Annotated in this window: 60 protein-coding genes and 8 pseudogenes (1 of these 68 cut by a window edge); 36 read left to right on the plus strand and 32 right to left on the minus strand. The window is 71.6% G+C overall.

Translation table 11 applies throughout. The features are described from left to right. The coding region (locus ACWD4U_RS20175; RefSeq protein ID WP_363453846.1) for a SpoIIE family protein phosphatase at window positions 1-186 on the plus strand (186 nt) is incomplete at its 5' end. A 7-nt stretch (window positions 187-193) separates the two neighbouring features. Here ACWD4U_RS20175 and ACWD4U_RS20180 read toward each other — a convergent pair. Next, a pseudogene (locus ACWD4U_RS20180) lies at window positions 194-1,375 on the minus strand (AI-2E family transporter). A gap of 204 nt (window positions 1,376-1,579) precedes the next feature. Here ACWD4U_RS20180 and ACWD4U_RS20185 point away from each other — a divergent pair. From ACWD4U_RS20185 to ACWD4U_RS20195, 3 genes are all read left to right on the plus strand, one after another. Further along, on the plus strand, window positions 1,580-1,813 hold the full coding sequence (locus ACWD4U_RS20185) for a DUF6296 family protein (protein ID WP_363453844.1): 234 nt from the start codon (window positions 1,580-1,582) through the stop codon (window positions 1,811-1,813). A 17-nt stretch (window positions 1,814-1,830) separates the two neighbouring features. Continuing rightward, a complete protein-coding gene (locus tag ACWD4U_RS20190; RefSeq protein WP_363453842.1) occupies window positions 1,831-2,619 on the plus strand; it encodes a ribonuclease BN in 789 nt (262 codons plus the stop codon). A 768-nt stretch (window positions 2,620-3,387) separates the two neighbouring features. Continuing rightward, a complete protein-coding gene (locus ACWD4U_RS20195) occupies window positions 3,388-4,173 on the plus strand; it encodes a SigB/SigF/SigG family RNA polymerase sigma factor (protein WP_363453840.1) in 786 nt (261 codons plus the stop codon). 58 nt (window positions 4,174-4,231) lie between these two features. Here the strand turns inward: ACWD4U_RS20195 and ACWD4U_RS20200 are convergent. The 6 genes and pseudogenes from ACWD4U_RS20200 to ACWD4U_RS20225 all read right to left on the minus strand — a co-directional run. Next, window positions 4,232-5,305: pseudogene (locus tag ACWD4U_RS20200) on the minus strand (carboxylate-amine ligase); the annotation flags it as partial. Window positions 5,306-5,310: 5 nt separating this feature from the next. Beyond that, entirely contained in the window at window positions 5,311-5,544 is a 234-nt protein-coding gene (locus ACWD4U_RS20205) for a hypothetical protein (protein ID WP_363453838.1), read from the minus strand. A gap of 116 nt (window positions 5,545-5,660) precedes the next feature. Then, window positions 5,661-5,846, minus strand: coding sequence for a hypothetical protein (locus tag ACWD4U_RS20210; protein ID WP_363453836.1), 186 nt, complete (start codon window positions 5,844-5,846; stop codon window positions 5,661-5,663). Between the two features lie 794 nt (window positions 5,847-6,640). After that, window positions 6,641-8,059: a CYTH and CHAD domain-containing protein gene (locus tag ACWD4U_RS20215; RefSeq protein WP_363453834.1), complete on the minus strand. Its 1,419-nt coding sequence runs from the start codon at window positions 8,057-8,059 to the stop codon at window positions 6,641-6,643. A gap of 207 nt (window positions 8,060-8,266) precedes the next feature. Continuing rightward, window positions 8,267-8,725 (minus strand): STAS domain-containing protein, encoded by a 459-nt coding sequence (locus ACWD4U_RS20220; RefSeq protein WP_363453832.1) that lies wholly within the window; start codon window positions 8,723-8,725, stop codon window positions 8,267-8,269. A 275-nt stretch (window positions 8,726-9,000) separates the two neighbouring features. Next, window positions 9,001-9,375, minus strand: a complete 375-nt coding sequence (locus tag ACWD4U_RS20225) for a helix-turn-helix transcriptional regulator (protein WP_363453830.1) — start codon at window positions 9,373-9,375, stop codon at window positions 9,001-9,003. Window positions 9,376-9,539: 164 nt separating this feature from the next. Here ACWD4U_RS20225 and ACWD4U_RS20230 point away from each other — a divergent pair. From ACWD4U_RS20230 to ACWD4U_RS20240, 3 genes and pseudogenes are all read left to right on the plus strand, one after another. After that, a pseudogene (locus ACWD4U_RS20230) lies at window positions 9,540-11,185 on the plus strand (thiamine pyrophosphate-requiring protein). Window positions 11,186-11,329: 144 nt separating this feature from the next. Continuing rightward, window positions 11,330-11,761, plus strand: a pseudogene (locus ACWD4U_RS20235) (hypothetical protein); the annotation flags it as partial. A 99-nt stretch (window positions 11,762-11,860) separates the two neighbouring features. Further along, on the plus strand, window positions 11,861-12,862 hold the full coding sequence (locus ACWD4U_RS20240; RefSeq protein WP_363453826.1) for a YihY/virulence factor BrkB family protein: 1,002 nt from the start codon (window positions 11,861-11,863) through the stop codon (window positions 12,860-12,862). A 1-nt stretch (window position 12,863) separates the two neighbouring features. Here the strand turns inward: ACWD4U_RS20240 and ACWD4U_RS20245 are convergent, their stop codons facing one another. Then, the gene (locus tag ACWD4U_RS20245; RefSeq protein ID WP_363453824.1) at window positions 12,864-13,898 is read right to left on the minus strand and encodes a cation diffusion facilitator family transporter; all 1,035 of its coding nucleotides are present in this window, start codon (window positions 13,896-13,898) and stop codon (window positions 12,864-12,866) included. A gap of 285 nt (window positions 13,899-14,183) precedes the next feature. Between ACWD4U_RS20245 and ACWD4U_RS20250 the strand changes: the two genes are divergently transcribed. Both ACWD4U_RS20250 and ACWD4U_RS20255 read left to right on the plus strand, forming a co-directional pair. After that, window positions 14,184-16,328, plus strand: coding sequence for a catalase (locus tag ACWD4U_RS20250; RefSeq protein WP_363453822.1), 2,145 nt, complete (start codon window positions 14,184-14,186; stop codon window positions 16,326-16,328). Window positions 16,329-16,361: 33 nt separating this feature from the next. Continuing rightward, window positions 16,362-17,318 carry a TIGR03557 family F420-dependent LLM class oxidoreductase gene (locus tag ACWD4U_RS20255; RefSeq protein WP_363453820.1) on the plus strand — a complete coding sequence of 319 codons (957 nt, stop codon included), beginning with the start codon at window positions 16,362-16,364 and terminating at the stop codon, window positions 17,316-17,318. 20 nt (window positions 17,319-17,338) lie between these two features. Here ACWD4U_RS20255 and ACWD4U_RS20260 read toward each other — a convergent pair whose 3' ends face one another. From ACWD4U_RS20260 to ACWD4U_RS20280, 5 genes are all read right to left on the minus strand, one after another. Then, window positions 17,339-18,067, minus strand: coding sequence for a class I SAM-dependent methyltransferase (locus ACWD4U_RS20260; protein ID WP_363453818.1), 729 nt, complete (start codon window positions 18,065-18,067; stop codon window positions 17,339-17,341). A 6-nt stretch (window positions 18,068-18,073) separates the two neighbouring features. Continuing rightward, entirely contained in the window at window positions 18,074-18,760 is a 687-nt protein-coding gene (locus ACWD4U_RS20265; protein WP_363453816.1) for an HAD family hydrolase, read from the minus strand. A 47-nt stretch (window positions 18,761-18,807) separates the two neighbouring features. Beyond that, complete coding sequence (locus tag ACWD4U_RS20270) at window positions 18,808-20,154, minus strand: carboxylate-amine ligase (protein WP_449787253.1); 1,347 nt, start codon at window positions 20,152-20,154, stop codon at window positions 18,808-18,810. Window positions 20,155-20,221: 67 nt separating this feature from the next. Continuing rightward, entirely contained in the window at window positions 20,222-20,401 is a 180-nt protein-coding gene (locus ACWD4U_RS20275) for a hypothetical protein (RefSeq protein WP_363453814.1), read from the minus strand. 125 nt (window positions 20,402-20,526) lie between these two features. Continuing rightward, entirely contained in the window at window positions 20,527-20,694 is a 168-nt protein-coding gene (locus ACWD4U_RS20280; protein WP_363453812.1) for a hydrophobic protein, read from the minus strand. Window positions 20,695-21,588: 894 nt separating this feature from the next. Here ACWD4U_RS20280 and ACWD4U_RS20285 point away from each other — a divergent pair. From ACWD4U_RS20285 to ACWD4U_RS20295, 3 genes are all read left to right on the plus strand, one after another. Further along, window positions 21,589-21,807, plus strand: coding sequence for a hypothetical protein (locus ACWD4U_RS20285; RefSeq protein ID WP_363453810.1), 219 nt, complete (start codon window positions 21,589-21,591; stop codon window positions 21,805-21,807). Between the two features lie 261 nt (window positions 21,808-22,068). Then, complete coding sequence (locus ACWD4U_RS20290) at window positions 22,069-22,629, plus strand: hemerythrin domain-containing protein (RefSeq protein WP_363453808.1); 561 nt, start codon at window positions 22,069-22,071, stop codon at window positions 22,627-22,629. A gap of 238 nt (window positions 22,630-22,867) precedes the next feature. Further along, window positions 22,868-23,386 carry a hypothetical protein gene (locus ACWD4U_RS20295; RefSeq protein WP_363453806.1) on the plus strand — a complete coding sequence of 173 codons (519 nt, stop codon included), beginning with the start codon at window positions 22,868-22,870 and terminating at the stop codon, window positions 23,384-23,386. A gap of 39 nt (window positions 23,387-23,425) precedes the next feature. Here the strand turns inward: ACWD4U_RS20295 and ACWD4U_RS20300 are convergent. The 10 genes and pseudogenes from ACWD4U_RS20300 to ACWD4U_RS20345 form a co-directional block, all read right to left on the minus strand. Next, window positions 23,426-23,608, minus strand: a pseudogene (locus tag ACWD4U_RS20300) (DUF6766 family protein); the annotation flags it as partial. Between the two features lie 22 nt (window positions 23,609-23,630). Then, window positions 23,631-24,170, minus strand: a complete 540-nt coding sequence (locus ACWD4U_RS20305; RefSeq protein WP_363453804.1) for a hypothetical protein — start codon at window positions 24,168-24,170, stop codon at window positions 23,631-23,633. Window positions 24,171-24,310: 140 nt separating this feature from the next. Continuing rightward, complete coding sequence (locus ACWD4U_RS20310; protein WP_363453802.1) at window positions 24,311-24,742, minus strand: gas vesicle protein K; 432 nt, start codon at window positions 24,740-24,742, stop codon at window positions 24,311-24,313. Next, window positions 24,739-24,978, minus strand: a complete 240-nt coding sequence (locus ACWD4U_RS20315; protein WP_363453800.1) for a gas vesicle protein — start codon at window positions 24,976-24,978, stop codon at window positions 24,739-24,741. The genes ACWD4U_RS20310 and ACWD4U_RS20315 overlap by 4 nt, the downstream gene beginning before the upstream one ends. Further along, the gene (locus ACWD4U_RS20320) at window positions 24,975-25,769 is read right to left on the minus strand and encodes a GvpL/GvpF family gas vesicle protein (RefSeq protein ID WP_363453798.1); all 795 of its coding nucleotides are present in this window, start codon (window positions 25,767-25,769) and stop codon (window positions 24,975-24,977) included. The genes ACWD4U_RS20315 and ACWD4U_RS20320 overlap by 4 nt, the downstream gene beginning before the upstream one ends. Continuing rightward, a complete protein-coding gene (locus ACWD4U_RS20325; protein WP_363453796.1) occupies window positions 25,766-26,206 on the minus strand; it encodes a gas vesicle protein in 441 nt (146 codons plus the stop codon). Before ACWD4U_RS20325 ends, ACWD4U_RS20320 begins: the two co-directional genes overlap by 4 nt. A 39-nt stretch (window positions 26,207-26,245) precedes the next feature. Further along, on the minus strand, window positions 26,246-26,497 hold the full coding sequence (locus ACWD4U_RS20330; RefSeq protein ID WP_363453794.1) for a gas vesicle protein GvpG: 252 nt from the start codon (window positions 26,495-26,497) through the stop codon (window positions 26,246-26,248). A gap of 13 nt (window positions 26,498-26,510) precedes the next feature. Next, window positions 26,511-27,224, minus strand: a complete 714-nt coding sequence (locus tag ACWD4U_RS20335; RefSeq protein ID WP_363453792.1) for a GvpL/GvpF family gas vesicle protein — start codon at window positions 27,222-27,224, stop codon at window positions 26,511-26,513. A 1-nt stretch (window position 27,225) separates the two neighbouring features. After that, window positions 27,226-27,669 carry a gas vesicle structural protein GvpA gene (locus ACWD4U_RS20340; RefSeq protein WP_363453790.1) on the minus strand — a complete coding sequence of 148 codons (444 nt, stop codon included), beginning with the start codon at window positions 27,667-27,669 and terminating at the stop codon, window positions 27,226-27,228. Between the two features lie 71 nt (window positions 27,670-27,740). After that, window positions 27,741-28,118, minus strand: a complete 378-nt coding sequence (locus ACWD4U_RS20345; RefSeq protein ID WP_363453788.1) for a gas vesicle protein GvpO — start codon at window positions 28,116-28,118, stop codon at window positions 27,741-27,743. A 463-nt stretch (window positions 28,119-28,581) separates the two neighbouring features. On the opposite strand from ACWD4U_RS20345, the gene ACWD4U_RS20350 reads away from it, so the two are divergent. The 4 genes from ACWD4U_RS20350 to ACWD4U_RS20365 all read left to right on the plus strand — a co-directional run bounded on the left by ACWD4U_RS20350 (window position 28,582) and on the right by ACWD4U_RS20365 (window position 32,471). Then, entirely contained in the window at window positions 28,582-29,532 is a 951-nt protein-coding gene (locus ACWD4U_RS20350; protein ID WP_363453786.1) for a histone protein, read from the plus strand. A gap of 3 nt (window positions 29,533-29,535) precedes the next feature. After that, window positions 29,536-30,621 carry an SRPBCC family protein gene (locus ACWD4U_RS20355; protein WP_363453784.1) on the plus strand — a complete coding sequence of 362 codons (1,086 nt, stop codon included), beginning with the start codon at window positions 29,536-29,538 and terminating at the stop codon, window positions 30,619-30,621. 156 nt (window positions 30,622-30,777) lie between these two features. Continuing rightward, a complete protein-coding gene (locus ACWD4U_RS20360; protein ID WP_363453782.1) occupies window positions 30,778-30,951 on the plus strand; it encodes a CsbD family protein in 174 nt (57 codons plus the stop codon). 251 nt (window positions 30,952-31,202) lie between these two features. After that, window positions 31,203-32,471 carry a PP2C family protein-serine/threonine phosphatase gene (locus ACWD4U_RS20365; RefSeq protein ID WP_363453780.1) on the plus strand — a complete coding sequence of 423 codons (1,269 nt, stop codon included), beginning with the start codon at window positions 31,203-31,205 and terminating at the stop codon, window positions 32,469-32,471. Between the two features lie 879 nt (window positions 32,472-33,350). Here the strand turns inward: ACWD4U_RS20365 and ACWD4U_RS20370 are convergent. Next, window positions 33,351-34,358: a LysR family transcriptional regulator gene (locus ACWD4U_RS20370; RefSeq protein WP_363453778.1), complete on the minus strand. Its 1,008-nt coding sequence runs from the start codon at window positions 34,356-34,358 to the stop codon at window positions 33,351-33,353. A gap of 108 nt (window positions 34,359-34,466) precedes the next feature. On the opposite strand from ACWD4U_RS20370, the gene ACWD4U_RS20375 reads away from it, so the two are divergent. Continuing rightward, on the plus strand, window positions 34,467-35,510 hold the full coding sequence (locus ACWD4U_RS20375; protein WP_363453776.1) for a zinc-dependent alcohol dehydrogenase family protein: 1,044 nt from the start codon (window positions 34,467-34,469) through the stop codon (window positions 35,508-35,510). A gap of 174 nt (window positions 35,511-35,684) precedes the next feature. Further along, window positions 35,685-36,371, plus strand: a complete 687-nt coding sequence (locus tag ACWD4U_RS20380; protein ID WP_363453774.1) for an NAD(P)H-binding protein — start codon at window positions 35,685-35,687, stop codon at window positions 36,369-36,371. A gap of 298 nt (window positions 36,372-36,669) precedes the next feature. Here ACWD4U_RS20380 and ACWD4U_RS20385 read toward each other — a convergent pair whose 3' ends face one another. Genes ACWD4U_RS20385 through ACWD4U_RS20395 form a run of 3 tightly spaced genes read right to left on the minus strand, consistent with a single transcriptional unit; the run spans window position 36,670 to window position 37,625 of the window. After that, window positions 36,670-36,954, minus strand: a complete 285-nt coding sequence (locus ACWD4U_RS20385; RefSeq protein WP_363453772.1) for a hypothetical protein — start codon at window positions 36,952-36,954, stop codon at window positions 36,670-36,672. Beyond that, window positions 36,935-37,441, minus strand: coding sequence for a hypothetical protein (locus tag ACWD4U_RS20390; RefSeq protein WP_363453770.1), 507 nt, complete (start codon window positions 37,439-37,441; stop codon window positions 36,935-36,937). The genes ACWD4U_RS20385 and ACWD4U_RS20390 overlap by 20 nt, the downstream gene beginning before the upstream one ends. Window positions 37,442-37,496: 55 nt before the next feature. After that, the gene (locus ACWD4U_RS20395) at window positions 37,497-37,625 is read right to left on the minus strand and encodes a hypothetical protein (RefSeq protein WP_363453768.1); all 129 of its coding nucleotides are present in this window, start codon (window positions 37,623-37,625) and stop codon (window positions 37,497-37,499) included. Window positions 37,626-37,735: 110 nt separating this feature from the next. On the opposite strand from ACWD4U_RS20395, the pseudogene ACWD4U_RS20400 reads away from it, so the two are divergent. The 3 genes and pseudogenes from ACWD4U_RS20400 to ACWD4U_RS20410 form a co-directional block, all read left to right on the plus strand. Beyond that, window positions 37,736-37,846 (plus strand): annotated as a pseudogene (locus ACWD4U_RS20400) (Hsp20/alpha crystallin family protein); the annotation flags it as partial. 199 nt (window positions 37,847-38,045) lie between these two features. After that, window positions 38,046-38,363: a MerR family transcriptional regulator gene (locus ACWD4U_RS20405; RefSeq protein WP_363453766.1), complete on the plus strand. Its 318-nt coding sequence runs from the start codon at window positions 38,046-38,048 to the stop codon at window positions 38,361-38,363. A 294-nt stretch (window positions 38,364-38,657) separates the two neighbouring features. Next, the gene (locus ACWD4U_RS20410; RefSeq protein WP_363453764.1) at window positions 38,658-38,912 is read left to right on the plus strand and encodes a hypothetical protein; all 255 of its coding nucleotides are present in this window, start codon (window positions 38,658-38,660) and stop codon (window positions 38,910-38,912) included. Between the two features lie 135 nt (window positions 38,913-39,047). Here the strand turns inward: ACWD4U_RS20410 and ACWD4U_RS20415 are convergent, their stop codons facing one another. Beyond that, window positions 39,048-39,950: a Rieske (2Fe-2S) protein gene (locus tag ACWD4U_RS20415; protein ID WP_363453762.1), complete on the minus strand. Its 903-nt coding sequence runs from the start codon at window positions 39,948-39,950 to the stop codon at window positions 39,048-39,050. A gap of 257 nt (window positions 39,951-40,207) precedes the next feature. Between ACWD4U_RS20415 and ACWD4U_RS20420 the strand changes: the two genes are divergently transcribed. The 11 genes and pseudogenes from ACWD4U_RS20420 to ACWD4U_RS20470 all read left to right on the plus strand — a co-directional run. After that, the gene (locus ACWD4U_RS20420) at window positions 40,208-40,762 is read left to right on the plus strand and encodes a type 1 glutamine amidotransferase domain-containing protein (protein ID WP_363453760.1); all 555 of its coding nucleotides are present in this window, start codon (window positions 40,208-40,210) and stop codon (window positions 40,760-40,762) included. Between the two features lie 68 nt (window positions 40,763-40,830). After that, window positions 40,831-41,724, plus strand: a complete 894-nt coding sequence (locus ACWD4U_RS20425; protein ID WP_363453758.1) for an SDR family oxidoreductase — start codon at window positions 40,831-40,833, stop codon at window positions 41,722-41,724. Window positions 41,725-42,077: 353 nt separating this feature from the next. Then, window positions 42,078-42,290 (plus strand): annotated as a pseudogene (locus ACWD4U_RS20430) (Orn/Lys/Arg family decarboxylase); the annotation flags it as partial. Between the two features lie 43 nt (window positions 42,291-42,333). Further along, window positions 42,334-42,834, plus strand: coding sequence for a CinA family protein (locus tag ACWD4U_RS20435; RefSeq protein ID WP_363453756.1), 501 nt, complete (start codon window positions 42,334-42,336; stop codon window positions 42,832-42,834). Window positions 42,835-43,251: 417 nt separating this feature from the next. Continuing rightward, complete coding sequence (locus ACWD4U_RS20440) at window positions 43,252-43,395, plus strand: hypothetical protein (protein WP_363453853.1); 144 nt, start codon at window positions 43,252-43,254, stop codon at window positions 43,393-43,395. A gap of 43 nt (window positions 43,396-43,438) precedes the next feature. Beyond that, window positions 43,439-45,334 carry a dimethylargininase gene (gene ddaH / locus ACWD4U_RS20445; protein ID WP_363453754.1) on the plus strand — a complete coding sequence of 632 codons (1,896 nt, stop codon included), beginning with the start codon at window positions 43,439-43,441 and terminating at the stop codon, window positions 45,332-45,334. 41 nt (window positions 45,335-45,375) lie between these two features. Then, window positions 45,376-46,026 carry a HemK2/MTQ2 family protein methyltransferase gene (locus ACWD4U_RS20450; RefSeq protein WP_363453752.1) on the plus strand — a complete coding sequence of 217 codons (651 nt, stop codon included), beginning with the start codon at window positions 45,376-45,378 and terminating at the stop codon, window positions 46,024-46,026. Beyond that, the gene (locus tag ACWD4U_RS20455; RefSeq protein ID WP_363453750.1) at window positions 46,013-46,237 is read left to right on the plus strand and encodes a CDGSH iron-sulfur domain-containing protein; all 225 of its coding nucleotides are present in this window, start codon (window positions 46,013-46,015) and stop codon (window positions 46,235-46,237) included. Before ACWD4U_RS20450 ends, ACWD4U_RS20455 begins: the two co-directional genes overlap by 14 nt. A 71-nt stretch (window positions 46,238-46,308) precedes the next feature. Next, window positions 46,309-46,596: an SDR family NAD(P)-dependent oxidoreductase gene (locus ACWD4U_RS20460; RefSeq protein WP_363453748.1), complete on the plus strand. Its 288-nt coding sequence runs from the start codon at window positions 46,309-46,311 to the stop codon at window positions 46,594-46,596. 133 nt (window positions 46,597-46,729) lie between these two features. Next, window positions 46,730-46,936 carry a hypothetical protein gene (locus ACWD4U_RS20465; protein WP_363453746.1) on the plus strand — a complete coding sequence of 69 codons (207 nt, stop codon included), beginning with the start codon at window positions 46,730-46,732 and terminating at the stop codon, window positions 46,934-46,936. 38 nt (window positions 46,937-46,974) lie between these two features. Beyond that, window positions 46,975-47,133: pseudogene (locus ACWD4U_RS20470) on the plus strand (glutathione-dependent formaldehyde dehydrogenase); the annotation flags it as partial. Window positions 47,134-47,218: 85 nt separating this feature from the next. Here the strand turns inward: ACWD4U_RS20470 and ACWD4U_RS20475 are convergent. Then, window positions 47,219-47,608 (minus strand): STAS domain-containing protein, encoded by a 390-nt coding sequence (locus tag ACWD4U_RS20475; RefSeq protein WP_363453744.1) that lies wholly within the window; start codon window positions 47,606-47,608, stop codon window positions 47,219-47,221. A gap of 372 nt (window positions 47,609-47,980) precedes the next feature. Between ACWD4U_RS20475 and ACWD4U_RS20480 the strand changes: the two genes are divergently transcribed. Further along, complete coding sequence (locus ACWD4U_RS20480; RefSeq protein WP_363453742.1) at window positions 47,981-48,631, plus strand: hypothetical protein; 651 nt, start codon at window positions 47,981-47,983, stop codon at window positions 48,629-48,631. A gap of 164 nt (window positions 48,632-48,795) precedes the next feature. Here the strand turns inward: ACWD4U_RS20480 and ACWD4U_RS20485 are convergent, their stop codons facing one another. The 3 genes from ACWD4U_RS20485 to ACWD4U_RS20495 all read right to left on the minus strand — a co-directional run bounded on the left by ACWD4U_RS20485 (window position 48,796) and on the right by ACWD4U_RS20495 (window position 51,255). Then, a complete protein-coding gene (locus tag ACWD4U_RS20485) occupies window positions 48,796-48,966 on the minus strand; it encodes an antitoxin (protein WP_449787254.1) in 171 nt (56 codons plus the stop codon). Window positions 48,967-49,067: 101 nt separating this feature from the next. Beyond that, complete coding sequence (locus tag ACWD4U_RS20490) at window positions 49,068-50,186, minus strand: fatty acid desaturase family protein (protein ID WP_363453740.1); 1,119 nt, start codon at window positions 50,184-50,186, stop codon at window positions 49,068-49,070. Between the two features lie 7 nt (window positions 50,187-50,193). Then, window positions 50,194-51,255 (minus strand): ferredoxin reductase, encoded by a 1,062-nt coding sequence (locus tag ACWD4U_RS20495; RefSeq protein ID WP_363453738.1) that lies wholly within the window; start codon window positions 51,253-51,255, stop codon window positions 50,194-50,196. A gap of 86 nt (window positions 51,256-51,341) precedes the next feature. Here ACWD4U_RS20495 and ACWD4U_RS20500 point away from each other — a divergent pair, with 86 nt between their 5' ends. The 3 genes from ACWD4U_RS20500 to ACWD4U_RS20510 form a co-directional block, all read left to right on the plus strand. Then, window positions 51,342-52,568, plus strand: coding sequence for a PucR family transcriptional regulator (locus tag ACWD4U_RS20500; protein ID WP_363453736.1), 1,227 nt, complete (start codon window positions 51,342-51,344; stop codon window positions 52,566-52,568). Between the two features lie 104 nt (window positions 52,569-52,672). Beyond that, window positions 52,673-52,846, plus strand: a complete 174-nt coding sequence (locus ACWD4U_RS20505; protein ID WP_363453734.1) for a CsbD family protein — start codon at window positions 52,673-52,675, stop codon at window positions 52,844-52,846. A gap of 84 nt (window positions 52,847-52,930) precedes the next feature. Then, window positions 52,931-53,254 carry the 5' portion of a hemerythrin domain-containing protein gene (locus ACWD4U_RS20510; RefSeq protein ID WP_363453732.1) on the plus strand. 174 nt of this gene lie beyond the right edge of the window, so the window shows 324 of its 498 coding nt (coding positions 1-324); its start codon is at window positions 52,931-52,933; its stop codon lies off the right edge, out of view.

The following is a 53,254-nucleotide window of genomic DNA, read 5'->3' on the forward strand; positions in this document are numbered from 1 at the left end:
CTGTTCACCGACGGACTCATCGAACGGCGTGACGAGACGCTGGACCACGCACTCGAACGCCTCCGCACGGCCGCGGAGGAGTACCAGGCTCCGGGACTCCGAGGCCGCATCGACCACATCCTCCGTCGGCTCAACGCCCCCAACCCACGGGACGACACCTGCATCGTCGGCCTCCAGCCGACCTGAGCCGTGGTCACCCTCGTCGGTCCCTTCCGCCATGGACGCGGGCTGGATGGCGTAGTTCCTTGACGATCGCACAGGCCACCGACACCAGCGGCACGGCGACCGCTGCTCCGACCACCCCGGCGAGCAGAGCGCCTGCGGCAACGCTCAGGGCGATCGCCACCGGGTGGATCCGCACGGCCCAGCTCATCACCAGCGGGTGCAGCAGGTGACCCTCGATCTGGCCGATCACCACGATCAGGCCCAGTACGATCAGTGCGATCACCGGGCCCCGCGTGGCCAGCGCCACCACCGACGCCACCGCCAGCGCGATCGGTGAGCCGATCAGCGGGACGAACGCGGCGAAGAACTCCCAGCAACATCAACGGCAGTGCGAGTGGCACCCGTAGGGCGAACAGCGCGACTCCCACCAGGATGGCGTTGCTGCCGGCCGCCAGCAGGCCCCGGGTGTAGCCGGCGAACGTCCCCATGCCGTCCGCCCCACACGGTCCCAGGTCGCACCCGTGCGCGGGCCGAGCTGCCGCTGCGCCCAGTCCCACATCCGCTCGCCCGAGTGCAGGAAGAACACCGAGCAGAACAGCGCCAGGGCCAGCCCCGTCACCGCCTCGACCACCCGACCCGCGCTGCTCACCGCGGTGCTGACCAGCCAGCCGCGGTGCCCGGAGACGTACGACCCCAGCTTGCCCTGCAGATTGCTCAGTGCACCTGCGTCCACATGGAACGGGGGCCCCTGGAGCCAGCGCTCGATCCGGTCCAGACCACCTCGGACCTCCCGGCCCAGCGCGGCGGACTCGGCCGCCACCACCTCGCCCACCCCGACCAGCAGGCCGACCACCGCCACGATCGCCGCCACCAGCGACACCAGCACCGCCAGCGGCCGGGGCATCATACGGGCGACCAGGTCCACCAGCGGCCGCAACACCGCCGTGAACACCAGCGCCACGAACAGCGCGACCGCGACGAGTTGCAGCCTTTCCAGCAGGAGGAAGAGGGCGTACGCGGCCGCGCCGACCAGCAGCAGCCGCAACGCGTAGCCGGCTGCCCGCCGAAGTCCCGGACCGGGACCCGTTCGGCTGACCGGGCGCCAGGCCCGGTGTCGCGTCACGGGGGCGGGACGCGATGCCCGGCTGCCCAGGACCCGTTGCGGGCGGCCGGGCGGCCGACTTTGGCCGGATGCCACCTGTCGATCCATCCCGTTGCACTCCGGCCCTCGACGGCCGTGCGCCGGGGCTCATCACCCGCGTACCTCCGTGCGCTCTCGCGGGTACCCGCTGGCCCGGGCTTCACGCGTCTGCGTCTCCGAGTGAGTGCCCTGCGCCCGTTTGTCCGGCGGGTGCAACGGGAAGACGTGCACATCGACCCGCCAAGGGGGCGGAGGGCCCAGGAGGAGGCCGCCATGACACCGGTCGAGCGGTACGCCGTCACCATTCCGGGTGCGCCGGGTGGCCATGCGCCGCCCCGGGTCGTCGTGGTGCATCATCTGAGGACGACCGGGCCGGACGGACGCCCGGTGTACGCGGACGAGTCCGGCACGCTCGTGGTGTACGTGAGCGGCGGGGTCGCCGAGCCGGTCGGCGCTCCGTCCGGTATGACCGCGCACCCGTGTCTGCAAGCCCATCCGGTGCCGTGACTGGTAGCCCGGTCACGGTGAGCGGGTATGTCCGGCGAGTTGTCGTGACGGCCTGGCGGCGGGGCCGCGAGGTCGAGCTGCTGCACCGGTCGATGGCGTTCGCGGCGCTGTCCTTCGTCACTCTGGTGCCGCTCCTGGTAGTCATCGCCGCCGCGTCACCGACACGCGGCAGCGGTATCGCCGACTGGATCGCCGACGGCCTCGGTCTGTCGGGTGACTCCTCGGTGGCGGTGGGGCAGCTGTTCGCCTCGCGCCGTGAAGTCCTCAGCACCACCACCGCTCTCGGTCTCGCCGCGCTCGCCGTGTTCGGGGTGAGCCTGACGACCGCGGTGCAGAACGCGTACGAGCGGATCTGGCAACTCCCCGCCAGCCCCTGGCACAGCGTGTGGCGGCAGGTCGTCGCTCTGATGGGGGTGATCGGCTACATCCTGGTCGCGGCGTGGAGCCGGATCCCCTGGGAGCACACTCCAGCCCAGTCGGCCGCGCGGGTGGCCGCCACGGTGGTCGGTGGCGTCCTGCTGTTCTGGTGGTTGCAGCGGCTGCTGCTCGGTGCGCGGATTGCCTGGCGCAGGCTGCTGCCGGGAGCCATCGCGACCGTGGCCGCGCTGGCGGGCCTGCGGGTGTTCTCACGGCTGGTCTTCGCGCCGCTGATCGTCACCAACGTCGTGGCGTACGGACCGGTCGGCACGGTCCTGGTCGTGCAGTCGTGGCTGGTCGGCGTGGGGTTCTCGCTCTACGGGGGCGCGATCGCGGGCCGAGCCCTGTTGTCGCTCCGAGCGATTCCACGCCGCCGAGGCCCTCGATGAGGCGCTGACACCGGCGGATGTCGGCCCCGGGGACAGATCCCCGGGGCCGACCGCTCACCAGCGATACCACCGCCTACCCGACCCTCCCGACGAGCCACGGGCCACCACGCACCTCCAGCCCGACCGTCTGCCCGGCTGCGGCGGATCCATGCCTGCCGCCACCCTGGGTGGGCTCAGTGCAGGGCCCGAGGGCGCGGCCGAGTGGATGGCCGACGCGTTCGGCGTGGGTCGACCGGCGGGTCAAGGCCGATCTCGACCGGTCCAAGGAGGTGATCGAAGAGCGAGGCTCTGCCGGCGGTGCCTGGCGGGGCCGGATCTCCCCAGGCAAATCACGCTCGGTCCGGGCCACGCCCACCGGGGCGCTGGCCGCCACCGGAAAGGTCGGCGTCGATCTTCGGCAAGAGCCGGATTGCGGTCCGGTACAGGATTGACCGCTGCGCCGACCGGGAATGTGCTAGGTACGGAGCAGCAGGGCGAGTATGCCCGACTCCGGTACCGGCGCCCATTGAGGCGCCGGGTTTCGCGGCACGGTCACCGTGCCGGGACGCCGCCGCCTGAAGAAGCCGGGCGTCACGGTCTCCCACAGCCGCACCCTCGTGCGCCGCGCGGTCAGCCGAGCTGCACCGCCGCTCCTCGGCGCGGGGGTCAACCAGGGAGATGACTGACCCCGTGTTCGGTCTCACCGCTACGCCGTCCTCTGCTGTTCTGCCCCGGTCCTGCGACGTGACGCCAGCCTCCAGCCTGCCCAGCCGTCAGGAGATGCGGCTGATGGACAAGACCGAGGCGCGCGAGCTGAGCGATGCCCTGTTCGCGCGGCTGGCCAGCCTGGATCGTGAGTCCGCCGACTACAGCTACGTCCGCGGCACGATCATCGAATTGAACATGCCTCTGGTGCGCTTCGTCGCCGCCGGGTTCCGCAACCGGTCCGCCGAGATGGAGGACCTCCTGCAGGTCGGCACAGTCGGCTTGATCAAGGCCGTTGACGGCTACGACCGCCGGCGCGGCATCGAATTCGTCACGTACGCGATTCCCACCATCGCCGGCGAGGTCAAGCGGTTCTTTCGCGACACCTCCTGGCCTGTACGGGTGCCGCGCAGCCTGCAGGAGCTGTACCTGCGGGTCGTGCGAGCTTCGGACCGGATCGAGCAGAGCCTCGGTCGGCTGCCCAGCGCCCAGGAGCTCGCGGACAGCCTGGGGCTGGATGTCGACGATGCTGCGGCCGCACTCGCCGTGGGCCGCGCCTACCGCGCCAGATCACTGGACGCGCTGCGCGAGGACCGCGGGGAGGACACCGGCAGCGCGCTGCTCGACCGGCTCGGCGAACGCGACGCCAGGCTCGACCTGGTCGAATGCCGAGAGTCGGTGCGGCCGCTGCTCAAGGACCTCACGCCACGGGAGCGGACCATCCTGATGCTGCGGTTCTGGGGTGACTGCACCCAGTCCGAGATCGCCGAACAGATCGGCTGCTCCCAGATGCATGTCTCCCGGCTGCTGGCTGCCACCCTGGATGGCCTGAGGGCCCGGCTGGACACGCCTGCCGCCGATGCGCGCTGACCGACCCTCTGGCCGAGGCTGCGCTCAGCGGACGAGGACGGTCTCGGTCGGCCAGCCAGTCGACGACATCGGTCAGCTGGCGCCGCCGCCCGAAGGCGGCCCGCTGGTGGTCTGAGCCAGTCCCGGCACAGAACACCTCCTCCAGCAGGGTCCCAACAGTCGCCAGGTCGCCTGCGGCGGCAAGCCCGGGCGTCGCGTACTCGAACAACTGCTCCACGAGCAGCGCGGCCGGCTCCGGCCGGGCAGCCACCGGGTCCAGGCCCAGGCCGGTGAGCCCGCTGCGGGCCACGCAGCTGTGGGCCGCCCGCAGCACCTCGTCGTCGGCCGGCGGTACGGGTACGCCGTCGTGCTGGTCGGCGAGCAGCCGGGCGCACAGGCCGCGGGTCAGTCCCGCGACCAGCACGGTGGTGTCCACGGTGGCGCTGACGTCGGGGACCCGGATTTCCAGGGTCGGCACATGCTCCGACGGGCGGGCGTACCAGTAGATCATTCGCCGGTCGAGCAGCAGACCGGAGGTGACCAGGGCGTCGGCGAGCCGCTCGTATCCGGTGGCGTCCAGCAGCGGTGCCGGGCCGACGGTCGGCCAGGCGGCCCAGCGGACCGCGCGCCAGTCGGCGAAGGCGGTGTCGCGACCCGCGCAGTACGGAGATTTGACGGCGAGCGCCTGGAGTGCCGGCAGCCAGGGCCGGAGCCGGGCGCTGATTGCCAGTGCCTGCGCCCGGTCCAGGGGGCCCACGTGGATGTGGCAGCCACAGACCGCCCCGCTGGTGTCGTCCACCACTGAGCCGAACCTTTCGGCCATCTGCTGGTAGCGCTGGAAGTCGCTCACGCCAACCGGCTTCTCCGCGGCCAGTGGTGACGTCCCCGACACGACCAGGAGACAGCCGGCGTCGGCCGCGGCTGCGGCCACGGTCGCCCGCAGGCCGGTCAGCTCACTGCGTAGCGCGGCCAGCGAAGCGACCGGGGTGGTACAGATCTCCACCTGGCCGCCGAAGAACTCGGGCTGGAGCTGATCTCCCAGCAGTGGTCCGGCATCGGCCACCACCTGGGACGCCCGGTCCGCCGGCGCGCGGCTTGCCCGGTCGACGAGGAGGAACTCCTCCTCGACACCCAGCGTGGGAACGGTGGGCATGCGGATCACCGGCCAGGCCGGGGCCCGTCCGGATCAGACACGAAGGCGATGCACTCCACGTCGATCTGGTCGGAAACCTCTCCGAGCATCGCGGCGAGAGCGCCGGCTGTCCGCGGGTCCGGGTCGGAATCCATGCTCGGCGCCCGTCGCACCCCTTGGAGGCCGAGTTCGCGCAGCAGGTGGGTGACCTGCTCGGCGGGGATCGCGAGGCCCTCATCCGGCTGGTGGATCAGTGGCACGTCCACCCGGTCCGTGCGCCCACAGCTCCTCTCGGTCAAAGGACTGCCCGACTTCTGTCCCGAACGAAGCGATCAACGCGCAGCCGAAAGCCCGGCCGCACGTGGGTGTGCCGAAATCAGCCTTCGTCAGGCTCGGGAGCCGGATCCGATGTCTGCTCGGCGACCGGCTTGCTCGCCCGCACTGTCAGCACGGTGCGGGTCTTCGGCTGGTCCTTCTGCGCCAACCGGTCTGCGTCGTCGTGTTCGTCGTCGTCGTGGTGGAGGGGTACGCCACCTGAGCCGCCCTGCGGGATGTCGTCCATGGCCTGCTCCTGGTTCTCGTCGGGCCCTTGCGGCCACCCCGGCACTGCGCAGGGAAACCGCTGCTGCGCCCAGCGGTGCGGTAAGGGGCAGTGGGCAGACACGCAGGCCAGGAGGTACGCCAGGGCGACCAGCCGGTGACCGCTCGCATCGATCTGGAGCTGCGACGGCTGCTGTCGTGGGTATTCCTGGGCCTGTTCGTCTGCGGCGTCGCAACGTTCTCCGGCGACGGCGGGCGGCGCTCTGGCCACGGCGACCCTTGGGCGCTCCGGAGCCCCCGTTCTCCGTTCGGGCGCTGCCCCGGACTCCAATTCGTGCGGGGCGTTCGTGGTCACCGACTTCTGGCAGGATGTGGATCCCGAGCACGAGAAGGCCCGCGCCGCGGCGGCAGCACGCCCGCGCCCACGCTCGGCGTTCAGCACGCGATCTGCACGGCACGAGGACTTCGACACCTGCCCGGCCGCCCATCGGGACGCGCTGCGCGCCGCCCTGGCCTCGTCCCCACACGGCGCGGACACGCGCTAGCACGGGGGGCCGACCGACCCTGGAGTCGGGTCGGCCGTCAGCGTGCCGGTGGTCAGAGTTCCTCGGTGTCCGTGGCCGACCGGCTCTCCTCCTTGGGGTTTCCCTCCTCGTCGGTGTCGTCGGCCTTGGCCCGCACGTCCTAGGGCGTCGGTGCTGTGATGTTCCGCTGCTCCGCGGACCGTGCCTCGGTCTCCTTGTCGACCGTTGGTGCGTCGTTCTCGGCAGTTGCGCTCATGGCTTTGTCCTCGCGGTGGACTGCGTCCTGCGGAGGTCACCGCTCGAGCTGTCGGCCGGCTTTTTCGGCTGCCGACAGCAGGCGGTCCGTCCCGCGTCGCTGGTGGGTGTGGAGGACGCCCAGCCCGAAGGCGATCTGGGGAGGGGCTTGGGCGGCGAGTTCCCGGAGTGTTCCTTCCGCGACCACGCCGTCCTGGTGGGCGCCGAGGGCCTTCTGGAGGCGTTTCGTGTGCTTGGCGAGCCGGCGGGCTCGGTTTCCGAGGAGTGGCGCGGTGCATTCTGCGGTGTACCGGGCCCGTTTGGCTGCTTTCCGCGCGCGGTGCAGGGCAGCATCGCGTTCCTGCCCCGGGGGAAGCGCAAGAGCTGTGCGCAGGCGCCGGACGGTTCGTTTCCGTTGGCGGTCCGTCACCTTGCGGGCCTCCTTGCGGCCGTGCCGGGCACGGCCGCGTAGCGGCGGGTCGGCGGCGAGGTCCTCCAGCGCGTCGATCAGAGCGAAGTAGCGAGGCTGGCCCATCGCTTCGACGGCTGCGCGCCAGGCAGACTCGTAGCGGTGCCGGAAGACGGATTCAAGCAGTCGGCAGGTCCGTCGCGGATGGAGCCCCGGGGCCAGGTCGGCGGCGTCCGCGGTAAGGTGCTCGGCCATCACTTCGGCGTCCCGGGCGTGTCCGAGAGTGCGGCCGAGCCGGCGGAGTTCGTCGTCGATGTCCCCGAGGGCCGCCTGGTGGAGGAGGCGGCGGTGGGCGGCGAGGGCGCTGCGGAGGCGCCGCACGTGGACGCGCATCCGGTGCACGGCGTCGGATTCGTCGAGCCGGACGGCTGCGTCGAGTGTCTCCAGAGCGGCAACGTGGGCTCGCAGGTAGGCGGTGAGCGAGGCCCCGACCGAGTCGTCGGCGTTCTGGCTGGCCGGCGGCGGTCTCCGGGATGCTGGTGGAAGGGCTTCGAGCCGTTCATGCAGGGCCCTGCCGAGTTTTGTTGGGGAGGAGGGCGGTCGCAGGCCGTCGGCCAGTAGCCGCTCCTCGACGGCGTCGAGCAGCTCGGGTCCCGCGTCGGTGAGCTCCACCTCGGTCTCGGTCCAGTTGAGATGTCGGGGTGCCGTGCCACCGGGGCCGATCAGATCGGCCGAGACTGTGTCCCGGTCGATCTCCGCGAGGGTCCGTCCGTGCTCGTCCAGCAGCAGCGTGGGCTCCCGCCGGGTTCGCAGGTGGGCGACGGGGCCGAGTCGACCACCGTGTGCGTGGATCGCTGCTCGGGCAGTCAGTTCGTCGGGCGGCTGGTCCCGGCCGTCGGGGGGTAGGCGGGTCTCTGTGCGGCTCCCGTTTGGTTGGGGAGTCTTCAGATGCCATCCCGCGTCGTGGCCGCCGGTGCGCCGCCGCAGGGTGACGCCGCGGCGCAGCAGCCGAAGGTCGGGAGTGTCGAAGTAGACGGCGTCCAGCCGTTCGACGGCAGTCTTGCGCACCGTTGTCACCCCGGACAGGCCGTCTGCGGTGACCGGTGTACGCGGCGCTCCGTCGTACGAGCGTTCGGTCTCCAGGTGTCGTGTCGCCACACTGCGCGTCTGTCCGGTCCGGCGGATCCCAATCATCGGGGCCCAACGTTGGAGGAGGGGCTGGCAGGCGGTTGTGGGTCTCTCGCGCTGGTACCGCGCGTGAGAGCGCGCGATTCGTCATGCGTCCGGCCGTGCCCGGAGGGTGCGGCCGAATGCTCGGGCGTCGGGGCGGGCGTCAAGGGCTGGTGCGATCCGGCGGGTCGCGGGCAGCGCGTTGTCGGCGATGGTGAACAGAGCGTCGGCCTGGGTGATTTCCAGCAGCCTTGTGGCCTGGTGCCGAAGGCCTGAGAGTTGCAGGTCGACGCCCGCTTGCTGGGCTGCGTGGCGGGTCTTGAGCAGGGCGTTGAGGCCGACGCAGTCGCAGAAGACCACGCCTGTCATGTCGATGACCAGCCGCAGTGGACGGCTCCGCACAGCTCGGGCGAGTGCATGGTCTAGGACGGGCTGCCGGTCCTGGTCTAGTTCCCCCGTCAGGTGGACGACCACCGTGCCGCCAGGTGCCTGGGAGACGGTGACAAGTGGTGGTGATGCCGGGCTAGGTCCGTTGGAACTGGGGATGGTGTGCAGCGCGTCCACGGGTGCGCTCCCTTCTGGCCCGGAACCTGTGTGACTTCGCTCCTCAACCCCGGGACACGTCGGGGCTGACCGGCGGGTGCCGATGTCCGCGCCTGGGCGTCGACGTGGAGGCACGGTCGGGCTCGCGCAAAGTGCTCAGGACATCTGCCGCGGCCGCCGGGGCTGTGGCGCGGACCGCGATCAAGGGCCCCTGGATGTCCTTCTTGTTCCGGCGGTCCAGGCCGTCGGCGTACGGCTCGCTGTCCGCCGCGGCGTGGCCGACCGTCGGAGGGAAGTCAGGAAGGCTCGTCGTGCTCATGATCGTCACCGGTAGGGGTTCGGGGGTCGTGGCTGCTGTCGGAGTCGGTGCCGGGCGCGAGGTCGGCGAACAGTTCCAGGAGTCCGGCGATCTCGTGGCGGGCCTCGGCAGGGTGTCGGAAGTAGGTGTGCCTGGTGACGCTGTAGTGGTTGCGCCGTCCGTGCCGCGACCTGGTCAGGTAGCCGGCGCTCTCCAGGTCGGTGATAACCGCCTGTACCGCCCGCTCCGTCAGTTCGCATGCGGAGGCGAGATCCCGCACCCGCACCTCGGGGTCACGCGAGACCATCAGCAGTACCCGCGCGTGCTGGGTCAGGAACGTCCAGCTGGTGCGGGGTTCGTGTGCGTCCGCCACACCTCAAGTATGTACCGGGATTCCGGTTTCGGCATCCCTGTCTCCGCGATCCGGTGCGCCGGCCGGAGGCGAAGGGTCGAGTTTCGCCGCGGTCACAGTGGTTAGCCGCGTGGGAGGGCTCGTCGCATCCGATGGCCCCGTCCGCGGCCGGGAGGAGTTCGGTGATGAAGGTTTCCGACCACGTGCTGGAGAGGCTTCGCGACTGGGATGTCGAGCACGTCTTCGCCTATCCCGGTGATGGCATCAACGGTCTGCTCGCCGCGTGGGGGCGCGCCGAGGACCGGCCGCGCTTTCTCCAGGCCCGGCACGAGGAGATGGCCGCGTTCCAGGCCGTCGGCTACGCGAAGTTCTCCGGCCGTATCGGGGTCTGTGCGGCCACATCGGGGCCGGGTGCGATCCACCTGCTCAACGGCCTCTACGACGCGAAGCTCGACCATGTTCCGGTGGTGGCGATCGTCGGGCAGACCGACCGGAGCGCGATGGGCGGCTCCTACCAGCAGGAGGTCGACCTCCTGAGTCTGTACAAGGACGTGGCCTCGGAGTTCTGCGAGATGGTCACCGTTCCCGCGCAGCTGCCCAACGTGCTGGACCGTGCGATGCGGGTCGCTGCCACTCGGCGCACGGTGACCGCGGTGATCATTCCGGCCGACGTCCAGGAGCTCGACTACGAGCCGCCGGCACACGCGTTCAAGCAGGTCCCGTCCAGCCTCGGCGTGCCCCACTACGCATCTGTCCCGGCCGACGAGGACCTTGTGCGAGCAGCGGAGGTCCTCAACGCGGGCGACAAGGTGGCGATGCTGATCGGGCAGGGCGCCCGCCAGGCCCGGCCCGAGGTCGAGCAGGCCGCCGACCTGCTCGGCGCCGGGGTCGCGAAGGCCCTGCTCGGCAAGGACGCACTGCCCGACACACTGCCGTATGTCACCGGGTCGATCGGGCTGCTCGGCACCCGGGCCTCCTACGAGATGATGCGCGACTGCGACACGCTACTCGTCGTGGGCTCCAGCTTCCCGTACACCCAGTTCCTGCCCGAGTTCGACCAGGCCCGCGCTGTGCAGATCGACCTCGACCCGTCGATGGTCGGCCTGCGCTACCCCTTCGAGGTCAACCTCGTCGGTGACGCCGGCGAGACGCTCCGCCGGCTCGTCCCGCTGCTCGAGCCCAAGCAAGACGGCAGCTGGCGCAAGACTGTCGAGGAGAACGCCGCCCGGTGGTGGGAGGTGATGCAACGGCGTGCCGAGGTCTCCGCCGATCCGGTCAACCCGGAGTACGTGGTGCACGTCCTCGACGCGCTGCTGCCCGAGAACGCGATGATCGCCGCGGACTCCGGATCGGCGGCGAACTGGTACGCCCGGCACCTGCGCATGCGCGGATCGATGCGCGGCTCGCTCTCCGGCACCCTGGCGACCATGGGGCCGGGCGTGCCATACGTGATCGGCGCCAAGTTCGCCCATCCCGACCGGCCAGCGATCGCGATCGTCGGCGACGGCGCGATGCAGATGAACGGCCTCGCGGAGCTGATCACCGCAGCCAAGTACTACCGGGAGTGGTCCGATCCGCGGCTGGTCGTGGCGGTGCTGAACAACCACGACCTGAACCAGGTCACCTGGGAGATGCGGGCGATGCAGGGAGCCCCGCAGTTCGAGCCCTCGTGGAGCCGGTGTGGCGACAGGCCTTGGCCTCCGACCGGCCGTTCGTCATCGACTTCCGCACCGACCCTGCGGTGCCGCCGATCCCGCCGCACGCCTCCTGGGTCGTCCGCCAAGGGGTGAAGGCCAAGGTCCAGGAGTTCCTGCCCGGTGGAGGGACGTGAGCTGTGTCGGAGCGTCAGGAGGTGGACCTGATCGCGCTCGAGCGGGCACGCGTGGCCGAGGGCGACGGCGAGGTCCGGTTCGATGCGGGCAGCCGTGGCGCGTACGCGACCGACGGTTCCAACTACCGGCAGGTCCCGCTCGGTGTGGTAGTGCCGCGCAGCGTGGAGGCCGGTGCCGACGCGGTCGGGGTGTGCGCGGCATTCCAAGCCCCGGTGCTCGCCCGCGGCGGCGGCACCAGCCTCGGCGGGCAGTGCACCCTCCCGATGCCGGCCATCCGCGGCGCCTACCCAGCCGACGACCCCCGCACCGCCGCCACCCTGCGAGCGGTCCGCGCCGACCTTGCCTCGGATCACTACGGGTACCGGTTCCGCCACGACCAGCGGCCCCTGCAGGACGCCGAAGGGGCGTTCCTGCTGTGCGGATTCACCATGGCCCTGGCCGAACACCAGCAGCACGACGACGTCGAAGCGGCGCGCCGGTTCGAACGCAACCGCGCCGCCTGCGGACCGCCAGGCGTCTACGCGGAGGAGTTCGATGTCGCCCAGCGCCAGCCACGCGGCAACCTGCCCCAGGCCTAGGTGCACGCGATGACGCTCGAAACGGCCGCCCGACTAGCGTCCCGGACGGCGACGGACCGACGACACCACCACGGCATCCCGGTAGGAGGGCCCGACATGAATCCCGTCGAACGCCTGATCCGAGCTGTCGACCGCGCCCAGCAGCGCCGCACAGCGGTGGCGGTGGTGGTCGGCGTGGTCAAGAAGTACGGCGACGACCGAGGGGGGCTGCTGGCCGCGCTGATCACCTACTACGCGTTCGTCGCACTCATCCCGCTGCTGCTCCTGTTGTCCACCGTGCTCGGCTTCGTCCTGCACGGCCACCCCGGCGCGCAGCACGCCGTGGTCGACTCCGCGCTCGCCGACTTCCCGATCATCGGAGACCAGCTGCGACAGAACATCCACACCATCCAGGGCAGCGGCCTGGCACTGGTCGTCGGCATCGCCGGGCTGCTGTACGGCGCGCTCGGGATCGCGCAGGTCCTTCAGCACACCATGGCCGAGGTGTGGAACATCCCCGGAACCAAGCGCCCAGGCTACTGGATGCGCCTGGCCCGGAGCCTAGCCCTGTTCGCCGTCCTGGGAACGGGACTGATCGTGGCCACCGCGGCCGCGAGCCTGGTGACGACCACCCTCGCGGGCACCGCCGCCCGCATCGGAGCCCTCGTGCTGTCCGCGCTCGTCAACTCCGCCCTGTGCCTGGCGTGCTTCCGCATCCTCACCCCCAAGCCGATCGCCCTGCGCTCCCTGCTCCCCGGCTGCGCGCTCGCCGGGCCGCTGTACACGCTCCTGCAGGCCTTCGGCGCCATCCTGGTCACCCACCAACTGCGCCACGCCACCGAGGTCTACGGGTTCTTCGCCACCGTGATCGGCCTGCTGTCCTGGCTCTTCCTCGTGGCGCAGGTGACGTTGTTCGCGGCGGAGACGAACGTGGTCCTCGCCCGAAGGCTGTGGCCGCGCAGCCTCGTCCAGCCCCCGCTGACCGAAAGTGACCAGCGGGTTCTGGAGTCCGTCACCCTTCAGGAGGAGCGCCGCCCCGAGCAGCACATCGATGTCGAGTTCGAGGACCCCGCCCCCAGCTCGGCGGACGAGGAGGACGGCTCTGAGGGCGAGCGATAGGTCAGTCCGGCACGTCGTCGCGCCCGGGGGCCACGTCGTCGAGTTCACGTTTCAGGGCGCGCGCCCGGGCACGGCCCTCGGAGCCGGCGTCGATGATGTCGAGGAACACCTGGTCGAAGACGGGGCAGGCCTGGCGTAGTTGCCGCTTGATCCGCACGCACACCTCTTCGACCTCCTCGCTGTCCAGGCCCTCCCGCAGGTCCACGCGGGCTGCCAACAAGGCGGAGTCGGCACCGAGCCGCATGGTGAGCAGGGCGGTGACTGCGTCGATCTCCCGCTGCTCCGCCAGCAGCCGGCGGGCGTCTCGCTGCAGGCGGGGGTCGACTGCCTGCCCGACGAGCAGGCTCTGCGCCTCGCGGCCCAGACGGACGGCGACGCCGATCAGGAGCGCGCCGATGGCCACGGCTGCGGTACCCTCCCAGACCGGGTTCCCGGTGAGCTGGTGGGCGGCAACGCCTGCGGTGGCCACCAGGACACCGAGGACGGCGGTGGAGTCCTCGGCGAGTACGGTCCGTGCCGTGGGGTCGCTGGTCCGCCAGATCTTCCGGGGTCCTCGTGTGCGGGCCTCACCGCGCAACTGCACGACCACCCGGACGAGCGAGGTACCGTCGGCGATCAGTGCCACGAGCAGGACGGCGTACACCGGGAGGAAGCTCTCGGGTCTCGCGGGTGGGGCCAGCCAGGTGTGGACGCCCTGGTAGAAGGAGAAGCAGCCGCCGGTCACGAAGATGCCGACCGCGGCGAGCAGCGACCAGAAGAACCGCTCCTTGCCGTAGCCGAACGGGTGGCGTGAGTCTGCCCGGCGGCGGCTGCGACTCAGGGACGCGAGCAGGAACACCTGGTTGATGCTGTCGGCGATCGAATGCGCGGCCTCGGCGAGCAGCGCGGGTGAGGGTGCCAGCACACCGGCGACCGCCTTGGCGACGGCGATCACGAGGTCGGCCACCAAGGCCACCACGACGGTCACCCGGGTTGCCCGGTCGTCCGGGGCGCGGCTGGTCCCCGTCGGGGGCCAGGGGCTCGGGTCGCGGTCCATGGTGATCGGAACGGCGAAGCAGCGGCTGTTCCGGAGACCCGGTCAGGGTTTCGCGGATTCCGTGGCGGGTGCGATCTCCGTCATCGTGCACATGACTCCTCCAGGGGGAGTGCCGGCCTTAGGTACGTCTTCCCTGCGGAAGCGGGGTCAACCGGTCGGCCCGAAGGTCCGTTCTGAGATGGTCCGTGGGGTTTGGTCCTGGGCCGGCCGGGCAGCCGACGGGCGGTGGGTGCTGTATCGGCTGGCTTCCGCCGCCTGCGATCGCCACTGGAAGGAGCACGTGGCATGACCGTCAATCCCGGACCCCCCGAAGGCCGCCCCGAGCCGCGCCCGGTCACCGAGACCCGCAATCCGGGCCCGCCGACCCACGGCGAGCGCGACGCCAAGGACACCGCTCTCGACGCCGCCCGGGCCGTGGATCCGGACGGGCCGCTCACCACCGACCAGGGCGTGCGCGTCGACGACACCGACAACTCGCTCACCGTGGGAGAGCGCGGTCCGACGCTGCTGGAGGACTTCCAACTGCGCGAGAAGCTCACCCACTTCGACCACGAGCGCATCCCCGAGCGCGTGGTGCACGCCCGCGGAGCCGGTGCCTACGGCTTCTTCGAGCCCTACGCATCGCTGGCCGAGTTCACCTGTGCGGACTTCCTGCAGGAGGCCGGGCACCGGACTCCGGTGTTCGTGCGGTTCTCGACGGTGCAGGGCCCGCGCGGATCCGCCGACACCGTACGCGACGTGCGCGGCTTCGCCGTGAAGTTCTACACCCGGCACGGCAACTACGACCTGGTCGGCAACAACATGCCGGTGTTCTTCATCCAGGACGCGGTCAAGTTCCCCGACTTCGTGCACGCGGTGAAGATGGAGCCGCACAACGAGATCCCCACGGGAGGGTCCGCGCACGACACGTTCTGGGACTTCTGCTCCCTGCAGCCGGAGTCCACGCACATGCTGATGTGGGTGATGTCCGACCGGGGAATCCCGCGCAGCTACCGGATGATGCAGGGTTTCGGCGTGCACACCTTCCGCCTGGTGAACGCCGAGGGACGGGGCACCTTCGTCAAGTTCCACTGGAGGCCGAAGCTCGGCACCTACTCGCAGGTCTGGGACGAGGCCCAGATCACCGCCGGGCGCGATCCCGACTTCCACCGCCGTGACCTGTGGGAGGCCATCGAGGCCGGCGACTTCCCCGCGTGGGAACTGGGCGTCCAGCTGATCCCCGAGCAGGACGAGTTCGCCTTCCCGTTCGACCTGCTGGACCCGACGAAGCTCGTTCCGGAGGAACTGGTCCCGGTGCGGCCGGTGGGCCGGATGGTGCTGGACCGCAACCCGGAGAACTTCTTCGCCGAGACCGAGCAGGTCGCCTTCCACACCGCCAACATCGTGCCGGGTATCGACTTCACCAACGATCCGCTGCTGCAGGGCCGCAACTTCTCGTACCTGGACACCCAGCTGATCCGCCTCGGCGGCCCGAACTTCTCCCAGTTGCCGGTCAACCGCCCGGTCGCCGAGGTGCGCACCAACCACCGCGACGGCTACGGCCAACACGCGATCCACCGAGGTACCGGCTACGCGCCCAACTCGGTCGGCGGCGGCTGCCCGTTCACCCTGGGGGGAGCCCGCCTGCCGGAAGGGGTGTTCGAGCACTACCAGGAGCGTGTCGACGGCACGGCGATCCGCCGGCGCAGTCCCAGTTTCGCGGACCACTACAGTCAGGCCGTGCTGTTCTGGCGCAGCATGGCCGACTGGGAGCAGGAGCACATCACCGCGGCCTTCTCGTTCGAGCTCGGCAAGGTCGCGGACCAGACCGTGCGGCGCCGCACGGTCGCCAACCTCTCTCGGGTCGACGGCGCGCTCGCTGCGGAGGTGGCCCGCCGCATCGGGGAGCCCGAGCCGTCCGCCACGGCCGACGAGATTGCAAGCGAAGGGCCGCAGGTCTCGCCCGCACTGAGCCTGGAGAATCAGCGCGGCACGGGCATCGGCACCCGCAAGATCGCGATCCTGGTCGCGGACGGGGTGGACGCCGCGCAGGTGCGCACCGCGCAGGCGCGGTTGCGGGCCGAGGGTGCCACGGCGGAGACCCTCGCTCGCCACGGCGGGATGGTGGTCGGGCGCGGGACCAAGGACGTGGCGGTCACCCGGGCGCTGGCGACCACAGCGTCGGTGCTGTACGACGCCGTGGTCGTGCCCGACGGCACCGACGCGCTCGCCGGTGATCCGGATGCAATGCGGTTCGTCGGCGAAGCCCTGCGGCACGGCAAGCCCCTCGCCGTCCTCGGGTCCGGAACCGCGTTGGGCGAGGCTGCCGCCGGTGGAGGCCTGCGGGACGTCGCCGGGGTCGCGACGTGCGGCAGCGGGCGACATGCCGACGCCGCGTTCTGGGACCAGTTCGTTGCCCTGGTCGGGCAGCACCGGTTTCCCGACCGCTGACACGCACGCCGAGCGTGGAAAGGAGCAGATCCAATGACCGAGTACGGGTACTTCCTGTCGTGCGAGGAGTTCACCCCGGCCGAGCTGATCGACCAGGCCCGGCGGGCGCAGCAGGCGGGGTTCACCCGCCTGGCGATCTCCGACCACTTCCATCCGTGGAACGACGCGCAGGGCAACAGCGCGTTCGTCTGGTCGATGATCGGGGCGCTGTCGCAGACCACGGCGCTGCCCGTGACCACGCTGGTGACCTGTCCGACGGTGCGGCTGCACCCGGCGGTGACTGCGCAGGCCGCCGCCACGTCCAGCGTCCTACTGGGCGGGCGGTTCGCGCTCGGTGTCGGCAGCGGGGAGGCGTTGAACGAGCACGTCCACGGCGATGCGTGGCCGTCCTTCGACGTCAGGGCGGCGATGCTGGAGGAGGCCGTCGAGGTGATGCGCGAGCTGTTCACTGGCGAGCAGGTCAGCCACCGCGGGCGGCACTACACCGTGGACAACGCCCGGCTCTACACCGCCCCGGCCGGTCCGCTGCCGATCTACGTGTCCGGGTTCGGGCCCAGGGCCGCCGAGTTGGCCGGCCGGATCGGGGACGGTTTCGTCACCATGACCCCGGACGCCGACCTGGTGGGTGCCTTCCGCGACGGCGGAGGCCAGGGCGCGAAGGTGGTGGGCGGCGTGAAGGTGTGCTGGAGCAGCAACCGGGACAAGGCCGTCGACGTCGTGCACCGGCTGTGGCCCACCGAACTCCTGCCCGGCGAGCTGGCCCAGATCCTCCCGACCCCCGCACACTTCGAGCAGGCCAGCAGCCTTGTCACCCGCGAAATGGTCGCCGACGCTGTGACCTGCGGCGACGACGTGGAGGAACACGTGGAGACGGTGCTGGCCTACGCGCGCGCTGGCTTCGACGAGGTCTACGTCGGGCAGATCGGCCCCGACCAGGAGGTCTTCTTCGACGCCTACAGCGAGCTGGTCCTGCCCGCCGTCAAGCACTGACCCGGGTCGGCCGAGGCAGCTTACCGGGCGGGGCGGCGCGCACCGGTGAGGTCGGCGGCGGGGGCCTGAACCGTGCGCAGTCCCGCGGCTTCGAGTTCCTCGGCGAGCTGCTCGGGCCGGACAGGCCACATGTCGAACGACTCCTGTGCTTCGCGCAGCACTTTCCCCTCCCGCTCGACGCGATAGGTGAAGACGGTCCGCTCGATCCCGCGGTGGGGCCGCCGGGTGATGTCGGCGCTGTACTGGTCCAGTCCGAGACGCACCGGACCGAGTCGTCCTGCCGGCTCGTACCCGCCGGGCAGGTGGGCCGGTGGCGGGTCGAACAGCAGCAGGCCGCCCGGTACGAGGGCCGTCGCGATCGCCTGCCAGGTGGCGCGCCTGGTGTCGGGGTCCAGGCAGGCGATCACGCCGGAGGCGACGGCCAGGTCCGCCACGGCGGTCAAACCCGCCGTCGCGAGGGATTCGGCGTGGACGGTGACCCGGGCGCGCTGGTCCGCCCCGAGGTGAGCCAGGCGGGACAGCAGGGCGGCACGCATGGCCGGCGCCGGTTCGACGGCGTGGACCGGGACGCCCGACGTCCTCAGCAGCACCTCGGTAACGATCCCGGTGCCGGCGCCGACATCCACGATCGCATGGCGGGCACGGGCGGCGGCGCCGACGAACCGCCGCTCGGCCATACGCCGGTCGGTCTCGGCCTGCAAGAGGTCGTAGAACTCGGCGGTGACCCCGTAGCTGCCGGTGTCGTCCACGCGCGGCTACCGGCCGTGCGCGGCGTAATGGGCCGGGTCCGCGAGGGCGCTGCCGTCGAGACGGGCGAGGAGGTCGCCGACGTCGCGGTGGACTTCGAGGGCGCCGGCTGCCCGGAGGGCCCGCTCGCCGAAGCCCCCCGAGAGCACCGCGACGCACGCCACCTTCGCCAGGGCGGCGGCCTCCACGTCCCACGGGGTGTCGCCGACGAACAGCGCCTCGGCCGGTGCGGCGCCGGACTTCGCGAGCGCGGCGCGGACCAGGTCGGGCGCGGGCTTGCTGGCCTCCACGTCGTCGGCGCTGGTGGCGTGGTCGATCGCGTCGTCGGCATCCAGCACGCTGCGCATCACCCCCAGGTCGCGTTCCGAGGCGGAGGAGGCGAGAGTGATCGTCCACCCGCGCCGCTTCAGCTCCCGCAGGAGCTCGCCCGCACTGTCGAAGGCGCGCAGCCGGGGCCAGAACCGGGCGAACAACGCCTGCTGCGCCGCACTGATCGCCTGGTCCTGCCTGTGGTCGCGATCCTCGCCCAGCACGTGGTCCAGAAGCTGGTCGGCGCCCATGCCGATCGCCCCGTGGATGCGGGCCATGGGCGGGGTGCGGCCGAACTGCGCGAGGGCCTCGGTCCAGGCGACGGTGTGCCAGTAGTTCGTGTCCAGCAGGGTTCCGTCGACGTCGAACAGCGCTGCGACCGACATCACAGCCTCCCTCGCGTGTGCACCTGACCGGCCGGTCCGCCTCGACGCTACGTCCCCCCATCCGGTGCCGCACGGCACGAGGCCCGTTTGCCGCGCCGCATCGGGGAAAGCCGGAGAAGTACGGAACCTACGGAGCCTGCATGCCGCACGGTCGTGGTCACCGGAGCCAGCGCGGGCATAGGGCGAGCGTGTGCGGTGGCGTTCGCGGCCCGCGGCGACCGCCTGGCGCTGATCGCCCGCGGCCGGGCCGGTCTGGACGGCGCCCTGCGTGAGGCCGAGCACTCCTGGCGCGCAGGCGTCATCAGGAGCGCATCCGCCCCGCCGCGGAGGGGCCGCGCGGAGCAGTCCGCGGTCGTCGCGGCGAGCGCGTCGGCCACGTCCGACAGCGAGTTCCGCCGGGCGAACACCGCCCGCTGGGTGTCCGCGCCCGTGCCGTCGGCCAGGATCCTGGACGCGAGCTGCCGGGCCGGGCCGAGGTCGCCGTGGGCCGCCAGCCCGGGCGCGGCGCGGTCCAGCACCTCGGCGACGAGCACCCGCATCGGCACCGCGCTGCCGCTCGCCACGTCGAGGCCGTCCCCGCGGACGCCGCCGTGCGCGGCCCGCCGGTGCGCCTCCCGAAGCCGGGGCTCCTGGACACGCGGCCCCGGCTGCTCCTCGTCCAGCAGAGCCCGTACTAGGCCGCGGACCAGGATCGCGAGCAGGACCGTGACGTCGACGTCGGCGTTCACGTCCGCGACCCGAACCTCCAGCGTCGGCAGGTGCTCGGACGGTCGGGCGTACCAGTAGATCGATCGCCGGTCGAGGACCGCGCCGGTGCGCACGAGTTCCCCGACGTGCCGCTCGTACCCCGCCTCGTCCAGGCACGGGGCGGGTCCCACCGTCGGCCAGCAGGCGTAGCGGGACGCGCGGGCGCTCGCCGCGCCGCTGTCCAGGCCTTCGCAGAACGGGGAGTTGACGCTCAGTGCCTGGACGACCGGCAGCCACGGCCGCAGCCGCCTGCTGACGTCCAGGGCTTCCGGCCGGCTCACGTCGCCGACGTGGACGTGGCAGCCGCACAGCTCGCCGCCGATCCGGTCGGTGATCGCGGGGCCGACGCGCGCGGCCATCCGTCGGTACCGCGGCCCGTCGTTGATCGGCAGCGGGTGCGCACTCGGCAGGACGGGCGATCCGGATGCGATCAGCAGGCAGTCCTCGCGCGCGGCGGCGGAGGCCAGCACGGTCCGGACCGCGACCAGTTCGTCGCGCAGTTCGCCGGCCGTCCGCACCGGCGGTGTACAGCCTTCGACCTGGGTGGCGTAGAACTCGCACTGCGCCCGGTCCCCGAGCAGGCGCCGCGCCTCCCGCAGTACCGAGGCCGCCCTGGGTACCGTCGCGCGGGTCCGCGGGTCCACCAGGAGGTACTCCTCCTTCCACGCCCAGTTTCAGGCGCCGCACCTGGTCGGTCCCTCGGGGCATCGTGGGTCAGTCCTCGCCGAGGACCGCGTAGGACTCGGCGTCGTCCAGCTCCGGCGGACGCCGCGCCTTCTCCTCGTGCGGGCGGCGCAGCGGGAGCGGGAGGCGGGGGAAACCCTCGCCCGCGAGGGTGACGACGTGGTCCGATCCGGTGCCCCGGACGGGGCGGTGGTCTTCGGAGGTTCGCATGGGATCCTCCCTCCAATCGGCCGACGCCTGTCGGCCTCGTGAGCCGCGCCTACCCGGCTCTGATCAGGCAAGTCCCGGTATCGGCCGGCCCGGGCGGGCGGCGCCCGCACCGCCCGGGCCGTTCGTCACCAGCGGTACCAGCGGCGACGTCCGCCTTCGGCAGCCCCGCCGAGGACGAAGCCCAGTAGCCAGACGACCAGAACGGCGAGCGCCACCCACCACAGAACGTGAACGGCGAAACCGGCGCCTCCGAGGATGAGGGCCAGCAGGAGAACGATGATCACTAGGGCCATGATGTCTGCACCTCCGGCCCAACCGTCTGCCCCGCCGGCTCCGTCGTACTCCTCCCGGGCCGTGATCCTCGTGACTGTCGGTGGCCGAAACGGGGGCCAGGCCGACGCGCCGAGGCCCTCACGGTTCGTACCGACTTCGCCCGCCCGCCGCTGCGTGCTTCGGATGGGGTGGACGCCGGTCGGCGGTCGACGCCCGGTGGTAGCCGGCGACAGCACGGCCAGGGCGGACGCGTGGAGGCGTCCGCGTTCCCGGCGGTGGCGTGTGAGCGACCGTCGCCGGGATGACGGCATGTCATGAGTGGGGGAGCGGCCGGCGGCGATGCCCGTGGTCAGGCCGGATGGCCGGCGTCACCTCGCGCAGGCGCAGTGGCCGCGCGAACCACGCGAGGGCGTCAATCAGAACGGGGACCGCGAACGGGCCCGGGCGCCAGTCGACGGCGGCGAACCTGTCGACGGTGTCTCCGCTGCGGCCGGATGGAGCACGGGCCCGCGAAGCCCACCAGGCAGGGGGCACGGCGCGGGGGCCGGCTGCCGAGCACCCGCCCAGGGCGGGGCTGCCGAGCCCCGGTGCGAGCCGCCCGCCGATCCATCCCACTGCGCTCCTGCCCCCGGTTCCCGTGAGCCACGGACCGTCAGCGGCGCACCCCGGTACGGCCTCGCGGCTACCCGCGGGTCCCCGTTCCACGCGCCCGGGGCGCAGTTCGCCCTGCCCGGCCGCCGGGGCGGGCGCGAGCCACGAGGCATGGCGAGGAGGAGGCGCGTGCCGGGATCGGCCCCGGGTAGGCGCGGGCGGGAGGGGGCGAGCGTAAGGAGAGCCGACATGATGACTGTCGCTTCAGCGGTCACCGCGCCGCTGCCGCCGGCACCGATACCCCTGCGGCGTGGGGAGCGGTCATGAGTCACCGGGCGAGCACGGACTACCCGGTCCGTCGTGGACACGAGCCGGGGGACCAACTGCGCCGGGTCGCGAGTGCCCAGCTGGAGCTGATGGCTCAGGACGTGCGCCGACTGACGCTGGCCCTGCACGACCTGTCCGGTCGTGAGCGTGCCCGGCGGGGTGCCCCGGCCCAGCGTCGCGGCCCGCACCCCCACGCGGACAGTGCCGCGGCCTGACCGCGCGAGCGCAGGGGAACCGCATCGGCGTCACGGGAGAAGGCCGCTGGGGCGAACCGCTCGCGGAGAAGACCGTGCGGACGCTCGTGACACCGACTGCGCCACGGCGTCGCGCCGAGACGCGCGGCGCCGTTGGCGGCCGCCCGCCGTCCGATCGGGTGAGGCTCCGGGCCCGGGCTCGGGTCGGACCGCCCACAGGGGGAACGCCTTCCACCCGGGTGCGGACCGACCCGCCCGCGGACGACGAGAGGCAGGAACGGCATGGGGCACGGCGGGAACGTGATCGAGGAGCTGATGGCCGACCACCGCGAGGTGGAAGACATGTTCGGCCGGATCCAGAGCATGGGCGGAGGGGGCCAGGCGCTCCGCGGCTCGATCGACGAGGTCACCATCGAACTGGTGCGGCACTCGGTCGCCGAGGAGCAGTACCTCTACCCCGCGGTCCGCGAGCACGTCGAGGGCGGCGACGCTCTCGCGGACAAGGAGATCGAGGACCACCGCCTGGTCGAGGACCTCCTCAAGCGGCTGGAGGACCTGCGCACCGACGACCCGATGATGGACCCGACGCTGCAGCAGTTGATGGACGAGGTGTCCGCCCACGTGGCGGACGAGGAGACCAACCTCTTTCCGATGCTACGCATGGCCTGTACTGCGGAGCAGCTGGACGACCTCGGGGACAAGATCCGCCGGGCGAAGGCCATGGCTCCCACCCGGCCGCACCCGTCGGCCCCGGACAGTCCGATGGCGAGCAAGCTCCTCGGCCCCGGTGTCGGCCTCGTCGACCGGGCCCGTGACTTCGTGACGGGCCGCGGAAAGTCCTGATCGTCCCGAACGGGCCGGCACGTTCGACCGGTCCTCGGCTGGCACCCCGTCACGCCCCGCCTGACCGGGCATGTCGCTTTCACGGTCGGGCAGGGCGTGACGGGGGTCATGCCCTCGGCCCGGGCCCCGTGCCTACACTGGTCGGCCACGAGCGGGGCAGTGCGGCTCCGCGACGACCAGCTCGCGCACCCCGATCAGCCCGATCCGGGCGAGCACCGCCCTGAAGGGGCCGACCGCCGTGCCCATCGACCTGACCCCCGTCATAGCCGCCTCCACTCGCTGGCTGCTGGCCGCCTATCCCGCTCCGGGCGGCGCGTTCAGCCGGGCCCTGGCCGAGGCCCAGGCCCGCCAGGCCGCCGCCCTGGCCGCCGCCCTGCGCTACCCCACCGCGATGGACGTCGAGCTGCTGCACCTGCTCGGACCCAGCGGATCCGACCGTCTCGACTGGCTCACCGACCACAGCCCCGCGATCCCCGGCACCCCGGATTCGTGGCGGAGCTGGGTCGACGAGGCCGTCGTCAGCTGGGCCGCCTGCCTGCTCGCCGATTCCGCTCTCGCGGCCCTCGCCCGCCGGGCCCTCACCGACACCGACCACCACGCAGATGCCGGTGACCCGTACCGCCTCACCCACCCCGGCGCCCACGACACCGGGGCAGCCGTCCTGCTCCGCCATCCCGATCTCCTCGAACCCCTCGCAGCCCTGCACCGCGCCGAACTCGTGAAGCTGCTCAGCGCCCAGGGAGCCGGGATGCCGTGACCCGTCGTCAGGGGCCCGGGACGGAACGTGCAACGGGTGTCAGCCTTCGACGCCGGTGGCGGTGCGGGCCGCGCCGACCGGTTTCGACTCCGGTGAGCCGCGTTGGCGCAGGTACATGGAGAGGATCGCCATGGAGGCGACCGCGAGGAGTTCGGACTGCCAGTTCTGCACGGTGCGGTTCCAGAAGTCCGCGGACAGGACGTAGTCCCACCATGTGAACGGTGGTCCCGGGCTCCCCAGGCTGCTACGGTGCCGGGTTCGAACCGGTGCCGGCCTGCCCGGTGTCAGGCCGCCGGGCCAGCACGGCGCTGCTGACCAGGCGATGCCAGTCGTTGAGTGTGCGCGCCTGCGCGGCGGCCCGTTCGGCGAGGCGGTCCAACTCCTCCTGGTCCAGGCGCTCGTCTCTTGCGGCCACGGCGCGAAGCGCTCGCCACAGCGCGGCTTTGCCCTCGACGCCGGTGCGCAGCGTCTCCAGTTCGATCAGGTCGCTGAGCGGGGAGCGGTGCATGATCGTCCCGTTGGGCTTGAGGCGGCCGAGTCGCTCACCTGCGAGGCCGAGCCAGGTCCGGTAGCGCCGCACGGGCACGCCGAGCCGGTTCATGATCCGGACCAGGTCGTTGCGGTCCTGCTCGATGTCGCGGGCCAGCTGCCACATGTCGTTCGAGCGGGTGCTGCCCGGGTGAGCACGGGCTATGCGGTCCGCGAGCGCAGCGCCGCCGAACGCACCGGTAAGGTGATCATTCAGGTAGACGTGCAGGGGTTCGACCAGGAGTTGGGGCGACACGTCGGCTCCTTCCGGTGGTCGTCGCGGGCGCGCCGAGCAGGCGTGTACGGCGGCTGCGGGCCGGTGACGGCGGGGCACACGGCCCGGCCCATCAATCGTGGCGCGCGGTTCTGAAAGCCGCCCGCCGGCCGTGGCTGCGCTCAGCCGCCCGGCCTGCTCCTTCGCCGGTCGTCGGAGGGCAGGAGCGGCCCCAGCGGTCCCAGATCGAGGTTGAGGTCCTGCATGGTCAGGCCGTACCGGGCGCAGAGCTCGGTCATGCGGTCGTGCAGGGCCATGAGGGTGGCTCCCAGCTCCTCTTCCTGTTCCTCGGTGAGGTCGCCTGCTTCGACGCGGTGGAGTGCCTGGCGTTCCATGAGCTGACGCAGGAGCTCGACGAGGGTGAGGACGAGTCTCATGAGGTCGCGTTCGACGGTTTCGGGGTCGGTGGCGATCCTGCGCGGGGTCGTCCGTGGGGTGCCGCGGCCGGCGGGCGGGTTGTCGTACGCGGTGGCCGGCAGGAGCCGGAAGGCGCGGGCGGCTGCTCGGGCGACTTGGCCGTAGCGATCGGGGTGGTCAGAGCGGCGGGGGGTCATGGCGTCCCCGTTCGCGCGGTGTTGGAAGCGTTCCACGGGGCTGGGTTCTTCTCACTGATGGACACGATGAGGGCGCGCAGCGAGATCCGTACGAGGTCGATGTCGGCGATGGACAGCACGATGTCGCCGGTCAGGACCACTCCACCGCTGAGCAGTCGGTCCAGCAGGTCGATGAGGGCGACCTGCTGCTGTGGCAGAGGCGTCCTGGAGCGGTCCGGGCCGTTTTTGATGCTCACGACGGGCTGTCGGGGTCGGGGAGGGCGGCGAAGGAGTAGGGGGCCCAGGGGCCGGTGACGTCGACGCGCACGCCGGTGAGGCCGTCGGTGCAGCGCATGGCCTCGTCGCGGAAGGCTCGGAGGTGGTCGACGGGCACGAGGTAGGCGTCATTGCTGACGTTCCCTCCTGGCCCTGTGGCCAACTCGCCTTCCTGGATGCGGTGGTGGGCCCGTTCCACGGCGTGGGCACGGGCGGCCGCGGCGATCCGCTCGGCTGCCAACACCGCGGCGTGGTGGGCGTCGTTGCGTGCATGCTGCTCGGTGCGGCGTCGGCGCAGGTAGGCGCGCCCCGGGCTGAGCGCCGGAGCAGGGGGAGTCGGCGCCGGGGGCGTGGTGAGGTCGACGTAGAGCTTGACGCCCAGCTCGACATGCCCGGTCAGGCGGTCCAACCTCTCCAGGAGGAGTGCGTGCCGGACCTGGAGCATGTCGCGTACCCGGTTTTCGTCGAGGTAGACCGTCGCCAGACGGAGGGGGAGGACGGTGGTGCGGGCGGCCAGCGCCTCGATGACCCCGTGGTGGGCGCGGGCGAGGGCTTCGAGCCATGCGAGGTCCTCGAAGTGTGCACGCAGTGCCGTCTCGCGAAAGTCGTCGTCGGGGACGGAGCTGACGACGGCCACCAGATCGGCGTCAAGGCGGGAGGGCACGACGTGGACGGGGGAGCCGGCGACGCCGGTGACGGCGTCGAGGTCCGCGGCCAGGCCCGTGCTGGGGCGCGCGACGGCGTAGACGTAGGACAGCGAGGTGGCGCTCATGTGCCACCTCGGGTGGAGCCGGGGTCCGCGGAGGGCCGCTTCGTCGGGCGCGCCGAGCGGCGCGGCGCGGGCTTCTCTTCGGGCTCGTCAGCGGGCGGCAGCGCGGCGTTCGCGCCCAGCGTCTCGAGCTGTTCGCGCAGCCGCCGGTTTTCTTCCTCGAGGGCGGACGGGCCTTCGCCGGCACGGGAGGACAGGGAGGGGTCGTGCTCCCACCAGTCGATTCCCATCTCCTTGGCCTTGTCCACGGAGGCGATCAGCAGGCGCAGTTTGATGGTGAGCAGCTCGATGTCGAGGAGGTTGATCTGGATGTCGCCGGCGATGACGATCCCCTTGTCCAGGACGCGTTCCAGGATGTCGGCGAGGTTGGCGGAGGACGGCTCGGAGGGCGCGGACCTGGAAGGGAGGGAACCGAGGCGGTTGGCAATGGGATCACTCACGGGGGGCCTCTCTCCTTCGCTCGTCGGTCGACCGCGAGGTCACCGGCCTCGGCGCTGGGCGTGGGCCCTGATCTCGTCGAGACGGTCGAGGAGTTCGTCCTCGCGCCGGTCGAACGTCTCCTCGTCGATCTGCCCGGCCAGGAGCGCCTTCTCGAGTTCGGCGAGTTCCGTTTCGACGGGCGCGGGATCGTAGTACTCGTACTCAGCGGTCTCGACGACGCGCTCAAGCACCCAGACGGTGCCGCGCACGGGGGCCAGCGGAAGGGTGAGGATCTGGGTGATCAGGCCCATGGTTCGGCGTCCTTCACACGAAGCTGTAAGCGGGCAGGGGGCCGTTCAGCCGCAGGTCGAAGTCTTCGCCGAGTTCGCTGGTGAGGTTCTTGCCCGCAGCGAGGAACGGCTCCCGGTGGTCGTGATCCACCAGGAACGAGATGTTCAGGAAGTCGTTCCCGGTGGGCTCGGACGTCCGCTGCCGGCGGGTGTGGGGGCGCAGCGCGTCGGTGACCTCGGCGGCCAGCGCCCGATGGCGGGCCTGGACCTCCTTGGCGACGAGTTCGCCGAGGGCGAGCGCCAGGTCGGGCGTCCGGTCGCCGGCTCTGATCTCGTCGTTGAGCTGTCTGGCCCGGGAGGACTCTAGCAGGATCTGGCGAAGGAGGGCCTCCTCGTCGACGGCCGCCTTGAGGTGGTACTCGACGCAGCCTTCCAGGTCCGCCAGTCGCTGAAGGTACTCGTCGCGGCGCTGCTCCAAAGCCGCGCGCACGGCGTCGTCGTCGGGTGCGGTGAGGCCGAAGCGGAGCGGCAGGACCGTGCCGTCGGCCATGAGACGATCCTGGACGGTCTGATGGGCCAACAGGTCGCGGCGCTTGGGCCGCAGCTCCTCGGGTGCGTCGCTGACGACGGCGCACAGTGGTCCGGCGTCCACGGTGCGCAGTGCCGAGGGATCGGGTCCCACGCCGGCCAGGCCTTCCAGGTGGCGCGGGTGGTCGGCGGCGGTGATGGAGTACACGTAGACGGCCATGTCACTCCTCCCGTCGCCTGGTGGGCCGGCGAGCAGGCCGGGTCCGCTTCGGCGCGGGCTCCTTCTCCTCGTCGTCCTCGTCGCTGTCGCGTCCGAGATGCAGGGAGTCGGTGACGGCTTCGACGGCGCCGCTCAGTGCGCCCTTGCTCTTTCCGCGTGCGCCGCCCTCGGTGACCTCGCCGACGATGTCCGTGAGCTGGGTCGGGGCTTTGCGTCCGGATTCCAAGTCGAGGCGGTTGCACGCCTCGGCGAAACGCAGATAGGTGTCGACGCTGGCGATCACGATGCGGACGTCGATCTTCAGGATCTCGATGCCGACCAGGGAGACCCGGATGAACACGTCGATCACGAGACCGCGGTCGAGGATCAGCTCGATAACGTCGTAGAGACTTCCGGTGTTTCCGCTGCGGGAAACACCGCCTGCGCCTTGCGGCACCACAGTCACGGTGCCTCCCTTCGCCGTCCGCCGCCGCGGTGAGCGCCAAGGCGTTCGCTTCGGATGCGACGCGGGTGTTGTCAGGTCGGCCGGTCGATCTGACCACGGGTGTAGCGGCGGATCCGCTCGTAGGACTGCAGATCGCCGTCCTTGTCGAGAGTGACCCGGTAGCTGGCCAACACACTCGTCGTCTCGGGAATGCGCTCCAGCTCCACCACCTCCACGTCGGCCTGCCAGCCGTCATCGATGGGCTTCAGCGCCGACACCGACTCGGGAACGCGACCGAGGAGCTCGGCCAGTTGTTCCGCTGCGGTGCGCATCGCCTCTGCGGCCGACACGTGGCGCCGGGAGCGTCGGGGCTCCGCACCCTCCGTCCGACGGGGAGCGCCGCTGCGGGGTCGGACGGGGCGCGCGCCAGCCTTCGTCGGCCTCGTGTCGTCGTCCTCGTCCGCGGCCATGCTCTCTCTCCGAATCGGAGACGCTCTCACGCCAAGCGGATGCCCGATATGTCCCCATGCTAACTGCCCTGCTGCTGACGAAATCCGGGCGCGCGGCCAAGGGGCGGGACGCGCCGTCCACCGTCACGCGCGACCGACCGGTCCTCACGGCAGGTCGTAGGCATCGAAGTCACCGCCCTGGGTACGCGTGAACGGCGTACAGCGCCAGACTGGAAGCGTGGGAGTCCGTCTCGGCCTCCCACAAGCGGCGACTGCCTGCACGCCCGGAGCGGCCTCGTCTGGACGCGGCGATGGCCGCACCCGACGACGTGCTGCGAATGGGCGCCGACCTCACACGTCGCGCGGCCCGGGTGGGCTCACAGGAGTCCGGCGTACGGCAGCGTCCGGAATACGGCATCAGATTGGCCCCCCCTTTGCTGGTGCCGAGCCCTCCAGAAGGGGTAAGCGCCAGGAAGGGAGAATCATGAAGGACACCACCAAGGTAGCCCTGGCAGCCGCCGTGGCGGGCGGGTACGTGCTCGGGCGTGCGAAGAAGGGACGCCTCGCGTTCGCCGCCGCCACCTATCTGGCGGGGCGCCGGTTCGGGTTGGACCCCCGCCAACTCGCCACACAAGGCCTGCGCAAGCTCAGCGAGGTCCCCCAGGTCGCGGAGCTGAACGAACAGGTCCGCGGCGAACTGCTGCAGACGGGCAAGAAGGCCCTCGCAGCAGCTGCCGACCGCCGTATCGGCGAGTTCGCCGACACTCTGCGCGAGCGCACCCTCAATGTCGGCAAGCCCAAGCCGGACGAGGGCCGGGAGGACGAGGACGAGGACGAGGACTCGGGCGAGGACGAGTACGAGTCGGCGGAAGACGAGGACTACGCGGAGGAGCCCGAGGCTGACGAAGAACCGGAGGATGACGAAGAAGAGGTATACGAGGAGCCGGAAGGCGACGAAGAGCCCGAGGAAGAAGCGGAGGAACCCGAGAGCACCCGCCCGGCCAGGTCGGCACGCAGGCGCCGCACCGCGTCCGCCGCTGAAGAGCCGGAGGACGAGCCGCGCCCGGCCAGGTCGTCGCGCTCGCGTCGCAGCGCGCCAGCCGCCGACGAGCGGCCGCGGTCCTCCCGCGCAGCAGCCAGCCGGTCCGCGCCCAAGGCTGCTGCTCGCAAGCCCACCAAGGAGGCTGCGGCACCGGCGAAGAAGGCAGCCCCGGCGGCGAAGAAGGCGCCCTCCAAGAGTGCTCCCGCTGCCAAGCGGGCACCGGCCCGCTCCACGGCCTCGAAGACCGCCACGGCCAAGCCCGCGGGCAAGAAGGCGGCGGCACCGGCCAAGAAGGCGCCCGCCAAGAAGGCACCGGCCAAGAAGGCACCGGCAAAGAAGGCCGCTGCGAGCAAGAGCACCGCCACGTCATCGACTCGCACTCGGCGGAGGTGAGCCATGGCTGCCACCGACGAGAAGTCCTCCGAGATGTCCGGCGTCGATCGACTGCGCGAGGAGGCCGTCAACTACCTTGGCGCCCAGCTCGAGCACCTCGTCGAGAAGGCCGGTGACAAGGTCTCAGATCTCACCGGCACCCTCGGCGACGTCATCGAGAACGGCGGCGTCCTGCCCAAGACGGGTGCCCGCGTCCTCCAGGGCGATTCACCGGTCAAGGCGTTCATCGGAGAGAAGGCCAAAAGCGTCAAGGACAACGTCGTCGACAAGGTCAAAGGCGCCTTCGGCGGGGGCGGCAAGCCCGGCCGCAAGGCCGGCAAGAAGACGATGAACATCATCGAGACCGCGGACGTCGGGGTACCTGTGCGCACGGCCTACGACCACTGGACCCAGTACGAGGACTTCAGCGGCTTCGCCAAGGGTGTCCAAAGCGTTTCCCAGGGCGATGAGGTGACCACCGACTGGAAGGTCAAGGTCGGACCCTCCAAGCGCAGCTACAAGGCGACCGTCCAGGAACAGGTGCCGGATGAGCGCATCGTGTGGACCTCCGAAGGTGCCAAGGGCAGCACCCGCGGAGCCGTGAGTTTCCACGAACTCACCCCGACCCTGACCCGCATCGTCCTGGTCGTCGAGTACTACCCCAGCGGATTCTTCGAGAAGACCGGCAACATCTGGCGTGCCCAGGGCCGACGCCTACGCCTGGACTTCAAGAACTTCCAGCGGCACGTCTCCCTCACGAACGACGAGGCAGAGGGCTGGCGCGGCGAAATCCGCGACGGCGAGGTCGTCCGCACCCACGACGAAGCCATGGAGGAGGAAGAAGCCGCCCGGGACGACCAGCCAGAGGACGACGACTACGACGACGAGGACCAGTACGAGGAGGACGGCGAGCCCGAGGACGAAGACGACTACGACGACGCTGAGGAGACCGGGTACGACGAGGAGGAGGGCGGGGAACCCGAAGCCGAGGACGAGGGCGAGGAGGACGAGGGCGAGTACGAGGGCGAGTACGAGTACGAGGACGACGAAGCGCCGGAAGACGAGGAAGAAGAGGCCGACGACGGTCGCCGCGAGGGCCGGTACCGGTGAGTCGGGTGGGCCGGTTTGTTGGCCGCGGCTTCCGGGCGGAGTCACCTGGGGCTGCCGGTCCGAGGGGGAGGTGAAGTCGACGGGCCCTGCGGCGATTAGATGCGGCTGTGCGGGTAGACGCGCGAGGGACAGAAGCCTTTGTACGAGGAGGACCGCATGGGTGCAGCAAAGAAGGTCAAGCACACGGCGAAGACCGCCAAGGGAAAGGCCAAGGAGGCGACCGGGAAAGCCGTCGGGAACGAGAGCCTCGTCGTGAAGGGCAAGGCCGAACAGATCAAGGGCGACTTGTCGCAGGCCGGCCAGAAGACGAAGGACGCGCTGAAGCACTAGCGCGTCGTCGGCCCCGATCCTCCGGGCCCAAGGGCGCCGCCGGCGTTCGCCGAACACGGCGAAACACCGGCGGCGTCTGCCGTCCTCCCGTGCTTTCGGGGCGACAGAGCCTTCCGGCCATTACGACCGCCGGTGGGCACCGCACCGGACGGCGGGAACGGCACCCAGTCGGGGAGCCGGCGCGCGACGTCCGGCTTCGGCGGCAGCGTGCCGGTCTCCTGCTGCACCCTGGTGAGCGGCACAATGACCAGGTGAGGCGAGCGCAGGTGAAGAAGGGGACCGAGAAGAGCGGACAGGCGGTCCAGGACTTCGACTTGGGAACGGTACTCGCCGACGTGGTGGCTGCCGCCCACCGCCTCGCGCCGGGGGAAATTCCGGCGCTGGTGCAGGACACCGCCGTGCGGCTGGGACTGTCGCAGGCGAGCGTGTACATCGCGGACCTGCAGCAGCGTGAACTGGTCGCGCTGCCCACGCCGGCGCAGGTTCAGATCCTCGTCCGGGGGCTGCCTGCGGGGCTGGAGGCCCTTCCGGTGGACGCCTCGCTCGCCGGTCACGCCTACCGGACGGAGACATTGCAGGTAGCCGCGGGCGGTGGGGACCCTTCCGGCGCGCTCGGCTGGCTGCCGTTGGTGGACGGCATCGGGCGCCTGGGCGTGCTGCGGGTGGCTGCCCCGGAACTCGACGGCCCGCTGCTGGAGCGGTGCCAGACCCTGGCCGGCCTGACGGCCATGATCCTCGCGTCCAAGCAATACACCAGCGATGTCCTGGCACAGACCGCGCGCAGTCGTCCGATGAGCCTGCAGGCGGAACTGCTCTGGGCGTTCGTGCCGCCGAGGACCATCGGCACTGCCGCGGTGACCTCGTCCGCCGTCCTTGAGCCGGCCTACGAGGTCGGTGGTGACGCCTTCGACCACAGCCTGGCCGGCACCCGCCTGCACCTGGCCCTGTTGGACGCCATGGGCCACGACCTCGCCTCCGGCGGCTGCAGCGCGGTCGCGCTGGCCGCGTGCCGCTCCACGCGCCGCGCCGGCGGCGGCTTGGTAGACATCGCCGAGCAGATCGACCAGACGCTGGCACGCTGGATCCCCGAGCGGCTGCTGACCTGCGTTCTCGCCAACCTCGACACGGCCAACGGCCGACTCGACTGGGTCAACTGCGGCCACCCGGCTCCGCTGCTGATCCGCGGCCGCCGCATTGTGACCGGCGCCCTCGAACGCACCCCGCACCCGCCGCTCGGAATCAACAGCCCCGGCCTGCCCGCACCGCAGACTCACACCGCCCGCCTCCAGCCCGGAGACCGAGTGTTGATGTTCACCGACGGCGTCACCGAGGCCCGCTCGCCCACCGGAGACCTGTTCGGCGAGGAACGCCTCGCCGAGACCGTCGTGCGCGCCATGGCCGACGGCCTGCCCGCGCCCGAGGCGCTGCGCCGCCTCATCCAGCAGATCACGCTCCACCAGGACCAGCGGCTGCGCGACGACGCCACCATCGTCCTCGCCGAGTGGCACCCTCACCGCTGATCCTGACTACGTGCCACCACCGCCTGGCACACGGGCGGTCTGCGGAGCCTGCGAGGAGGTGGCGGTAGCGAGGCAGTGCGCGCGTCCGCACGGCGCGCCTGCAAGAGCCCGGAGCCGGCCGAACTCCTCTGAGAACGGAACGGCGAACGGCTGATCGTGTACGTGGTGCCGGACGCGGGCAGCCCTGCGGTGCCCCGGAGGACGCGGCGTTCACCAGGGACCCAGGAGGGAGCACGCACTCTGTGCAGCCGTTGCCGTTGTCCTCGACACAACGCTGGTGGGCATCCGCGAGCTGTTCCAGGAACCCACCGTCGCCGACGCCAGGCACCACGCACCATGCACCAGACGGTCGGGACCTTCGACGCGGGTCGAGGTCTGCAGGACGCCGCGCGGTCGGGCTCGCCGGGCCCCTGGAGGGTGAACATCTGGTGACCGAGCCTCCTTGGGGATGGGCCATGAGCGAGAGTGGGGCCCAGAGCCGGCTGGGTGGCCGTCTGTCGGGAGGACTCCGGAGGCCCATCGCTCTCTACGGCGTGCTCGCTGGCCGCGCTGTCGACCGCCGACGCGAGGGTGCGACGGACACTCCGCATTACCAGATCCACCTGGTGGACGAGGACTTCAGGCACTCGGTGACGGAGCTGCTAACTCCTGCCGCCGCCGGGTGACGGGGTGCCCTCCCGGCAGGGCACCGCAACGCTGGACTTCGTGTTGGACCGTCAGGTCCTGCACGTGATCGGGGACCCGCAGGCGGTGCCACGTCTTCGGCCAGCGGTGGCCGGCCGAGGTGGGCAGGCCGGACAAGGCGTTCGGCTTCGAGTCGGGCAAACGGTGTGTATGACGTGCACATGAACCAGGGCCCGGTCGGCGGCGGGGCTTGAGCTAACCCCCTGGTCGAGAAGTGGCGGGGGACGATGGCGCCGTTGAAGTTCGCCGCTGGTGGTCGTCATTCCCCGCCTGCTGCTCTCCTGTCTCCGTTGCGCCTGGCGCGCTGTCGAGATCACGAAGTGCGGCGAGGCCGGCAGCGATCGCAGGTTCGTGTACCGTGCCGGGCCGGACGGCGGTCTCGATCGTGCGGGCGAGAGTGCTGTCCGTCACCGGCCACGCCGCCAGCACCGGCGGGAGGCGGACTGCCGCCATGCGGGGGATGAGGACGGTGTGGCCGCCGCTCGCTGCGAGGGCGATCATCGCGGAGAAGTCGGTGCAGGTGTGGCGGATCTGCGGAGTGAAGCCGGCTGACCGGCAAGCCTGGAGGACCGCGTCCCCGCAGGCTGTCTGCGGCGGGGCGATGATCCACTGGGTGTCTGTGAGATCCCGCAGTTCGATCGGGATCCTCTCGGGGTGGGCCGCCGGGTGGTCGTTCCGCAGCACCGCCACAAGTGGATCGGTCCGCAGGGCGAGAGTCTCCACGCCGGCGGGCGGCGGTGTGGCGAGGTTGGCGTAGCGGTAGAGCAGTGCGATGTCGACGCGGCGCTGGAGCAGCAGCCGCACGGCGGTTTCCGGTTCGGCCTCGGTGATGTGCAGCCGCAGGTTCCCGTGGGCGCTCGCCAGGGCTTCGCCGAGCGGGACGGCCAAGGGGGCGAGGGCGCTGGGGAAGCAGGCGACGTGGAGGGGACCGGTCGGCTCCTGCGAGGCGGCATGCAGCCGGTCCTGGGCCTGTTCGAGAGCGGTGAGCACGTGCTCGGTGTCGTCGGCCAGCTGCCGACCGGCGGCGGTGAGGTGGACGGAGCGACCGGTGCGTTCCAGCAGCCGGGTCGCGGTCTCGTCCTCCAGCAGCCGTAGCTGCTGCGAGACGGCAGAGGGCGTGACGCCGTGGAGCTCGGCCACCGCGGTCACGGTGCCGTGGACGGCCAGGTCGCGGAGCAGGATGAGTCGTCGAACATCGAGCATTAGTTCATCTTAAACCGGTGATGTAGGGAATGTAGCTGGACGTGGGGACAGGTTCCCGGCGACGCTGACTGTCCCGGCCCGAACCCCCGAGCAGTGCAGGAGAACTCCGTGCGTGCCACCGTGATCCACGGCCCCAACGACATCCGAATCGAGGAGGTGCCCGACCCGGTCGTCCGGCACCCCACCGACGCGGTGGTCCGCGTGGTGAACGCCTGCATCTGCGGCAGCGACCTGTGGGCGTACCGGGGTGTGGCCTCCCGCACGGCCGGCCAGCGGATCGGCCACGAGTTCCTCGGCATCGTCGAGGCGGTCGGCTTCGAGGTGCGGGACTTCCGCCCCGGCGACTTCGTGGTCGCCCCGTTCGTGTGGTCGGACGGCACCTGCGACTACTGCCGTGAGGGACTGCACACCTCCTGCCCGCATGGTGGGTTCTGGGGTGAGGTCGGCTCGGACGGCGGGCAGGGCGAGGCGGTCCGGGTGCCGTTCGCGGACGGCACCCTGGTGCAGCTGCCGAAGGAGACCGCCGGCGAGGAGAAGCTGCTGCCCGGCCTGCTCGCCCTCTCCGACGTGATGAGCACCGGTCACCACGCCGCGGTCGCCGCCCAGGTCCGGCCGGGCGCCACCGTTGCGGTGGTCGGCGACGGCGCGGTCGGCCTGTGCGGCGTGCTCGCCGCCCGGCGGCTCGGCGCTGACCGGATCATCGCGTTGGGCCGGCACGACCAGCGCACTGCGATCGCCCGCTCGTTCGGCGCCACCGACGTGGTCGCAGATCGCGGCGACGCCGCGATCGAGGCGGTCAAGGAGCTGACCGGCGGTCAGGGCGCGCACGCCGTCCTGGAGGCCGTCGGCACCGAGGAGTCCATGCGCACCGCCCTCTCGATCGCCCGCGACGGCGGCGCGGTCGGCTACGTCGGCGTGCCGCACGGCGGCAGCGCAGGTGTCGACATCGGCCAGATGTTCGGCCGCAACGTCTCGCTGGGCGGCGGCGTGGCCCCGGCCCGCGCCTACATCCCCGAGCTGCTTCCGGACGTCCTGTCCGGCGCGATCGACCCGGGCCTGGTCTTCGATCGCACCGTCGACCTCGACGGGGTGCCCGGCGGGTACGACGCGATGGACAACCGCACCGCACTGAAGGTCCGTATCGCCTTCTGAGCCCGGTCTGCCACGACGGGCTCGGGTCGGCGCCAGACCGGCCCGCCGCACTCGACCGGCTCGCTGCAGCAGCGGCTGCCAAGTCCACGTCGGCGATCTCAGCCGGCCGGACGCCTGGACGTCAGCACCCGTCCGGTGGAGACCGCACCGCCATGTCCGTTGGAGGAGAGTTTCATGAAGATCGTGATCGCAGGTGGCCACGGCCAGATCGCCCGGCGCCTGAGTCGACTGCTCGCTGCGCGCGGCGACACCGTCGTCGGAATCGTTCGCAACCCGGACCACAGCAGCGACCTGCTGGCGGACGGCGCGCAGCCCGCGGTCCGCGACCTCGAGCAGGCATCGTGCGAGGACGTCGTTGCGATCCTGTCCGGGGCTGATGCCGTGGTCTTCGCCGCCGGGGCCGGGCCGGGCAGCGGCGCTGCCCGCAAGCACACCGTCGACCACCGGGCCGCGGTCCTTCTCGCCGACGCCGCGCTGCGGGCCGGGGTCCGGCGGTATGTGATGGTCTCCACCCGCGGTGCGGGCAGCCCACCCCCAGACCATGCCGACGGAGTGTGGGCCGCCTACGTGAACGCCAAGACCGCCGCGGACGACCATCTGATGGCCCAGGACCTCGACTGGACCGTGCTGCGACCGGCCGCCCTCACGAACGAGCCGGGCGTCGGCACCGTTCGACTCACCGCTGAGCGGAGTGTCGGCCAGGTCACCCGCGACGACGTTGCCCGGGTGCTGGTTGCGTTGCTCGACACCTCCGCCGCGGCTGGCCTCGTCCTGGAGCTCGCCGAAGGACCCGACCCGGTCGCTGATGCGGTGTCACATGCCGCGAAGGCTCGTATAGGACAGCCTGCACCGCGCTGGTAGACCCGGCACTACCACCCCGGCCCCGGTCATCGTGGTGCCGTTGGTGGGTGCGAGCGGACACCTTGGCCGCTGCCCGCTGCCCGACCGCTGCCGGAAGCGAGCGCGACGGCAGGCGCCACCAGCCGTGCCCTAACTCCCTTCGCGTTCAGGGCAGTAGGGGAGTGATGATCCGTCGCCACGGGGTCACGACGCGCACTCTCGAGCCTCCGGAGTCGGGCAGGAGAGGTGCTCGCCGGCGGTGGGCCGGCCGTGGAATCGGGGAGCGTGAGATCAGCTCTCCTGCCGCCGATCCCGCCCGTCACGGTGGCGGCCCGGACCCGGATTCTCGTTCCTCGCCCGGGTGGGGGCGGGGGCGTCCGAGGGCTGTGGCGGCGGGCGCCGCGGTCGGGGTCGGGGTGGGTGGGGGCCAGGGATCGGTGGCGAGGGTGCGGCGGATCGCCGCGAGCCGGGCCAGGTGGGCGTCGGTGGCGGCGAGCGTCGCGGCGCCCTGTTGCCGGATCCGGTGCTCGAGGGCGGCGAGTCGGTTGTCGATGTGCTCCCAGGGGTCCTGGGCGATCGCGGGATCAGGCGCGTCGTTGGTCACTGTCCTGGCGGAGGCGGTCGGTGTGGAGGGCGAGATCGTCGAGGCGGGTGGCGAGGCCGGAATGGGTGCTGCCGAGGTGGGGGCGTATGTCGGCCAGTGGCGCCATCAGGGCGGCCGGGTCGGTGGAGCCGAGCGCGGTGGTGAGCGCGGTGAGCGCCGGACGGGCCCGGGGTGGGAGGCCGGGGGTGGCGATGATCTGGGCGGCGAGCACGCGCAGCGCGGCGCCGTGGTCGCGGGCCCAGGCCGCGATGGCGCGCTCGGCCGCTCGGCGGTCGCGCACGGCCTTGACCCGTTCGGCACCGGTCTCCGGATCGGCCGAGGCGCCGCCCGGGGGGCGCAGGCGCAGGTAGCGGTTCTCGGCGGCCTGGCGGCTGGCGACGCCCATCGGGAGGGCGAGGTCGGCCCAGGTCGCACCGGCGGCGCGGGCAGTCTCCACCAGCGGGGCCTCCCAGTCGGCGAGCTGGGCCCGCAGCTCTCGCAGCAGCACCAGGGCGGCCAGGGCCTGTTCCGCATCAGCCTGCTCGCCGCGCTGTTCGGGGCCGTCACGCTGGGGGGGCGCCGGGCGAGCGGGCTGCCCGGACGGTGTCGTCGATGGTGGCGAGCGCGGCGACGGCGGCGAGGAAGGGCGGCGACTCGGAGCCCTCGGTGTGCTTCTGGGGGGTCTTGCTCATGGCGTCATTCTATGGACGACACTCCGCACTTGTCATCGGATGGATGACATGTTAGAACGGTTTCAGGTGAAAGCGCACTGGCACCCATCGATCAGTGGAGGTGTTTCACGATGCTGATGCGCACCGATACGTTCCGTGAACTGGACCGTCTGACCCAGCAGTTCCTGGGCACGACCGGCACGTGGTCGCGGCCGACGCCGATGCCGTTGGACGCCTACCGCTCACGCATACGCGATCCCCGCACACCCCCCAGGGGCAGTGCGGAAGTCACAGGACCGGCCCAGGCCGGTAGATGGTGTTGTTTCCCCTTCGGGGCCCCGGGAGCCGACATGGCCCCGGGGCCCCTCGACGCGTTCTCCCGAGAACCAGAGAGGTGCAGTGACCACCACGGCCAGCTCCGACACGCCCGACACACCCGGCATGCTCGACGATGACGACTACCCCGCCTACACCATGGGCCGCGCCGCCGAGATGACCGCCACCACCCCCGGCTTCCTACGGGCCCTCGGCGAACACCGCCTCATCACACCACTGCGCTCCGACGGCGGACACCGCCGATACTCCCGCTACCAACTACGCATCGCCATGCGCGCCCGCGACCTCGTCGACCAGGGCACCCCCATCGAAGCCGCCTGCCGCATCATCATCCTCGAGGACCAACTCGAAGAAGCGCTGCGCCTCAACGAACAACTCCGCGCCCGCTCCCAGGGAGACGAGAAGCCCGACGCAGGCACGTAGCCCCGCCCGACGTGCGACCCGCAACACAGCCCTGACTCCGCAGCTCACCCACGGCGCGGCGGCACTCGCCGCCTGCGGTGTCTGATCGCCGGGCCAGAGCGTGAGCTGAGTGTCCGTGGTGCACATCGTCCGCGAGGACGCGTGCGCCTGTACGGGCCTCCCACGCTGCGGCACCCGGTTCGGGCCGGCCGGACGTCCGCGTGTGCGGCCAGGCGGGTCGGGTAGACGTCGTGCGCCCGTGTGGCCCGGTCGCTTCTGCGGCCGGCCCGTGGTCCCACCCGAAGGGAGAACGCCATGATCATCGCCGCAGCGAACGGGCCGAATGCGGTCGCCATCGGGCTCTCCGCTCTGTTCATCCTCGTGCTGCTCGTTGGCGGTTTCGTCTGGGGGAGCCGCCGCGTCTCCCGCCGGGCCCGGCCGCGGCCCGAGAGCGGCCCGGCGCGCAGCCGGGCCGGGTCGTGGCGGACCCCCGACGGCGGTCGGCAGGTGCCCGGCGACTCCGCCGGGCGCGGCCCCGAGCCGCCCGGAGCAGACCGCCAAACGCCCTGACCTCCCGGATCAGCCCGCCGCACCTGGGCGTCACCCCGTCCGCTCTGCCCGGCGAACCCCAGATTGACGGTCTGGGCACGGCAGGCGCTCAGGACGACGGTCTTCGTGGCCGCGGCGGTGGAGCAGGGGGCGAGCCTATCCGGCGTCGGGCAAGCGGGCCTGGAGGTTGCCGTCGCCGTCGGTGCGGGTGAGGAAGTGCGGCTGCGGGGCGGTGGCAGGGCCGCCGACGTTCCAGCCGTCCGACAGGCGGAAGACGCTGCCGTGCCAGGGGCAGGTCACGCAGCCGTCGGCGACCTCGCCCTCCGAGAGGGGGCCCGAGGCGTGACTGCAGCGGTCGGCCAGGACGTGGAACACATCGGCGGATTCCCGCATCACCAGTACCGGCACCTCGCCCACCAGCCGGCGCGCCGGCCGTCCCTCGGCGAACTCATCCGCGTGCCCGAGCGTGTGCCAGCCCGGCTCCACCAGGTGCGGTACGGGCTCCGTCCGGTTCGCACCGGCTGCCTGACGGTAGGCAAGGTGGCCGCCGATCGCTGCTCCGGTGCCGACCGCAGCGAGCCCGGCCAGGCCCAGGGCTCGGCCCAGGCGTTGGCGGCCGCAGGAGCGGGCTGCCCACGACGAACCGAACAGGACCGTCGCGGCCGCCATCGACCCGGCGTGGAGCAGGCCGGTGCGCATCTGCCGGTCGTGCTGTTCGGCCCAGTCGACCCATCCGGTGAGCGCTGCCGGAGCTGCGGCGAGGACACCGACCGCGACGAGAGAACGCGCGACGCGCTCGCCGTCGGGCGTGAAGTCCAGGACGACGGCGGACATCCAAGCGCCTACCGGCAGTTGGACAAGGCCCGGGTGCAGCGGGTGTCCCAGCGGCCGTCCGTGCAGCACGTCGCGCAGTCGCCCCAGCGGCAGCCCCTGGACGGCGCGCTTGAGCGGCGCGGTCACCGCGTCGAGTTCGGCCGCCCCGCCCACGGCGTCCAGTGTCCGCAAGACCCAGGCCGTGATCCCGTCGTCGTAGCAGCCGGACCGGCTGGCAGCACTCATCCGCGTGGTGAAGGTTCCCATGAGACCCAACGCTGCCCGTACGGCCGGATCGCCGCGGCTCGAGCTGAGCCGCCCGGCCTACTGACGGGGACGGTTTCCACCGAAGGCGCGCCTTGGGGAGCTGTGCCAGCGTGGGAGCGTTCGGCGGGCGCGCCCGCCTGGCAGGCTCACCGCCCGTCACGGGAGTGAAACGGGCGCAGCCGACCATCCTCCGTCGGCGATCGCCCCCGACGACCTCAGCAGAACAGGAGCCCGCCGTGGCCACGTTGCAGGGAAAGACCGTCGCGTTCCTCGTCGCACCCGAGGGCGTCGAGCAGGTCGAACTCACCGAGCCTTGGCAAGCCGTCCAGGAGGCGGGCGGCACAGCCCGATTGGTATCCACCCGAAGCGGCAGCGTTCGGGCGTTCAACCACCTCGACCACGGTGACACGTTCAAGGTCGACGCCGTGGTCGCGGACGCCTCGGTGGACGACTACGACGCGCTCGTGCTGCCAGGCGGCGTCGCCAATCCCGACGCTCTGCGCATGGACTCGGACGCGGTGGCGTTCGCCAGGTCGTTCTTCGACGCCGGGAAGCCGGTTGCCGCCATCTGCCACGCCCCGTGGACGTTGATCGAGGCGGACGTGGTCCGAGGGCGCAACCTCACCTCCTGGCCGAGCCTTCGCACCGACCTGGTCAACGCCGGCGCGCACTGGGCCGACGAGCAGGTCCGGGTGTGCACGGACGGGCCCAACGTCCTGGTGAGCAGTCGCAAGCCCGACGACCTGCCCGCCTTCAACGACACGCTGGTCACGGTCTTCGCCGCGGCCTGACCGAACCACACCGCCGGCAGGCGATCAGGCCGACGGCCCACCCACCCTGAAGGGAGCCTTTCGCCGTGATGAGCGACCAGCACACGCCCCGCGACCCCACCGAGCAGCACCCGACGCCGCCGTTTCCCGAGCAGTCCCAGCCGCACCCCGGCACCGGCGGCGCCATGAGCCCGGTACCTGACCACGGGGAGACCTCCTACCGCGGGACGGGCCGTCTGGAGGGCAGGGTCGCGCTGATCACCGGCGGCGACTCGGGTATCGGCCGGGCGGTGGCGCTGGCCTTCGCACGCGAGGGCGCGGATGTGGCGTTCTGCCACCTGCCCGAGGAGGCCGCGGATGCCGAGGAGACCGCCCGTGTGGTGCGCGAGGCGGGCCGACGGGCGGTGGCCGTGGCGGGCGACCTGCGTGAGGAGGCGTTCTGCACGGGCCTGGTGGAGCGCTGCGTCGCGGAGCTGGGTGGCCTGGACATCCTGGTGAACAACGCCGCCTACCAGATGTCCCAGCCGGAAGGACTCGCCGCGATCAGCAGCGAGCAGTTCGACCGGGTCCTGAGGACCAACCTCTACGGCATGTTCTTCACCACCCGCGCGGCCCTGCCCCATCTGAGGGCGGGTGGCTCGGTCATCAACACCGCGTCCGTCCAGGCGTACAAGCCCAGCCCGCACCTGCTGGACTACGCCATGACCAAGGCCGCGATCGTCGCCTTCACGCAGGGCCTGGCGATGCAGCTCGCCCCCCACGGAATCCGGGTCAACTCCGTCGCCCCCGGCCCGGTCTGGACTCCGCTGATCCCGGCCACCATGGACGAGGAGAAGGTCGCACACTTCGGCGAGCAGTCACCGCTCGGGCGCGCCGCGCAACCCGCCGAGATGGCCCCGGCCTACGTCTTCCTCGCCTCCCAGGAGTCCTCCTACATCACGGCGGAGATCCTCAACGCCACGGGCGGGACGCCGCTGCCCTGATGACCTGCCTCCGACCGAAGGCAGGGTTGGGGATCGCGTAGGAGCGACGGAAGCTGATCGGCATCGGGGCGGGGCCGGCGGTCGTACCCGCCTGGCGGGCCCCGCGTCAGCCGGTGATCTCGGGCCTCACCCGACGGACACCGGGAAAGCTCGGCGAGTCAGCTCGACCGCGATGGCGGCGTCCACTTCACGAACCCGCGGTTCGACCGTCAGCGACACCGTCCGTTTTGGGCACAGGGCTTCCCGGTGTGGCGGGTTCTCGTCGCGGGACCGAGTGCGAGTGCGTGGCTTCGGCTGTTGCGTCGTACCGGTCCCGTACGGTCGGGTGCTGCGCGGTGCCGGGGGTTGCCGGGGGGCCCACCGAGCAGGTCCCCGTCGACAAGGCGGCCGGACGGGTCGCGGCCGAGATGCTCACCCCGTACCCGCCTGGTATCCCCGCCGCGCTGCCGGGCGAACTCCTCGACAAGTAGGTCACCGACTACCTGCGCAGCGGAATCGAGGCGGGCATGCTCGTTCCCGACAGCGCCGACCCGGCCCTGGACACGGTCCGGGTCGCCGTCGAGTAGGCCGACCACGATGTCCTGCGAGCCAGACCCAGCCAAGCGCGGCATGCAGCCTCCGCCTGACCGGCCGGGAGTCCTGGTTCGGCAGATCACCGCCGCGCTGGCTGCCGCCGGCCACACCGTGTCCGTCGCCGAGTCGCTGACCGCGGGGCGGGTCGCGGTGGCCTTCGCGGACGCGCCCGGTTCGGGTGGGACGTTCCTGGGCGGCGTGGTCGCCTACGCCACCGACCTGAAAGCGGACGTCCTGCACGTCGACTCCGCGCTCCTCGCCCGTGCCGGGGCCGTCCACCCGGAGGTCGCGGTCCAGATGGCACAGGGAATCCGCGCGGTCACCGGCGCCACCTACGGGCTCGCCACCACCGGTGTCGCCGGCCCCGCCCCGCAGGACGGCCGCCCCGTGGGCACCGTCTACGTCGCCGTCGCCCACCCCCACGGCACCCGCACGACCCGACCGGAAACCCCATCCGCGCCACCGGAGTGCATTCAGGACCGCGCGGTACTGGCCGCACTGCAACTCTTCCACGACCAGCTGCGCCCAGGCCCGTGATCCAGGGCGCGGACCTGTTCGCGCCTCGGCCGGATGCCGCGTGTGGACGTAGGGCGGCGCGAAGGCGTGGCGGCTGACGGCCCCTCTGACGACCAGCGATCCCACGCGGCCCGGGCGGAGCCGGGTGACGGGTGCGCCGCGGCCCCGGAAGCCAGCGGCTGGGCACCGAGGCTGCCGGCCGTCGACAGTACCTCTACCGTCCCGCCTTCCGTGCCAGGCAGGCAGGCAGGAGGCGGCGGAGCGTGAGCACGTGCAGGCCCGAACTCGCCTCCGCCGGCCGAGAGCCGGCCCGCGGCGCGACGCGCTGTCCGGTCGCTGGTGCGCCCGTCCGCGCCGTGTCTACCGCGCGGCGTCCCGGGTAGGCGCGATGGCGATCCTCGCGAGCACGGAGGTGGCCGTGGAGCTCTGAACCGGGAGATGCTCGCCCAACTCGCCCAGGCCACCCGCGACTCGCCCCTCCTCGACCTCGCATCCGCCTGCCACCCCCGATCCCTGCGCCAGATGCGCTGGACCAACACCATGATCAAAGCCCTGTCCCCCCGGCTGCTCGCCAGTCGCTGACCGAGCCGTCCGACCAAGCCGTCCCCTCGCCCAGGAGGAGCCGATGACCTCCACCGCCGTCCCGCGCCGTGAAGCGGTCCGCCGGCGCTACCTACTCTGTCCGCCGACGTACTTCGCGGTCGACTACGCGATCAACCCGTGGATGGACCCGAGCCGCCCGGTCGACAGCGAGGCCGCCCTGCGGCAGTGGCGGAAGCTCCGCGACACGCTGAACGAGCTGGGCCACCGGGTCGAGACCATCGCTGCCCGGCCGCGGCTGCCGGATATGGTGTTCGCCGCCAACGGTGCCTCGGTGGTGGACGGCCGGGTCCTGATCGCGCGGTTCCGGCACCCCGAACGGGCGCCCGAAGCGACGGCCCACCGCGCCTGGTTCCGCACGGCGGGGTACCGCCCGACGGTCGCCCGGTTGCCGAACGAAGGCCAGGGCGACTTCCTGCCGATCGGCGGCCGGGTCCTGGCGGGCTCCGGCCTGCGGACGAGCCCGGCCGCGCACGGCGAGGCGGAGCTGGCGTTCGGTCGGCGGGTCGTCAGCCTTGCTCTCACCGATCCGCGCTACTACCACCTGGACACGGCACTGGCCGTGCTGAGCGACGACCAGATCATGTACTACCCGCCGGCCTTCACCCCCGAGAGCAACCGCACCCTGCACGCCCTGTTCCCCGGTGCGATCCTGGCCGGTGACCAGGACGCCTCAGTCCTCGGCCTCAACGCGGTCAGCGACGGCCGCCACGTGCTGCTCACCGAGGCCGCCCACGGTCTCGCCGCGCAGCTGTACGACCACGGCTTCGTCCCTATCGGGGTGCGGTTGCCCGAGTTGCTGAAGGCGGGCGGCGGCCCCAAGTGCTGCGTCCTGGAACTGCACCCGGCACCGGGGGGGGCAGCCGTGACTCCCACCCCTGCGACCGGCCACGCCCCGCACGCCGCCGTCAGCGCGGCACCCGCCCTGCCGAGACCGCGCGGACCCCTCAGCGCCGGGCTCGTCACCGCCCTCCGCGCCTTCCCCGACCCGGCCGCGCGGATCGCGCGCCCGCCGATCGAGGACCCGTGGGGCGAGGACCTGCAACTGGCCCTCTACGTCTGCTACGAACTGCACTACCAGGGCTTCGCCGAGGTCGACCCCGACTGGGAGTGGCACCCGGGCCTGTTGACCCTGCGAGCCGCGCTGGAGCACGCGTTCCTCACGGCAGTCCGGCAGGGGACCGGCGAACCGCCGCCGCTGGCCCGGGCCCTGGCCGCCCTGCTGGCCGACGACAGCGCCGGCACCGGCCCCTCCCACCACCTGCTTCACCATGGGGAGCGCTGGCAGGCACGCGAGTACCTGGTGCACCGCTCGCTCTACCACCTCAAGGAAGCCGACCCGCAGATGTGGGTCGTGCCACGCCTGCCGAACCCCGCCAAGGCCGCGCTCGTCTCGGTGCAGTACGACGAGTACGGCGCCGGCCACCCCGACCGCGCCCACGCACGACTGTTCGCCGAGATGATGGCCGACCTCGACCTGGACCCCGGCTACGGACGCTACCTCGAGGACGTCCCGGCCCCCGCCCTCGCCGTGGTCAACCTGATGTCGCTGTTCGGCCTGCACCGCTCGCTGCGCGGCGCGCTCGTCGGCCAGTTCGCCGCGGTGGAGATCACCTCACCGCCCGGCGCCGCCCGGCTGGCCGCAGCGCTGGAGCGACTCGGCGCATCCTCGGCCGGCACCCTGTTCTACCGGGAGCACGTGCTGGCCGACGCCGTCCACGAGCAACTCGTCCGACGCACCGTCATCACCCCACTGGTCGGGGGCGATCCCTCGCTCGGCCCCGACATCGCCTTCGGTATCGCCGCCACCGCCGCAGTGGAAGCCCGGCTCGGCGCCCACCTGCTCACCTGCAGGCAGCACGGCCACAGCTCCCTGCGCGCGCCGCTGCCGGACGCATCCGCTCCAGCGGAGGAAGCCTGATGCCAGGGATCAAATCGGTCGAAACGGGCAGGCGCTCCACCATGCTTCTCCTGCGACCTCCCGGCGTGTACCCCGCCCAGGGCGACACCGCTCTCCTCATCGAGGCACTGCGGCGCGAACGGCCACAACCCGGGTCCCGGCTCCTCGACCTCGGCACCGGAAGCGGGGCCGTCGCACTGGCCGGCGCCGAACTCGGCGCCACCGTGACCGCCGTGGACCTGTCGCGGCTCGCGCTCGCCACCGCCTGGGCCAACGCCCGGCTGCGTCACCTGCGCCTCACGGTCCGCCACGGCGACCTGACGTCCCCGGTGGCCCGGCGCCGCTTCGAGTTCATCGTCTCCAACCCGCCCTACGTACCCTCGGCCCGGGACCGGCCGCCCCGGCACGGCAGCGCGCGGGCCTGGGACGCCGGGCCGACCGGGCGGCTGCTGCTCGACCGCATCTGCCGCCAGGCCCCGCTGCTGCTGACCGCGGGGGGTGTGCTGCTGATGGTGCAGTCCTCCCTGGCGGATCAGGCAGCCACCGTGCATGCTCTCCGGAAGTCCGGGCTGCGGGCCGGTGTGGTGGCGGCCATGACCCAGCCCTTCGGGCCGGTCATGTCGCAGCGGGCCGACTGGTTCGAGGAGCGCGGCCTGATCGCCGTCGGCGAGCGGGCGGAGACCTTGGTGGTGGTGCGCGGTGTCCGGCCGTGACGAGCAGTCCCTCCCGAGGCTGCGGCTGACCGGCAGCGGACCGGTACTGGTCGACGGCCCGGTGGAGATCGTGCTTCCCGACGGCCGGAGCATCCGGGCCGACCGGCCGGTGACGGCGCTGTGCACGTGCCGCCGCAGCCGTCGCTACCCGTTCTGTGACACCAGCCACCGCCTCCGTGACCGCGACCAGGACCGACAGCCGGATGCCTGAGCGTGCTCGCCGCCGGTGGCGGCGCAGGGTGTCCCGGCGCGGCCGACAGGGGAGTTGGGAAATGACGGGCGATGTCGAAGAGGATCCCGATCGTCGGCCGGACGGCGCTGGTCACCGGCTCCTCGCGGGGCATCGGCCTGTTGATCGCGGGCGAACTCGCCTCGCGCGGCTGCCGCGTGATGCTCTGTGCGTGCGACGAACCCGCCCTCGCACGTGCCGGGGCCGGACTGCGCGGACTGCCGGGAGCGGCGGCGGCAACCAGCTGCGATATGACCTCGGCCGAAGCGCCCGGCAGGCTGCTGGCAGCGGTGCGCGACCGGTTCGGAGCCGAGGTCGACCTCGGGCGGGGTCGATCGTGACCATCGGCTCGATCGGCGGCCGGATCGCGGTGCCCCACCTGCTGCCGTACTCCACCGAGCCGTCCGGCGGATCGTCGACGCCGTCGAACACGGGCGCCGCGAACTCGTCCTCACCCCGCTGGCGAAAGCCGGTGTGCTGGCACACGGCCTGGCGCCCGCGACCACCGGCCGCGCCCTCGCCCTGGCAGCCCGGCTGCTTCCGCCCGGTGGCGACGCCCCGTTCCAACGCCGAACCGGTGCCGAAGCCGCCCGGGGCTACCGGCGGAACGGGGCGCTCCACCGCCTCACCGCACTCGGTGACCGGGCTGCCCACCGCAACAACGAGCCCACCGCGCAGTGACGTTGAGCCCCTGACGCCGCGTTCGCCAAGGAGGAACGATGAGAGCAGTCACCTGGCAGGGCTGCCGCAACGTCGAGGTCCACAGCGTTCCCGAGCCGCGGATCGAGGAGCCGACCGACGTCCTCGTCGAGGTCACCGCCACCGGCCTGTGCGGCTCCGACCTCCACCTCTACGAGGTACTCGGCGCTTTCCTGGACGAACATCCTCGGCCGGCGATGCAGGTGGAACCGTCGAGGAGGCCGCTGCGCGGCACGCGTAGGTCAGGCCCGCCGACTCTCAACCCTACGGTGCCGGTGCGGTGCCGTTGTCGGCGAGCGCTTGCGCGACGGTGTCGTAGACAGGCAGGACGGCGTCGGCTCCCGTGATTTCCAGGACCCGGCGTGCTCCGCTGCTCGGGGCGGCCAGGACGAGCCGGGTGCCGGCTGCGCGGGCGGTGAGGCGGGCGCTGAGGAGGGCATTGAGGCAACTGGAGGTGAAGAGGCGGACGGCGGCCAGGTCTACGGCGAGTACGGCCGGTCGGCCGTCCAACACCGCCCGTAGCGCATCCCGAACTTGGCGCTCGTTGCCCATGTGCGCGTCGCCGACGAGCACGCAGACGGTGTTCTGTCCTGCCCGGCGGCTTTCGATCCGCAGGTCGGGTCCGATGAAGACGGAGCAGTAGTCGGATGGCATGGCACCGAGGCTCCATCCCGGTCGGGGAAAGGCCGGGGCATCATCCCCACGCGGGGTTCGGGAGACAGTGCGGCGACAGTTGACGGGCGTCCGGCAGGTCACCACGGTGGTGCGAGACGGCACGACGCTCCCCTACCCCGCGCCCGCATTCCCACACACCAGTCACGCGGCCGGCTCCCGTGCCGGGCCTGCTGCGAGACGTCGCGGACCCGGGGGAGGGGCATAGCAGCCATCGTCCCCGGACGCGGCCGCAAGCGGCAGCGCGGGACGCACCCTCGGGTCGACCCTGATCCCCGGCTGTCAGAAACCCCTGCGAGGATGCGGTGCCGCAGCCGGGGACCGCCCGGTTGCCCGGCAGTGAGGAAGTGTCAGATGGATTTCGCCAAGCCGTTGTTCGCTCACCTCGTGGAGGCGCCGCAGACGAGCGGACCACGCGAGTCCTGGTGGATTCATGCCATCGGTTCCTTCGTCGTGCGGACGGAATGGGCCACCGTCTTCGACCCGACGTCGGGGGAAGCGGACGGTTTGGAGGTGCCTCCGGGCAGCCATCGGGTGTACGCGGTGATGGACGCGGCGCCAGGGGCGGCGCCGATGGCGGTCGGGCTGCTGCTGTGGTTCGGCGAGACGCCGCCGGTGGAGCTCGGCGAGTACTCGGGAGTCGGCGTGCTGACGCACTGCGGCGTCGTGTGCCTCAGCGGTTCGTCCGACGATGACGGCGCCCTGGTGGACGCGCTGATGCGGCTGGCCGGGCTGGAGATCCGGCACCGTGCCGCGAACGGCCAGGACCGGGGTCTGCTGCCGCTCTTCGATGCCGCCTGTCGGCAACACCGGCCCGACGCCCTGCGGCTGCCCGAGGAATCCGCTCCCGACGCGTTCCGCGCCGGATGGCACGTCCTGTCGGACGAGCGGACCCAGGCGATGGTCGTCGCGCTGCTGGACAACGGTGAGGGCGGCGGCATCTACCCCTGCCTCGACGCGCACGGGCGAGAGGTCGCCCACCTCGTGCAGTTCGAGACGGAGTGACGGGCAGCCGGCGGTACTGACAGTGGGGGAAGTCCGCGAACAGCGACCGGCGGCCGCGTCCGCCGGCGACCTCCGGTGGAGGACGGCCCCCGCCCGTACGCGATCGGCCGGGACCGGCGACCCCTCACGGGAGCCGGGGCCTCGGCCTTCGGCGAGGCGGGTGGCTATGCCTTCGGCGGGGTGTCCTCGTCGGCTTCCGGGGGCGTGTCCGCCAACTCGTCCTTGAGCTTCTGCTGGGCTGCGTCGACCTGCTCGCCGTGCTTGCCCTGGGTCTTCTCGTCGATGAGGTCCCGGCCTTGTCGCTGCCGCCCGGCCGGGTGACGTGTCGGCTCCAGCCAACTCCCTCAGCGGTGGCGTACGGGCTCCATTCACCCGCTCGTGGGCGGGGCCGGGCCGGGACAGCGCTCCCGCCCGACCCAGGGGGCGGGGCCGGAAATCAGGCCGCGATGAGCTCCTGTTCGCGGTCCGGCGTCCTGACCTTGGGCTTCTTGTTCGGCAGCGCGAGCCGGAAGACCTTGCGCCACGCGGAGAACACCTGCTTGGGCAGCGGCCCGGTAACGTAGTCCAGCTCGTACTTCTCGAACAGCGCGCGCACCTTCACCGCGACCTCGGCGTACCGGTTGCTCGGCAGGTCCGGGAACAGGTGGTGCTCGATCTGGCGCGACAGGTTGCCGGTCATGAAGTGCAGGGCCTTGCTGCCGCTGATGTTCGCCGAGCCCATCATCTGGCGCAGGTACCACTGGCCGCGTGTCTCTCCCTCGATCGACCGGCGCTCGAAGACCCGTACGCCCTCGGGGAAGTGCCCGCACATGATCACCGAGTGGGTCCAGACGTTGCGGACCAGGTTCGCGGTGAAGGTGGCGGCGAGCGTGGTGAGGAACGACGGGCCCGACAGCAGCGGGTGGATCACGTAGTCCTTGAGCACCTGCTTGCGGATCTTGCGGCCCACGGCCTTGGCCCGCTGGCGGAACTCCGGGTCCTTACGGCGGCGCCTGTGCAGGTTCTTGCCGAGCTCCAGGTCGTACGCCGCGATGCCGTACTCGAAGAAGCAGGCGTTGAGGAAGTTCCACAGCGGCTGGCCGAGGTGGAACGGGTGCCACCTCTGGTCCTCGTCGACGCGCATGATGCCGTAGCCGAGGTCGTTGTCCTTGCCGATCACGTTGGTGTACGTGTGGTGCAGCTCGTTGTGCGAGTGCTTCCACTGGTCGGACGGCGAGACGTGGTCCCACTCCCAGGTGGTGGAGTGGATCTTCGGGTCCCGCATCCAGTCCCACTGGCCGTGCAGGACGTTGTGGCCGATCTCCATGTTGTCCATGATCTTCGCCACGGACAGGCCGGCGGTGCCGAGCAGCCACGCGGGCGGGAAGATCGAGAACAGCAGCACGCCCCTGCTGGCCAGCTCGAGCTTGCGCTGCGCCGAGATGACCTTACGGATGTAGGCGGCATCTTTCTCGCCGCGGCCGGCGATCACCTCGTCGCGGATCGCGTCCAGCTCGCGGCCGAGCTCCTCGATCTGCTCGGCGGTCAGGTGGGCGGTGGGGTCGATGGCGGTCAAGGTGCCTCTACCGTTCGATGTCGCAGGCGCCCGCCGCGGCGGACACGCAGGTCTGGATGAGGACGCCCGGCTCGGCCTCGGTGATCTCGCCGGTGCGCAGGTCGCGGACCGCGCCCGCCTTGAGCGGCGTGACGCAGCCGAAGCAGATACCCATGCGGCACCCGGAGGGCATGAGCACGCCGGCCTCCTCGCCCACCTCCAGCAACGGCGTGGCGCCGTCCGCGTCGACGGTCCTGCCGGTGGCGCTGAACGTGACCTCGCCGCCGCCACCGCCGTCGGTGACAACGGTGCGGGGGCGGAAGCGTTCGGCGTGCAGGCGCTCCTGGACGCCGTGCTCGAGCCAGTGCTCCTCTGCGGCGTCCAGCAGGCCCTCGGGCCCGCAGGCCCAGGTCTCGCGCTCGGCCCAGTCGGGCACGAGCTCGCCGAGACGGGCGATCTCGAGCCTGCCGTCCGTGGCGGTGTGCACCTCGGTGAGGCGCAGCTTCCCGGCCGCGACCAGGCCGTGCAGCTCGTTGCGGAAGAGCACGTCCTGCGGCCGCGGCGCGCAGTGGACCATGACGACGTCGTCGAACTCGATGTCGCGCAGCATGCCCATCACGGGCGTGATGCCGCTGCCGGCCGTCAGGTAGAGCACCTTCGCGGGCTTGGCATGCGGCAGCACGAAGTCACCGGTTGCCTGCTCGAGCTGGACCAGCGTGCCCGGTCTCGCCTTGCGGACCAGGTGGTTGCTCACCTTGCCGTCCGGGATCGCCTTCACGGTGATCGTGACACGGCCGTCCTGACGGTTCGTCGGCGAGGTGATGGAGTAGGCACGCCACAGGCGCCTCCCGTCGACGTCGACCCCGACCCGCACGTACTGACCGGCCGTGTGGCCGCGCCAGCCCCGTCCCGGCCTGATCACGACCGTCGCGGCGTCACCCGTCTCGAGGTGCACGGCCTCGATACGCCCACGCAGGTCGGCGCCCGCACGCAGTGGGCTGACCAGGTCGAGGTAGTCCGACGGCAGCAGCGGTGTCGTGACCATCTCCAGCAGTTTCCACGCCCTGCTGCGGAGCGCTGCACTCGTCATGACTCCAGCTTGCTGCGCCTCGGGGCGTAAAGTCCTGACCGTAGGATGTGAATCCGGTCGACAGGATTGTTCGCAGGGAACAAAAAGTGAGCCATGCAATCCGGAGGGCCGGCGAGCTGGTCCTGGACGAGGCGACGGTCACCGCGCTTCGGGCCGCGCTGACGGCCACCGCCGACGAGGTCGTCGAGGCGATCATCGACGAGGTCCCGCCCTATGCCAACGCCCTTTCGGGCCGCATGGGCGACACCATCCGCCGAGCCGTCCGCACCGCGCTGGGGCACTACCTCGACCTCGCGAGCGGGAACGCCACGGGCGGCGACGCGGGTGACGCAGCGTACGAGCTGGGCCGCGGCGAGGTGCGCGACGGCCGTTCGATGGACGCCCTCCTCAGCGCCTACCGCGTCGGCGCCCGCGTGGCCTGGCGATGCCTGGCGGCGGGTGCCGTACCCGCAGGTCTGCCCGCCGCCGAGGTCGCCAAGTTCGCCGAGCTGACCTTCGCCTACATCGACGAGCTCTCTGCGGCGAGCGCCGCGGGCCACGCCGACGAACTGGCCGCCCGGGGCAGGGCCCACGAGCGCCACCTGGAACACCTGGCCCGCGACCTCCTCGCCGGTGCGAGTCCGGACGTGCTGCTGGCCTCTGTTCAGCGGGCCGGGTGGCAGCCTCCGGTCTCGCTGACCGCGGTCCTGCTGCCGGCCGTCGAGGCCCGGCCCGCCTACCGTGCGCTCGACCCGAGCACTCTCGTCCTCGACGATCTGCCGGACGCCACCGGTGTGCTGCTCGTCCCCGATGCCGACCGATCGCACCTCCTGCGGCAGCTGACCGACCGCACCGCCGTGGTCGGCCCGGCCCGGCCGTGGACTCGTGCGTCCGCCTCGTACGCACGAGCCGTACGTGCGCGCTCCCTCTCCTCTGACATACGCGACACCGAGGACCACCTGCCCGAGCTGGTGCTGAGCGCCGACGCGGACGCGTTCGCGGACCTGCGCGCCCGAGCCCTCGCACCGTTGCGGACCCTACCCGCCACCACCGCACGGCGGCTGGAGCAGACGCTGCGGGCGTGGCTGCTGCACCAGGGCAGGCGGGACGAGGCGGCGGCGGCCTTGTTCGTCCATCCCCAGACAGTCCGGTACCGGATGTCGCAGCTGCGGGAGCTGTTCCCGGACCTCGCATCGCCGCACCGGGTCCTCGAACTGACCCTGGCGGTGGGTCTCGGGGCCGGCGGGACTACCGGAGCGAGCGACCAGGAGGGGAGCGGCACCCGAAGGACTGTGCAGGTTCGCCCGGCCGGACACCCGCGTGCTCGGCTCTGACCTCACCGAACGCGATCCGGGCCCACCCGACACGGCGCGGGTGAAACGTGCCCGTTCGGGTAGGCGCGCGAGGACCAGGACAGGGTTTCGCGGAGGAGGACCGCATGAGTGCGGGAAAGAAGGTCGAGCACACAGCCGAGACGGCCAAGGGGAAGGCCAAGGAGGCGGCCGGCAAGGCCGTGGGCATCGAGAGACTCGTCGTGGAGGGCAAGGCCGACCAGGCCAAGGGCGACGTGGCGCAGGCAGGGCAGAAGGTGAAGGACGCACTGAAGCACTGACCCGATCGCACCTGGTCCGCGGCGGGACAGGCCGTCGGGGCCTCCCTATCGAGACCAGCTACCAGCTCATCACGGGAATCACTTATGTCTACCGACGCCATCGTCCTTCTCAAGGAGGACCACAAGGAGATACGGCAACTGTTCCGGGCGTTCGAGTCCGGCGACGATGACAGTGCCGCCAAGGCAGACCTGGTCAGCCGAATCGTGGAGGCCTTGACCGTTCACACCTACATCGAGAACGAGGTCATGTATCCCAGGGTGCGGCAGCTGGTGCCGGAGCTCGAAACGGACGTCCTCGAGTCGTTCGAGGAGCACCACGTCGCCGACCTCCTCTGCGCGGAGCTTGACGCGATGGACCCGGGTGACGAGCGTTTCGACGCCAAGACCACGGTTCTCATCGAGTCCGTC

The sequence above is a fragment of the Kitasatospora sp. NPDC002522 genome (genome assembly GCF_053595195.1).

Bases quoted from the DNA above. Each gene is read 5' to 3' on its own strand.
- ACWD4U_RS20185 (WP_363453844.1), top strand. From the start codon at position 1,580: ATGACACCGGTCGAGCGGTACGCCGTCACCATTCCGGGTGCGCCGGGT.
- ACWD4U_RS20195 (WP_363453840.1), top strand. From the start codon at position 3,388: ATGGACAAGACCGAGGCGCGCGAGCTGAGCGATGCCCTGTTCGCGCGG.
- ACWD4U_RS20210 (WP_363453836.1), bottom strand. From the start codon at position 5,846: ATGGACGACATCCCGCAGGGCGGCTCAGGTGGCGTACCCCTCCACCAC.
- ACWD4U_RS20240 (WP_363453826.1), top strand. From the start codon at position 11,861: ATGAATCCCGTCGAACGCCTGATCCGAGCTGTCGACCGCGCCCAGCAG.
- ACWD4U_RS20245 (WP_363453824.1), bottom strand. From the start codon at position 13,898: ATGGACCGCGACCCGAGCCCCTGGCCCCCGACGGGGACCAGCCGCGCC.
- ACWD4U_RS20250 (WP_363453822.1), top strand. From the start codon at position 14,184: ATGACCGTCAATCCCGGACCCCCCGAAGGCCGCCCCGAGCCGCGCCCG.
- ACWD4U_RS20255 (WP_363453820.1), top strand. From the start codon at position 16,362: ATGACCGAGTACGGGTACTTCCTGTCGTGCGAGGAGTTCACCCCGGCC.
- ACWD4U_RS20265 (WP_363453816.1), bottom strand. From the start codon at position 18,760: ATGTCGGTCGCAGCGCTGTTCGACGTCGACGGAACCCTGCTGGACACG.
- ACWD4U_RS20275 (WP_363453814.1), bottom strand. From the start codon at position 20,401: ATGCGAACCTCCGAAGACCACCGCCCCGTCCGGGGCACCGGATCGGAC.
- ACWD4U_RS20280 (WP_363453812.1), bottom strand. From the start codon at position 20,694: ATGGCCCTAGTGATCATCGTTCTCCTGCTGGCCCTCATCCTCGGAGGC.
- ACWD4U_RS20285 (WP_363453810.1), top strand. From the start codon at position 21,589: ATGAGTCACCGGGCGAGCACGGACTACCCGGTCCGTCGTGGACACGAG.
- ACWD4U_RS20290 (WP_363453808.1), top strand. From the start codon at position 22,069: ATGGGGCACGGCGGGAACGTGATCGAGGAGCTGATGGCCGACCACCGC.
- ACWD4U_RS20310 (WP_363453802.1), bottom strand. From the start codon at position 24,742: ATGACCCCCCGCCGCTCTGACCACCCCGATCGCTACGGCCAAGTCGCC.
- ACWD4U_RS20320 (WP_363453798.1), bottom strand. From the start codon at position 25,769: ATGAGCGCCACCTCGCTGTCCTACGTCTACGCCGTCGCGCGCCCCAGC.
- ACWD4U_RS20330 (WP_363453794.1), bottom strand. From the start codon at position 26,497: ATGGGCCTGATCACCCAGATCCTCACCCTTCCGCTGGCCCCCGTGCGC.
- ACWD4U_RS20335 (WP_363453792.1), bottom strand. From the start codon at position 27,224: ATGGCCGTCTACGTGTACTCCATCACCGCCGCCGACCACCCGCGCCAC.
- ACWD4U_RS20345 (WP_363453788.1), bottom strand. From the start codon at position 28,118: ATGGCCGCGGACGAGGACGACGACACGAGGCCGACGAAGGCTGGCGCG.
- ACWD4U_RS20350 (WP_363453786.1), top strand. From the start codon at position 28,582: ATGAAGGACACCACCAAGGTAGCCCTGGCAGCCGCCGTGGCGGGCGGG.
- ACWD4U_RS20355 (WP_363453784.1), top strand. From the start codon at position 29,536: ATGGCTGCCACCGACGAGAAGTCCTCCGAGATGTCCGGCGTCGATCGA.
- ACWD4U_RS20360 (WP_363453782.1), top strand. From the start codon at position 30,778: ATGGGTGCAGCAAAGAAGGTCAAGCACACGGCGAAGACCGCCAAGGGA.
- ACWD4U_RS20370 (WP_363453778.1), bottom strand. From the start codon at position 34,358: ATGCTCGATGTTCGACGACTCATCCTGCTCCGCGACCTGGCCGTCCAC.
- ACWD4U_RS20380 (WP_363453774.1), top strand. From the start codon at position 35,685: ATGAAGATCGTGATCGCAGGTGGCCACGGCCAGATCGCCCGGCGCCTG.
- ACWD4U_RS20395 (WP_363453768.1), bottom strand. From the start codon at position 37,625: ATGAGCAAGACCCCCCAGAAGCACACCGAGGGCTCCGAGTCGCCGCCC.
- ACWD4U_RS20405 (WP_363453766.1), top strand. From the start codon at position 38,046: ATGCTCGACGATGACGACTACCCCGCCTACACCATGGGCCGCGCCGCC.
- ACWD4U_RS20410 (WP_363453764.1), top strand. From the start codon at position 38,658: ATGATCATCGCCGCAGCGAACGGGCCGAATGCGGTCGCCATCGGGCTC.
- ACWD4U_RS20415 (WP_363453762.1), bottom strand. From the start codon at position 39,950: ATGAGTGCTGCCAGCCGGTCCGGCTGCTACGACGACGGGATCACGGCC.
- ACWD4U_RS20425 (WP_363453758.1), top strand. From the start codon at position 40,831: ATGAGCGACCAGCACACGCCCCGCGACCCCACCGAGCAGCACCCGACG.
- ACWD4U_RS20435 (WP_363453756.1), top strand. From the start codon at position 42,334: ATGCAGCCTCCGCCTGACCGGCCGGGAGTCCTGGTTCGGCAGATCACC.
- ACWD4U_RS20440 (WP_363453853.1), top strand. From the start codon at position 43,252: ATGCTCGCCCAACTCGCCCAGGCCACCCGCGACTCGCCCCTCCTCGAC.
- ddaH (WP_363453754.1), top strand. From the start codon at position 43,439: ATGACCTCCACCGCCGTCCCGCGCCGTGAAGCGGTCCGCCGGCGCTAC.
- ACWD4U_RS20450 (WP_363453752.1), top strand. From the start codon at position 45,376: ATGCTTCTCCTGCGACCTCCCGGCGTGTACCCCGCCCAGGGCGACACC.
- ACWD4U_RS20460 (WP_363453748.1), top strand. From the start codon at position 46,309: ATGTCGAAGAGGATCCCGATCGTCGGCCGGACGGCGCTGGTCACCGGC.
- ACWD4U_RS20475 (WP_363453744.1), bottom strand. From the start codon at position 47,608: ATGCCATCCGACTACTGCTCCGTCTTCATCGGACCCGACCTGCGGATC.
- ACWD4U_RS20480 (WP_363453742.1), top strand. From the start codon at position 47,981: ATGGATTTCGCCAAGCCGTTGTTCGCTCACCTCGTGGAGGCGCCGCAG.
- ACWD4U_RS20495 (WP_363453738.1), bottom strand. From the start codon at position 51,255: ATGACGAGTGCAGCGCTCCGCAGCAGGGCGTGGAAACTGCTGGAGATG.
- ACWD4U_RS20505 (WP_363453734.1), top strand. From the start codon at position 52,673: ATGAGTGCGGGAAAGAAGGTCGAGCACACAGCCGAGACGGCCAAGGGG.